Genomic DNA, 57,671 nt, shown 5'->3' on the forward strand with positions numbered 1-57,671 from the left:
TGTTCTACACCAACAACTTCGACTCCATCCATATCATCTTTAATATGGTCGTACCAAGGGTCACCAAGCCATGATTGAACGGCACCTACAGGTTTAATTCCTAAAGCAAGCAATGCTTCAGTACCTTCATTTGTTAGAACGACTACTCTTTTAGGCGTTTCTTTCAACTCGGCAGTGCCCATGGCATGCTCAATTGTGTAGCTTTTTTCCTCTTTATTTCCTTCAGCTTTATTTCCTTCGGCTTTCTCATCCGAATTCCCGCAAGCTGCTAGAAGGAAGACTGCAAATATTGTAAAAATCGTTAATAATGACTTAAATCTAAACATCTATGTATCCCTCCCAATTTTTCGGCAAATGATAATCATTCGCACTTAACAGCATCATCATAAAATGAATATACTTTTCTGTCAATATATAATTGAAAATGATTCTCAAATTCGTTGACATAATCCTGTTATCGCCAGTACAATTGAATTAAATAAGATATACAAACGTGATTGGAAAGGTAACTGGATATGTTATTAAAAAATTCATGGCAGAAATGGATGGGGCTGTTCATTACCATTATTTTGCTGCTGTTTTTAATGTGCTCAAGCATAGTATACGGATATACAAATACAACATGGCAAATGGCCATTGATGCTTTTACCCATTTCAATGGGACGAATGAACACATTGTCATTCAATCAGTCAGACTGCCACGAGCCCTGATCGCATCGGCAATTGGTGCAAGTTTGGCCATCTCAGGGGTGTTAATGCAAACGCTAACTAAAAATCCACTCGCTTCTCCAGATATATTCGGTGTCAACGCAGGCGCGGGATTGGCGGTTGTCACTGGGGTCACCGTTTTTGGGATAAGCAATCTTCAAGTATTCACATGGCTGTCATTCATAGGGGCGGCCATAGCCGCGATAAGCATATATATGATTGGAAGCATGGGAAGTGGGGGCTTGACACCGATGAAGCTGACATTGGCTGGTGCAGCCATGACGGCCATGGTAGCTTCACTTACACAAGGTCTTCTTGTTTCTAATGAGGCTCTTTTAGAGCAAGTCCTATTCTGGCTTGCCGGGTCCGTTTCCGGTAGAAGTCTAGACAATTTAGTTGCCGTCCTGCCTTATCTTGTCGTAGGTTGGGGCCTTGCCTGGATCATGTCCGGTAAAATGAATGTGTTGTCCATGGGTGAAGATGTTGCAAAAGGTCTTGGACTGAATATAGTATTCCTTAAACTGGTTATGGGGCTGGCAATCATCCTGCTCGCTGGCGGATCAGTAGCGGTTGCGGGTCCGATTGGCTTTATAGGAATCGTCGTTCCGCATCTTACCCGTTCTATAGTAGGCATCGATCATCGCTGGTTGATTCCCTTCTCTGGACTTTTCGGGGCGGTGCTTTTGATTGCAGCCGATGTCATATCCAGGTATATCCTGATGCCTCGAGAAATTCCGGTTGGAGTCATGACAGCCATAATCGGGACCCCATTCTTTATTTATATAGCTAGAAAGGGGTTCAGCGGTCGATGAAGTCATATAAGAGCTTTCGTTTGTTTAATGAAAAAATATCATTCTTGATGGATAAAAAAGCTATGATCGTGATTTCCATATTATTTTTAGTCACTTCACTAGTGTTTGTTATCAGTACTGGAGTGGGTGAAATGAATATAAATCCGCTAAGTGTCCTCCAGGTCTTTATTGGAGGGGGGACGGATAGCGATCGGCTTATTATCCAATCTTTCCGCCTGCCTAGAATAATTGTTGCCCTGTTGGTAGGAATGGGCCTTGCTGTAGCTGGAGGAATCCTTCAAGGGATGATTCGAAATCCACTTGCTTCGCCGGATATCTTAGGGATAACAGGAGGAGCGACTGTAGCGGTCGTTGGATTCTTGGCCATTTTTAGCGATAAGAATCATTCTTTAACAGTGAGCATCAATTGGCTGCCGTTAGCTGCATTCATTGGGGCGACAGTCGTGGCCTTACTTGTTTATTCCTTGGCCTGGAAAAATGGAGTTCCCCCGATAAGGCTTGTGTTGATTGGGATTGGGGTGATGGCTTTAATGAAGGCACTCACTACGATGATGATGATTCTTGGCCCAGTTTATCAAGCGAGCCAGGCAAACCTTTGGATCACGGGGTCAGTGTCTAACTCCACCTGGAGTAATATCGCGGTGCTGGCTCCATGGACGATTCTATTCCTTTTACTTGCCTTTCTATATGCCAGGAATATTAATTTACAGGAGTTAGGCGATGACCTTGCAACGGGGCTTGGAGGACATGTCCAAAAACAGCGGTTTACATTATTGATGATCAGTACGGCATTGATTGGTGGTTCTACCGCTTTTGCTGGAGGAATTGGCTTTGTGGGACTAATGGCACCTCATATGGCTAGAAGGCTGGTTGGTTCGAGTTTTGGGGTGTTGTTGCCTACTTCAGCTTTGCTTGGCGGCATCCTGGTTATGGTGGCGGATCTGATTGGACGGACCTTATTCTCACCTTTGGAAATACCGGCTGGTGTCTTTACAGCGAGTATCGGGGCACCATACTTCATTTACTTACTTTATAAAACGAGGAATTCGTAATTCCGATAAAATGAATACTTTGAATAAGAAAAAAGCAGCCATCCTGGAGATGGCTGCTTCTTTCTTATTCATTAAGCTACTTTAGCAACTTCGATTTCGATGGTAAGAGTGATTTGATCGCCGATTAGTACGCCGCCTGTTTCTAATGCTGCGTTATAGGTCAAACCATAATCACTGCGTTTAACTTTCCCTTTTCCACTAAATCCCGCTTTTTCATTTCCCCATGGATCTTTTCCTTGGCCTTCGAAGGTGATGGCGAAAGTTTCTTCTTGTGTGATTCCGTTAAGAGTTACATTACCTGTTACATCGTATTCATCTTCATTCGTTTTCACGATTTTAGTTGATGTGAATGTTAATGTAGGGTTTTTTTCTACATCAAAAAAGTCAGCGGAACGCAAGTGGTTATCCCGGTCTGCATTCCGTGTGTCTATACTGGCCACATCTACGGTAAAATCAATATCTGCAGTTGTTAGGTCCAGTGGATCTGCTGAAATGTTTGCCTCGAACTTATTAAAACTTCCTTTTACTTTGGCGATCATCATATGTTTTACAGAAAATTCAATAGCACTGTGAGTCGGGTCGACTGTCCACTTTGTATTTGTCATGATTATTCCTCCTGATTATTAATCTCGAATATATATATCTTTAATTTGAGATATCTGAACTTAATATAATTATAAGAGGTGAAAGTAGAAGTGTCAACTGAAAGTTTTCCTTATTTTAGAAAACGTGTAAAAACCCTGTGCATTTAAGGAGCACAGGGTTTTTCTTTTTAAGAAGGGTAAAAGCTAACTTTCTTTATTAATTGGCATGTTCTTTCTCTTTTTGATTAGTCACCTTACTCGGCCAAAAAGCATGGCGGCCAAGGAGGGAGGTGATTGCTGGGACCAGGAACGGGCGCACGATGAATGTGTCCATTAACACACCTAGAGCAGTAATGAGCCCGAATTGAACCAATACTTGAATCGGAAGTGTGGCAAGAACGGAAAAAGTGGCTGCCAAGATTATGCCGGCTGAAGTGATGACACCGCTAGTTTCGGCAACGCCTTTTCTAATGGCCTGCTTGATTGGCATCGTTTTTTTCTTACGCCAAATGCTTGAAACCATGAAAATATTATAATCTTCTCCAAGTGCAACCAGGAATACGAATGAATAAAGGGGAATTGTCCCCTCTATGGCATCTACACCCATGAAATAGTGCAAGATTATCCAACCTAAGCCCATAGCTGCAAAGAAAGAGAGAATGACAGTTCCCATTAAATACACCATGGCTGTCACAGATCGCAAGTAGGCTAAAAGGAGCAATGAAATCAGGATGATGATGATCGGGATGATCTTGAATTCATCGGCTTTTACGGTATCCCTTTTATCAAATTGTGTCGCTGTTTGCCCGCCAATCCAAACCTTTTCATCAAAGGAAGTGATATTGGCGGCCTTCAATTCTTTCTCCGCCATGGTGCGGATTTCTGGAATTGAATCAATGGCCTCAATATCGTATGGGTTTATGTTGAATGTGACTTCATAGGACTGCAGATCTTTATTAGATTTACTTGTGACGGGATCAGCAACACTTTCAACGATATTCATCCCTTTTAATGCTGACGCTAAATCGATATCTTCACCATCCGTATCGACAACCACTGTGGCTGGTGCCAGTTCGCCTGGTGAATACGAGTCGGAAATGACGGAATAGCCTTCACGTGAGTTCATATCTTCAGGGAAAGAAGAGAGAATATCATATGAATATTTTATTTGCGAAGAATATCCAGCTAAAACACTGAAGATGATCAGGCATGTAAGAATGACGGTCCATGGCTTGGTTGTGACGATATTACCAATCCAATTACCGATACGACCTGATTCTTTATGCTTTTTGACTTCTTTTCCCTTTTTCTTGGCCCGTGCTTCTTCCATTTCTGGTGTACGCGGAACGATTGGGAAGAAGGAAGCCCTCCCGAATACAGAAAGCAATGCCGGTACAAGTGTTAAAGCTGCCAGCATCATGATTAAAATGGACAAGCTGAATGGTACAGCGAAACGGTGATAGGCTCCGTATTTGGCTACAAGCAATGTTAGCAGGGAAATGACAATCGTAAGGCCGCTCATTGCAATGGCACCTGATGAATCTTTAAATGCGGCAATCATGGCTTTCCGTTTACTTTCATGATTCCTTAATTCACTTCTATAGTGAGAAATTAAAAATAGACAATAATCCGTTCCGGCACCGAATAATAATACGGTCATGATTGAAATGGCCTGTGAATCGACTGTAATCCAACCATGGTCTGCCATGAATCCAAGGATCGGGCTTGTGACAATATAGGCGAAGCCTACTCCGATTAAAGGAATGATGGCTAAAAGCGGGGAGCGGTAAATGAGTAATAAGACAACAAGTACAAGAATTACGGTTGCTAATAGCAATTTGAAATCCGCACCTGAAAATAATCCCGTTGCATCGACGGATATCCCTACAGGGCCTGTCACTCGAAGGGATAATTCACCTGAATCTGTTGGTACCTTGAATGGGTCCGATCCAATGCGTTCGGATACTGTTTCATTAATGCTATCAAGATTTTTCCCCAGAATGGCAGTTTCGGTCTTTTCTTTAAAGAAAAGCGGCTGTACGAAAGTCGTTCCATCTTCCGAAACCGATCCTTGCAGAGCAGGCAACGGAATTTCATGTAGCGGTGGTAGAAAAGATTGCTGGGACAGTGGGTTATCTGTCAGTTCTTTGGAAAGGTACTGGATTTCAGCCAAGTCGGCTTCTGTCAGTCCACCTTCCCGATGCCATGTAAGCAGGGCAGGTAATCCAGAAGATTTCGGGAATTCTTTTTTAATAAGTTCATCAGCCACGACGGAAGCTGAGTCTTCAGGCAAGTCAGCGGCATTATTTGTTGTTCGATCATTTACGGCAGGCAATGTGAAGGTTAAGAGAATTGCTGTAATTATCCATAAAGCAATGACAACCCAACGACTGGTTTTTCCTGTCATCATCCTGCCAAGTCTTCCTATTATTGATTCGCCCAATTAAGGCACCTCGCTTTTTGAATTTTTTATCCTTATTTCATTATAATGAAGTGCTGTTGACTTATACAAAAATGGGTATGCTCCCTCTAAAAAGCCTTGAATGGATGATTGCCATTCAAGGCTTTTTTATCATTTTACGAGTTTAGAACAGACGAAGATTTCTTTTCAATCCATAGGAGCTTGCTGTAATGTTAACCGTTGTTGAATCGGTGCGGGCCATTCGATGATCGCGGGAAGGACACAAATATCAGGATTACTACTAAAAGGTAATTATTCTTTCTTTTATAAAGCTCGCTCCTTTTAAGTATTACTAGAAAAAATATAGTGAAGTTTCTTGAAACATTAATGAGTAGTCAGCCCGTTTTTAATTCGATGTTATGAAGATATGTTGTTGGTGTTGTGAAAATGAAATCATTCATATATAGGAGAAAAGCACTCATTTATTCAATTTCAATAAAATTTGAAGATTGAAGAGTGAAATATAGGGGATAGGGGAAAGTATAGTAGTATTGTGGAATTAATTAACATAGGAGGGATTTTTTTGTCTGATAAATCAAAAAAAACAAATGATGAATCGAAAGAAACATTAACGAACAGGCAAGGGCACCCCGTAACGAATAACCAGAGTCTTAGAACTGTAGGAAACAGAGGTCCTAGTACACTTGAGAACTACGATTTCCTGGAAAAGATCAGCCACTTCGATAGGGAGCGTATTCCTGAACGGGTGGTGCATGCCCGTGGTGCAGGTGCACATGGTTATTTTGTTCCGACTGGTAAAGCGGGGGATGAGCCGATTTCAAAATATACGAGAGCGAAGGTTTTTCAGGAAGAAGGTAAAAAAACACCGGTATTCGTGAGGTTTTCTTCTGTTATTCATGGAGGGACGTCCCCGGAAACGTTACGTGACCCCAGGGGATTTGCCGTTAAATTTTATACGGAAGATGGAAACTGGGATCTTGTAGGCAATAACCTGAAAATTTTCTTTATCCGTGATGCCATGAAATTCCCGGATTTAATTCATGCTTTCAAACCGGATCCGGTCACGAATATTCAGGACGGCAGAAGGATTTTCGATTTTTGCTCGAGTTCACCGGAAACATTCCATATGATTACCTTTGTGTTTTCCCCTTGGGGCATTCCAGCTAACTACCGCATGATGCAAGGGTCAGGGGTCAATACTTATAAATGGGTGAATGAGGAAGGCAAAGCCGTACTTGTCAAATATCACTGGGAACCGAAACAAGGGATCAAGAACCTGACGCAGCAAGAGGCTAATGAAATTCAAGCTACGAATTTCAATCATGCCACACAGGATTTATATGAAGCGATCGAACGCGGGGACTATCCGGAATGGGATCTCAACGTACAGATCATGAGTGATGATGATCATCCCGAGTTGGATTTTGATCCTCTTGATGACACAAAGATCTGGCCGAAAGATGAGTTCCCATGGCTGCATGTCGGTACGATGGTATTGGATAGAAACCCAGAAGACTACTTCACTGAAGTGGAACAGGCTGCATTCGGTACGGGTGTCCTAGTGGATGGACTGGACTTCTCTGATGACAAGATGTTACAGGGACGTACATTCTCTTATTCCGATACACAGCGTCACCGTGTTGGCGCGAATTATCTGCAATTGCCGATAAATGCTCCAAAGAAGCCAACAGCCACGAATCAGACGGGCGGACAGATGCAATATGAAGTTGGCAGAGGTAACCAAAGCCCCCACATCAACTACGAACCATCAACTATAGGCGGTTTGAAAGAAGCCAAGCAGACGGGCAAGGAGCATACACCTTTGGTAGAAGGGAAGCTTGTTCGTGAGACAATCGATCGCCAAAACAATACGAAGCAGGCTGGTGAAACATTCCGTGAATTCGAAGATTGGGAAAAAGACGATTTAATCTCCAATTTAGTGTCGGCATTGGCTCCTGCCGACAAGCGCATTCAGGAAAAAATGATAGCCCTAGCCGAAGAGGCTGATGAAGAGTATGGCCGCAGATTAAAAGAGGGATTAGCCTCGGCTTCTGAACATACGGAATCTTCAAAACCTATGGGTGGAACGGATAACCCAGAGGATGCAGTCAGAAAAGGACATGAAGCAGATCCATATTGATTGGTCTGAAAAGAAGCAAACTTCCCTTTAAAGGGGTTTGCTTCTTTTTTTAATGGGCATAATTTATGGATGGGTGGAATGGTCTTCAGGGGATGCCGTCTAAAATCAAGCAGGAAATAGATTGGCAAAAAACTTCATAATCATTTAAACTGAAACTACGCTATTTTTCTCTTATAAAGGAGATGAAAAAATGATTAAAATTCTTTCTGCCCTTTTCCTTCCTTGTCTACTTGTCATGCTATTTTCAAGAGTCACCTATAACAATGTCGTTGGACTTGTTTTAACGGTTGCCTTGATTACAGCTTCCGCATATAAAGGTTATACGCATACAAACTTATTGATCATCGTGGATGCCTTATCCCTAACTGTGGGATTTTGGTTATCAAAAAGAATGATGAAACGAACATCCAAGAGCGCCTGACATCAAAGGTGCTTTTTTTGTACTCAACTTGTCATTCCCCTCAATACCCATCGAGTCTATAAACAAAAAATAGAATGGATGTTCGCTTATCGCTGGTTTGTTTTGAGGCGATTGTGGTAGAATGTGTATATATACATTCTTAAACCGGAATAAATAGAAGGGATATAGCCATGTCCCGTTTTCATATAAAAATATTTCAATAGGAGGCTATGCTTGGTGAAGGATAAGTTTGAGTTAGTCTCAAAATACTCTCCTGAAGGAGATCAACCTGTAGCAATTGAAATGCTTGTCGAAGGCATTAAAGAAGGCAAGGAAATGCAGACATTATTGGGGGCAACGGGGACAGGGAAGACGTTCACCGTTTCCAATGTGATTCAACAAATAAATAAACCGACTCTAGTCATTGCCCACAATAAAACGTTGGCAGGACAGCTTTACAGTGAGTTCAAAGAGTTTTTCCCAAATAATGCCGTTGAATACTTCGTCAGCTATTATGATTACTACCAGCCAGAAGCTTATGTTCCATCCACTGATACATTCATCGAAAAAGATGCAAGCATCAATGATGAAATCGATAAACTGCGTCACTCGGCTACCTCTTCTTTGTTCGAAAGGAAAGATGTCATCATCATTGCCAGCGTTTCGTGCATATATGGACTCGGTTCCCCGGAAGAGTACCGCGAGATGGTCGTTTCTCTCCGAACAGGCATGGAAATAGACCGAAATGCCTTGCTGCACAGACTCGTGGATATTCAATATGAGCGGAATGATATTGCTTTCCAACGGGGGACTTTCCGCGTTCGTGGCGACGTGGTCGAAATTTTCCCTGCCTCACGTGATGAACATTGCGTAAGGGTCGAGTTTTTCGGCGATGAGATTGACCGTATCCGTGAAGTGGATGCCCTGACTGGTGAAATTACCGGTGAACGTGAACATATCGCCATTTTCCCGGCTTCCCATTTCGTTACTCGCGAAGAGAAAATGAGGATAGCCGTTCAAAATATCGAAACGGAACTGGAAGAGCGATTGAAGGAATTAAGGGAAGATGAAAAGCTCCTTGAAGCCCAGCGCTTGGAGCAGCGGACCCGTTATGATTTGGAAATGATGCGGGAAATGGGCTTTTGTTCAGGGATCGAGAACTATTCCCGCCATTTAACGCTTCGTCCCTCAGGTGCGACACCTTACACTTTAATGGATTACTTTCCAGAGGATTTCCTTTTGGTCGTGGATGAATCACACGTGACCCTTTCGCAAATCCGGGGAATGTTCAATGGGGATCAGGCACGTAAGCAAGTACTCGTCGATCATGGCTTCCGTCTGCCGTCTGCAAAGGATAACCGCCCGCTAAGATTTGAAGAATTTGAAAAAAAGGTCCATCAATCCATATTCGTTTCGGCAACTCCGGGACCATATGAACTCGAACATACGCCAGAAATGGTTCAGCAGATCATCCGTCCTACCGGCTTGCTGGATCCAACGATAGAAGTGCGGCCGATTGAAGGACAGATAGATGACTTGATCGGTGAAATACAAGAGCGCGTCAAAAAGAACGAGCGCGTCCTCATTACGACCTTAACGAAAAAGATGTCTGAGGATTTAACCGATTATTTAAAGGAAATTGGCATCAAGGTCCAATACCTTCATTCGGAAGTGAAGACCTTGGACAGGATAGAAATCATCCGGGAACTGCGAATGGGCAAATATGATGTACTCGTTGGAATCAATCTATTAAGGGAAGGCCTGGATATTCCGGAAGTGTCATTAGTGACAATTCTGGATGCCGATAAAGAAGGGTTCCTTCGCTCGGAGCGCTCGCTTATTCAAACGATGGGCCGTGCAGCCCGTAATGCCAACGGCCACGTCATCATGTATGCGGACCGCATCACGAATTCGATGGAACTTGCCATCAATGAAACGAAGCGGCGCCGTGAAATTCAGGAAAATTATAATAAAGAGCATGGAATAATGCCGCAAACCATTCAAAAGGATATCCGGGACTCCATCAGGGCCACTCACGTAGCGGAAGAAGGAGAAGCGTATAAAGAAGATCTTGCACCAAGTCTCGCGAAGCTTCCTAAAAAGGAGCGCGTAAAAGTGATGGCAAGCATGGAAAAAGAAATGAAGGAAGCGGCAAAGGCATTGGACTTCGAGCGAGCTGCCGAGCTGCGTGATTTATTACTAGAGTTAAAGGCGGAAGGGTGACGAAACATGGCAATGGATAAAATTGTGATAAAAGGCGCCAGGGCCAATAATTTAAAGAATATTGATATCACGATACCGAGAGACAAACTTGTCGTGCTGACCGGATTATCCGGATCTGGAAAGTCTTCCTTGGCTTTTGACACGATTTATGCAGAAGGGCAAAGGCGTTATGTAGAATCACTGTCCGCTTATGCCCGTCAATTTTTAGGCCAAGTGGATAAACCGGATGTCGATGCGATCGAAGGTTTGTCGCCAGCCATTTCCATAGACCAGAAAACGACCAGTCGAAATCCGCGTTCAACCGTAGGGACTGTGACGGAAATCTATGATTATTTAAGGCTGTTATTTGCACGGGTCGGAAGGCCGACCTGTCCGATCCATAATATTGAAATTACCTCACAAACGATTGAGCAAATGGTGGACCGCATTCTTGATTACCCTGAGCGCACCAAGCTTCAGGTATTGGCACCGCTTGTCTCAGGCAGAAAAGGGACACATGCAAAAGTTTTGGAGGAAGTTAAGAAACAAGGATATGTCCGCATTCGTGTGAACGGGGAAATGCATGATCTTAGTGATGAAATCACTCTCGAAAAAAATAAAAAACATTCGATTGAAGTCATTATAGACCGGATCGTCATTAAAGAGGGTGTCATGGCGCGGCTTGCAGATTCATTGGAAAGTGCTTTGAAGCTCGGTGAAGGCAAAGTCATCATTGACGTCATGGGTGAAGAAGAGCTGCTGTTCAGTGAACATCATGCTTGTCCATACTGCGGGTTTTCGATTGAAGAGTTAGAGCCGAGGATGTTCTCCTTCAATAGCCCGTTTGGAGCCTGCTCGGATTGTGATGGTTTGGGGGCGAGGCTTGAGGTGGACCGTGATCTGGTCATACCCAATAAGGAATTAAGCCTCCGTCAACATGCTATCGCGCCATGGGAGCCGACGAGTTCTCAATATTATCCTCAGCTTCTTGAAGCGGTGGCCAACCATTATGGGATAGATATGGATATCCCCGTTAAAGATTTACCGGAAGATAAATTGGAGAAGGTCTTGCTTGGTTCAGGTAAAGATAAGATATATTTCCGTTATAAAAATGATTTTGGAAGAGTGCAAGAAGGATATATTCCTTTTGAAGGAGTTTTAAGAAATATCGAAAGGCGCTTCAAGGAGACGAGTTCAGACTATATCCGTGAGCAAATGCAGAAATATATGTCAGAACATCACTGTCCAACCTGTAAGGGTCATCGATTGAAAAAAGAGAGTCTTTCCGTGCTCATTCAAGGGGTCCATATAAGTGAAACAACAGCTTTATCAGTGGAAGATGCGTTAGTATTTTTCGATGATCTGGATTTGACTGAAAAGGAAGCTGCCATTGCGAGATTGATTTTACGTGAGATTCGTGAGCGGCTCGGATTCCTGGCTAATGTTGGTTTGGAATATTTGACTTTGAGCAGGGCAGCAGGGACATTATCAGGCGGCGAAGCACAGCGTATACGATTGGCGACGCAGATCGGTTCCCGTTTGACGGGGGTCCTGTACATTTTAGATGAACCTTCAATAGGGCTGCATCAGAGGGATAACGATCGATTAATTGAAACATTGAAGAATATGCGCGAAATCGGGAACACCCTGATTGTTGTCGAGCACGATGAAGATACGATGCTTGCTGCGGATTATTTGATCGATGTTGGTCCGGGCGCAGGAGCACATGGAGGAGAAATAGTGGCCGCTGGAACTCCGGAAGAGGTCATGAATAATCCTAAATCCTTAACGGGCCAATATTTAGCAGGGAAGAAATTCATTCCATTGCCATTGGAACGCCGGAAAAATGATGGCCGCGTCATTGAAATAAAAGGTGCCAAGGAAAATAATTTAAAAAACGTTAATGTTAAATTCCCTCTTGGAGTCTTTACAGCCGTTACAGGAGTCTCGGGATCAGGGAAAAGTACATTAGTGAATGAGATCCTCCATAAGTCATTGGCTCAAAAGCTGAACCGGGCAAAAGCTAGACCAGGCGATTTTCGTGAGATCAAGGGAATTGAGCATTTAGATAAAGTCATTGATATTGACCAGTCACCGATCGGTAGAACCCCACGATCAAATCCAGCTACCTATACAGGTGTATTTGATGATGTTCGTGACGTTTTTGCCTCGACTAATGAAGCGAAGATCCGCGGTTATAAAAAAGGACGGTTCAGCTTCAATGTGAAGGGCGGCCGCTGTGAAGCATGCCGTGGTGATGGGATTATCAAGATAGAAATGCATTTTCTCCCGGATGTCTATGTCCCATGTGAAATCTGTCATGGAAAACGTTATAACAGGGAAACGCTTGAAGTGAAATATAAAGGGAAAAACATTTCCGACATTCTCGATATGACAGTTGAGGAAGGCGTTAGTTTCTTTGAAAATATCCCGAAAATCAAACGGAAGCTACAAACGATTTTTGACGTTGGTTTGGGTTATATCAAGCTTGGACAGCCTGCTACCACTTTATCAGGCGGTGAAGCGCAAAGGGTGAAACTTGCTTCTGAATTGCATCGCCGTTCCACTGGGCGATCCTTTTATATCTTGGATGAACCAACTACCGGACTTCATGTCCACGATATAGCAAGGTTGCTCGAGGTCCTGCAGCGGCTGGTTGACAATGGGGATACAGTTTTGGTGATTGAGCATAATCTGGATGTCATCAAGACGGCGGACCATATTATTGACCTGGGACCGGAAGGCGGAGATAAGGGCGGAACGATCGTCACTTATGGAACACCTGAAAAAATATGTGAAGTTTCCGAATCATATACGGGAAAATACTTAAAACCTGTACTGACCCGTGATCAAATTCGCATGGAAAATTGGATTGAAGAAAAAGAACAAGAGCATGAACATGCTTAAAAGAACAAGCCATCAGGCTTGTTTTTTTTGTAGAAAAATGACGGTGTGCATTTAATCAATCATTTGATTAAACAATAGGAAAACAGGATATTTCCGGGGAAATGATACATCTTCCTTTTCGGAAATTGTCATTTTCCTTTGTCGAATGATGGGAAAAAGGGTATTTATGAAACTTTTTAGATATCTAGGCGTATGTATGAATAAAATGATAGAAGAAAGCGAGGAATGTTCATGCAGGAGGAAAGAAAGAAAATCTTAGAAATGATTCAGGATGGAAAGTTATCAGCGGAAGAAGCGATGGGCCTTTTGGAAGAATTGGATAAAGCCAGTCAGGAAAGTGAAGCTAAAGAGCAGAAATTGCAGCATGAATTATCGACGGTAGTCGTGGATAAGAAAAGCGAAGGAAGCACTCAGGATACGTTTAAGAAGAATATCCAGTCATCGAAAGAAAAGATTATTGATTTCGTTGAAAGTGCTTTTAAGAAAATCAAAGAAACGGACCTTGATTTCAATTTCGGGAAATCTGTGGAGGTCAGTCATATTTTTCAGCATGATTTTGATTTCCTCAATGAAGTTGATGTAGATATAGCAAATGGGAAAATAAAAATCGCTGCATGGGACCATAATGATGTCAGGGTTGAATGCCAGGCAAAGGTATACCGGGTGGAAGATATAGAAGAAGCTAGGAAAAACTTTTTGGAAGAAGTCGATTTTTCGATTGAAGATGGAAAGATGAATTTCAAGGTTCGTGAGAAATCCATAAAGGTCGATACGATCATGTACATTCCAAGGAAGGAATATGAAGTCATTCATGTAAGGATGTTCAATGGTGCAATCACGACTGAATCTTTGAAATCGGAGAACCTTAAAGCGAAGACAGCGAATGGTGCCATTCATATCATGCAGGGTACGGGTGATTCTTGTGAGCTTGAAACGGGTAACGGGATGATTACCATTTCAGATACCAACTTTAATGACTTGGAAGCTGAGACCTTGAATGGGGCGATTAATGCCGATGGATACTTCAAGAAACTGGATGTCCAGACTTTCAATGGGGAAATCGTCTGTACGAATTCAGGGATGGATTGCGATTCAATCCATGCTAAGTCTATTACTGGGAAAGTCCAGCTGATCCTGCCACCAGGTAAGGCGATTGAGGGAGAGTTGAAATCTAATTTAGGAAGCTTTAATGTAACTTTGGAAGGGATGACCATCATCGAAGAGAAAAGTGATGTGGTTCAGAAAGTCCTTAAGTTTAAGACGGTTAAAGAAGAGGTTCCTGTGCTTCATGTTTTTGCAGAAACAAAGACTGCCGCGATAACAGTTTCCTGAAGAAGCAGAAAGCCTGCCAGACGGGCTTTCTGTTCGTAGACAAAAGGGGTTCTATCTAAATTTTAAAATAAAGTTTATCGGAACGTAAGGAACGAGACTCCTGCGGGAAAAGCGTGCCTAGGGAGACCCCGCAGGCGGAAAGGCGCCGAGGAGGCTCCCGGACCGCCCGCGGAAAGCGAGTGACTGGAGTGGAAATCAACGTTAAGTTGTGCAAAACCTTAAAAAACTGTAGACAAAATCGATTTTCATCGAGTTGTCCACAGTCTGAAAGCCCGCCAATATAAACTGGCGGGCTTGCTTTTATTTTGGTGTAAGGATTCATGTATGTTCCTCTCATCTCTTTACTGGTTAAGGGGCCATCCCGCTGCCATCATCTGGGCGGAGTGAATAAAAAAACAATAAATCGATAATGCTTTGTTTGGTTATTAACAGAAAAATGCTAAAATAGAAAAAGTATCTCTAAAAATAGCATCGCTCCAAAAGGAGGAAAGATATATGGCAAAAGTCCGTACAAAAGATATAGTTGAAGCGTTCGGTCTAGAACTTATCAGTGGGGAAGAAGGAATTAACCGTCCAATTGTCACGAGTGATTTATCTCGTCCAGGACTTGAAATAGCCGGTTTTTTTGATTATTATCCCGCGGATCGAGTACAGCTTTTAGGCATGACGGAAATGTCCTTTTTTAATCGGTTGAATGAACCGGATCGAATACAGAGGATGGAAGAGTTATGCAGGGACTTTACTCCAGGCATCATCATTACGCGTGGTCAGGAAGTGCCGATAGAGTTGATAGAAGCTTCTGAGCGGGAATCCGTTCCTGTGATGAGATCTAATATGAAGACAACGCGCTTATACAGCCGTTTGACCAACTTCCTTGAAAGTAGGTTGGCACCAACTACTGCTGTTCATGGTGTATTGGTGGATATCTATGGGCTGGGTGTGTTGATCACCGGGAAAAGCGGTGTTGGTAAAAGTGAGACAGCCTTGGAATTAGTGAAACGGGGTCATCGTCTCGTAGCCGATGATTGCGTCGAAATCAGGCAGGAAGACCAAGATACCCTAGTCGGGAATGCCCCGGATTTAATCGAACATCTTCTTGAAATAAGAGGGTTGGGAATCATTAATGTAATGACGCTTTTTGGAGCTGGTGCAGTCCGGAGCAATAAAAAGATCTCAATCGTCATCAATCTGGAACTATGGGAAAAAAACAAGCAGTATGACCGGGTTGGTCTTGATGAAGAAAAAATGAAAATCATCGATACGGAAGTGACGAAAATTACCGTACCTGTGCGTCCAGGTCGAAATTTAGCTGTTATCATTGAGGTGGCAGCCATGAATTACCGCCTGAAACGAATGGGAGTAAATGCTGCAGAACAGTTTTCAGATCGCTTGAATCATGCAATTGCAGATCCTGAACATGATGAATTTTAAAAGGTATATAGGAAAAGAGGGGACAATATGGAACAAGGAATACAACCGCTGAATCCAATAGCGATTGATCTTGGCCCTATTCAGGTTCATTGGTATGGACTGATCATCGGTTTCGGTGTGTTACTGGGTCTTATTATCGCTTTAAGGGAATCTGAGCGAAGAGGTCTCGATAAGGAAATTTTTACCGATATGATTTTGTTTGCTGTCCCAATTGCGATCATTAGTGCCCGTATTTATTATGTCATCTTCCAATGGGAGTACTATTCACAAAACCCGGGGGATATCATAAAAATATGGAATGGCGGAATTGCCATACACGGTGCGCTGATTGGAGCGGTATTGACTGCCGTAGTTTTTGCCAAGGTCAAGAAAGTCTCATTTTGGAAGCTGGCGGATATTGCTGCACCGAGTTTATTGTTGGGGCAGGCGATTGGCCGTTGGGGTAATTTCATGAATCAGGAAGCACACGGGGGAGAAATAACAAGGTCATTCCTGGAAAATATGCATTTGCCTGAATTCATCATTAATCAAATGTACATAAACGGTACGTATTATCACCCAACCTTTTTGTATGAATCGATTTGGAATATCGTCGGTGTAATCATCCTCTTAAGTTTACGGAAAGTGAACTTGCGCAGGGGTGAACTATTTTTAACTTATGTATTATGGTATTCCATCGGCCGTTTTTACATTGAAGGTTTGCGGACGGATAGTTTGATGCTGACGGAGTCGCTGCGTATCGCACAAGTGATCTCGATTGTCCTGGTAGCTGTGGCCATTGCTTTAGTGGTCTATAGAAGGGTCCGTGGGCTTGCAGACAAAAGATACTTAGATGCATAGGGAATATGTGTAAAGGGAGAGGGCATAGTGATAGTGGATTCGGTTAAAAGGGGACTTCTTTCCGGCTTGAATACAACTTGGTCTTTGGGTAAAGTGATATTTCCAGTCACTCTGATCGTCACTGTGCTTCAATATACGCCTGTACTGCCATTTATCATTAACTTGATAGCGCCTTTGATGAATCTCATCGGTCTTCCAGGGGATGCGGCAATTCCGCTCGTGTTAGGGAATTTCCTGAATTTATACGCAGCGATAGCAGGCATATTAACGCTTGATTTGACTGTGAAAGAGGTTTTTATTATCGCTACGATGCTATCTTTTTCACATAATCTATTAATCGAGTCTGGTGTGGCGATGAAAACCGGCGTCAAGCTGTGGATCATTTTAACAGTGCGGATCGGGCTTGCACTTTTGTCAGCGGTCGTCATCAATCTTGTTTGGCAGGGCGGATCTGAAATGGCACAAGGAGTGGCTATCGGGGAGACGGCAGAGATAAACGGAGCGGGTGCAATCCTTATACATGGTGTAATCCAGGCCCTTTCCGGAATCGCCCAGCTGGCGGTCATCGTTATACCGCTTATGGTAGTGGTTCAAATCATGAAAGATTTAAAATGGCTGGAAGCCTTCTCAAAAGCCCTTGCTCCCTTTATGAAGGTCCTTGGGATGAAACCGAATGCTTCCATGCCTTTCGTTACAGGTCTGACTCTTGGATTGGCATATGGGGCTGGCGTAATGATTCAAGCAGCGAAGGAAGATAATGTCTCGAAGAAGGATATGACGATTGCATTCATCTTTTTAGTTGCCTGCCATGCTGTTGTAGAAGACACACTGATTTTTATTCCACTGGGGATTCCGGTCTTGCCGTTGTTACTTATTCGGTTACTCACTGCTATTGTTCTAACGATGGTCGTTGCGTATATTTGGAATCGGACTGACAGAGTACAGAGAAAGGAAGCTGTATATGAACAGTAACATAACTACATTATTATTTGATCTTGATGGTACGTTGATCAATACAAATGAATTGATCATCGCCTCTTTTACAGAAACTTTAAACCACTTTTGTCCTGGAAAGTTCAATCGGGAAGATATCATTCCATTTATTGGCCCGACTTTGGTTGATACTTTTTCGTCCATCGATCCAAAGCGAGTGGATGAAATGATCGCTTTCTATCGGGAACATAATTGGAAGAACCATGATTTGCTTGTCACACAATTTGACGGGGTATACGAAACCGTTCAAGCATTGAAGCAGAGCGGCTATAAATTGGCAGTCGTTACGACAAAGAAACGTGATGTCGTCGAAAAGGGCTTGCGTTTAAGCAAACTGGATCAATTCTTTGAAGTGGTGGTCACATTGGATGAGGTCCAAAATGCAAAGCCGGATCCAGAGCCTTTGGTTAAAGCTTTAAATCAACTCGGTTCGGTTCCTGAAGAAGCGATCATGATTGGCGACAGTTATCATGATATTCTTGGCGGGAAAAACACAGGTACAAAAACGGCAGGGGTCTCATGGTCCATTAAAGGCCGTGAATTTTTGGAAAGTTATCACCCAGACTATATGTTGGAGCATATGGCAGATTTATTGAATATCGTTGAGGTTGAAAAGCTCACGGAGGCTAGAAGATGAGACGTACGTTCCGCTATCCAGTTGAAGGGGCTAATTCACTATGGCATGTGTATAAGACCGTTCCTTTCTGGAAAGTCGTAAAGAACTTTGTGGTGATACAGCTAGCGCGTTATACGCCTTTTCTCGGTATGAAGAATTGGCTTTACAGGACTTTTTTACATATGAAAGTCGGAAAGCATACTTCGTTTGCCTTGATGGTCATGCCGGATGTGATGTTTCCGGAAAAAATATCAGTGGGAATAAATACAGTCATTGGCTATAATACGACGATTCTTGCTCATGAATATTTGATTCATGAATATCGTTTAGGAGATGTAGTCATTGGGGATGAGGTATTGATCGGAGCCAATTCGACCATCCTTCCAGGACTTTCAATTGGAAATGGGGCGATTGTCTCTGCGGGGACGCTTGTCCATAAGGATGTTCCAGAGGGAGCTTTCGTCGGCGGAAATCCAATGAAAATCATATATACCAAAGAGGAAATGCTTGAGAGGGATCAGCAAACTTCCTTATGAAAAAGGGACTTGCCCATTTATGCGGCAGGTCCTTTTTAATGGCATTTTGGATATAACGGACTCAGTTGATTTTTAGGTGATCTATGACTTCCTTAATTGATGCATTTTCCTTGTTCAAACTGTCGTTTCATACGTTTCTTGCAAAATTCGAAAAAACTTTTCCAGTGCTTGTTTATCCATATTGAGCTTGTCCCCCTACTATCCATTTAAGATTTATGAATAGGGGGCTGAATAACTTCAGCCCCCATATCTCATTTATTCAATTCGTTTTCAATAAATCGGCAACCAATACGTACCGTTCTGGTGCACTGCCGATATAGGAAAAAGGATAGCAGGTTGTTACTGTAAGTGTGGCTTTAGGTTTGGGAACGATCACGGTACGGTCATCTGCATCGACGATACGTACCTTCCTCACTTTATATGTAAACGTACCAGCTTCTGTCTTGGCAATCAGCAAGTCACCTTGACCGACTTCACCCAGATCTCTGAAAATAGTATCTCGATGACCGGATAGAACGGAATTATCCTTTTCACCAGGGAGGACAGACCCTGCATAATGGCCGACGCCCTTTTCGAGTTCATCTTCGTCCGTTCCGTGGTAAATTGGGAGAGTTGCCTCGATTTTTGGAATATAGAGCTCACCCATCAAATCACCTGTCTCCGGTCGTTCATCATAAAGTTCAAGCTCATCGGGAATATCTGCATTCGTCTTCGGTTCGGGTAGTTTAGCCGTCGCCTCCGGTTCTGGGAGTTTAGCTGTCGCTTCCGGTTCTGAGAGCTTAGCAGTTAACTCGGTTGTATCAGACTTATTCCATTTATATATGGCATAGCCTTTTAACAGTGTATAGGCGTTGGTCGTTGTAAAATAAAAACCTATGATTAAAAAGCAAACAGCAGTGATGAGTAACCATTTTCTCTTATGCCTGGATTGCCTATTTTCTCTCATCTTAATTAGCAAGTCTCGCTTTTCTAATTAATCCGAAAGCGATGCCCATCATCACTAAACCGATTAAAGCACCGAATAGGTAATTACCAGCCGTTTTAGGAAGCACTCCGCCTTTTTCCGTTTTATGTACGGTTTTTACAGGTTTCTTCTTTTCCTTTTTTACATCAACCACTTTAGAAATGACCTCAGTTGACTGTTTGATGTCATTACCTGTTTCTTTCACTAAATCGGAACCGATCATTTCACCCGTCAATTTAAAATCGAGCAAAAGATTGCCGTTTAGATCATAAATGGAAACTAGTAAACTAGCATTCGGCAAATCCTTAAGCTGGAATAAAGCCTCAAGGGATAGGTTAGTAGTGACACCATCATGTATCAAGGCGAATTTGAATTGAATTTGCAGCAAACTTTGCAGATCATTATATATCGAAAGCAATTCAGCCACTTGCTCTGCAGACAATTCATCAATTGTTTCGAAATATTCGAGTTGATCCATCCTATCGGAAATGGCCATTAAGCGATCTTCAAAGGAAGGGTCCTCGACGATAGGTAAAAGATGGTTCATGAATCTGTCGAGCTCTTCGTCCGTAAGACCGATCTCAGTAAAGAGCCCGTCCATTAAATCGATGATCTCTTCATCATCATATTCCGTCTCTTCATCTTCATAACCCATTTCTAGATCGATGATATCTTCTATGTCGTAAATGAAGTGGAAGGTATCGACGATGGAATCTCCCTCTTCCAGTTCGCCGTATTCTACCAATAATTCCGTGAGTTCTGCTTCTGTCATTTCATATTCTTTAAGTAGATTCAGTAAAGTCTCGGGAGTGACGGCCGGCCCTAATGTATCACGCAACTCTTCTACAGATTCCAGTTCATTCAATGTTAGGTCGTAATAGCCTAAATATTCTTCCAATTCTTCTTGTGTCATCCTAACTTCAGAAAGGTATACATTAAGCTCATCCTGGTTGATCTTAGTGGCCGCAAAACCCTTTGTTCCGCTTAAACCCAGCGAAAAAAGAACAATAAGCGCCAAAAAAAATGAAAAATATCTCTTCAATTCCATTTCCCCCTAAAATTTTATAATATATCCAAACTCCTGAATTATTATAAAACAGCTAAACCAAAAGGTATACATTAATAACAATGAATGGCTAAAGATAGGAGTAAATATCCGGGGAAAAAGGCATGGCCCCTTCCGTTTGACCTTAAAATGATCATGAAGAAAGATATCAAAGACCGTCGTGATTGGAGGCACTTTTTTCTTGACGTGAGGAAGGGGCAGGAGTAAACTATTAATAACTTCATCTCGCTACCATATTAGCGAACTAAAGTAATTTAATAGATTATTGAGATTATTTATATGATTATGACATTTTATTTGATACTATTTTTATATGTTATCTGAAATTTGGATTTAAGCGTGCAATCTTGGAAAGATAAAGGGATAAACAAAAAAGGAATTGTGGCAATGACATCGGGTTTTGCCTATAAGGCAGACCGATTGGATATATATAGTTTTCAATATTTCAAAAGGATGTGCAGTCGTGACAAAGCCATTTATGTTTGAGAAACCGTTAGGCATGAGAGATACATTACCGGTGCTATATGAAACGAAAGTGTCGGCCAGAAATAAAATGAGTGATGAAATCAAGAAGTGGGGTTACCAATTTATTGAAACTCCTGCATTGGAATATTATGAAACGATTGGCGAGGCTTCGGCAATTTTAGATCAACAGTTGTTTAAACTTCTTGATTCCCAGGGACATACGCTCGTACTCCGTCCCGAGATGACAGCCCCCATTGCACGAGTCGCAGCATCCAAACTGTTAAAACAGCAAATTCCGCTTCGCCTGGCCTATTCTGCGAATGTATATCGAGCACAGCAGCGTGAAGGAGGCAGGCCGGCAGAATTTGAACAGATTGGTATTGAGTGTATCGGGAATAAGTCAATAAGTGCCGATGCTGAAATGATTGCCCTGCTTGCTGATGTTCTAAAGGCTGCGGGTCTTCAGGATTTTAAGATTTCGATTGGACATATAGGATTTTTACAAGAATTTTTCTTAAGCATTTTAGGTACGGAGGAAAGAGCCTCTAAATTAAGGAAGTTTTTATATGAAAAGAATTATGTTGGTTTTCGGGAGCATGTAAAATCGCTGCCGCTTTCATCCATTGATAAACAGCGTCTTATCGAATTTACCTCCTTAAGGGGCAGTGAAGGCACCCTGAAAAAGGCTCTAGGGCTGATTGAAAATAATGAAGGGCAAGATTCTTTGGCTGAACTGAAGGAATTGTCTGCGCAGTTGAAAGAATTTGGCGTTGATCAATATGTGAGCTTCGACTTGACATTGGTCAGTCATATGAGTTATTACACGGGAACTTTATTTGAAGTATATGCGGGACACGTGGGTTCGCCAATCGGCAATGGTGGCCGGTATGATAATCTGCTTGAAAAGTTCGGCTGGAATGCTTCTGCCACTGGTTTTGCAATCCGGGTGGATCGTCTTGCAGAAGCTCTTGGGGAGCCGATGCAGCCTGTCGCACCAGAATGTATTTTATTCAGTCCCGAACGGAGATTGGAAGCCATTGAATTTGCAAGAATAAAACGATCCGAAGGAAACTTGGTAACGATTCAAGATATTACAGTCGTTCAAAATGTCGATGCCTTTACAAGAACATTTTCAGAAGTGCATTTATTTGTAGGGAATGGAGGGAATGGAAAAGATGAATAATAGCTTTTTAACGATTGCGATGCCTAAAGGGAGAATATTTGAAGAAGCGGCAGAGCTATTAAGAAGGGCCGGTTTTCGTCTCCCTCCTGAGTTTGATGATTCCCGGAAATTGATCCTTGAAGTGGAAGAGGAGAATCTGCGTTTCATTTTAGCTAAACCGATGGATGTCGTAACCTATGTGGAACACGGTGTCGCTGACATTGGAATTGCAGGGAAGGATGTCATGTTAGAGGAAGAACGTGATGTATATGAGTTACTTGATTTGAAAATCAGTGCCTGCTACTTAGCTGTAGCTGGTCTGCCTGGTACGAAAATAAGTGACATCGCCCCCAAAATAGCCAGCAAATATCCGAATGTTGCCTCCAGTTATTTTCGCGAGCAGGGAGAGCAAGTCGAGATTATTAAGTTGAATGGGTCTATTGAGTTAGCGCCGTTAATTGGTTTAGCTGAACGAATTGTGGATATCGTTTCAACGGGGCGGACATTGAAGGAAAATGGTCTCGTGGAATATGCAAAAATTGCCGATGTGACTTCGAGGCTTGTGGCAAACCCTGTCAGCTATCGAATTAAAGAAGCAAGGATTACTGAAATTGTGGATCGGCTAGCAGAAATAATTGAACAGTAAAGAATCGCTAATGAGGTGAGCGTATGAAAATAGAACGGTTTGCAGAAGGGATTTCACTGAAACGCTCGGTCGATGCAGGTACTGCCGATCAAAGAAAAGCGGTTCAGGATATCATTTATGATGTCAGGAAAAGTGGAAACGCCGCTTTACATAGTTATACCGAACGATTCGATGGTGTAAGTCCGGGGGAATTACTTGTATCGGAACAGGAAATGGAAGAAGCGACAGCGTCCTTAGCCACGGAGCAGCTTGATATTCTTAAAGAAGCTGCGAATAATATTCGATTGTTTCACGAGAAACAAATTAGAAATTCATGGTTTACGACTGACGATACGGGAACGATGCTAGGACAAAAATTAACACCTCTTGATGCTGTGGGTGTTTATGTACCTGGAGGCACAGCGGCATACCCTTCATCTGTACTGATGAATACGATGCCTGCAAAGGCTGCGGGAGTGGAACGGATCGTTATGGTATCTCCTCCAGGGAAAGATGGGAAATTATCGCCAGCGGTTTTGGCTGCTGCCAAAATTGCCGGTATTACGGAAATATATAAAGTTGGCGGGGCACAGGCCATAGCTGCACTCGCTTATGGGACGGAAACAATAAAGAAAGTGGATAAAATAGTGGGGCCGGGAAATATTTATGTGGCGTTAGCGAAGCGGGAAGTATTCGGGGATGTCGCCATTGATATGATTGCAGGACCAAGTGAAATAGCGGTATTGGCGGACGAATCCGCCATCGCCAAAGAAGTCGCGGCAGACTTGCTATCACAGGCAGAGCACGATGCCCGGGCTTGCAGTGTTTTGGTGACGACGTCAGCGTCTCTTGCAGAAGATGTGGCTGCGGAAGTGGCCAAGCAGGTGGCGTTGCTTCCACGCCATGATATTGCTGCAGCATCCATAAAGGATTATGGAAGAATCATTGTATGCGGGAATATGGCAGAAGCTGTTGAAGCCATTAATGAACTTGCACCGGAACATTTGGAGATTGTGACCAGAGATGCACTTGAAGTCATGGCTAAAATCCGGCATGCCGGGGCAATCTTCATTGGCCGCTTTAGTTCGGAGCCTGTTGGGGATTACTTTGCAGGTCCCAATCATGTGTTGCCTACAAATGGAACCGCCCGTTTTTCCAGCCCGCTTAATGTGGATGATTTCCAAAAGAAATCGAGCATCATCATGTATAGTGAAACGGCCTTCCGTAAAAATGCAGAAAAAATTGCGGCATTTGCCCGCATGGAAGGACTTGAGGCTCACGCCCGTGCCATAGAATCACGTGGTGTGAATGAATCCGGGAAATAGTTCCTGAATCCTTACGAAATAAGGGAAATACTTATATAAGACTTTTGACAAGCTTTTTACATCTTGGGAAAAGGGGTCTTGCCCCGATTAGGAGGAGTTGTAATGGAACGTTTTGCCAGTGTGGAGAGAAAGACGAATGAAACGGAAATCAGTTTGAAGTTTGGTGTGGATGGGGAAGGTAATTCCACCATTAAGACTGGCGTTCCGTTTATGACGCATATGCTTGATTTGTTCACGAAGCATGGGAAGTTTGATTTATCTGTAGATGCAAACGGCGATACAGAGGTGGATGATCACCATACAACTGAAGATATTGGCATTTGCTTGGGTCAAACGTTATTGGAGGCCCTTGGAGACAAGCGCGGGATAAAACGTTATGGAAATGCTTTCGTACCGATGGATGAAGCACTAGCCCAGGTTGTCATCGATTTAAGCAACCGTCCGCATCTTGAGTTCAGGGCTGAGTTTCCTTCCCAAAAGGTTGGTACTTTCGATACTGAACTGGTGCACGAGTTTCTTTGGAAATTCGCTCTTGAAGCCAGGATGAACCTTCATGTAGTCGTTCATTACGGGCACAATACACATCATATGATCGAGGCAATATTCAAAGCGCTTGGACGGGCATTGGATGAAGCTACGACGATCGATCCCCGGGTCAAAGGCATCCCTTCAACGAAAGGAATGTTGTAAATGATAGGGATCGTCGATTACGGCATGGGGAATTTATTTTCTGTAAGTAAAGGGCTGGAGCGTCTTGGTGCCGATTCATTCATTTCCGATGACCCTGAAGAACTTTCAAAGTCGAAAGGGATCATTCTTCCTGGCGTGGGCTCTTTCAGGGATGCCATGAGTCTTTTGGAAAAACAAAAGCTGGATGAATTTCTGAAGGAATATGTAGCCGGCGGTGGGTATCTATTGGGCATTTGCCTTGGTATGCAGCTTCTATTTGATGAAAGTGAGGAAAATGGACCGGCAAAAGGATTATCTCTCATCCCAGGTAAAGTGGTTCGTTTTAAGGGAGTGGATGCGAATGACCAGGTTTATAAAGTGCCGCACATGGGCTGGAATCGCCTTGAATTTAAACACGAGTCACCAGTGAATCAGGGTCTGGAAGAGGAACATGTTTATTTCGTCCATTCTTATTACGCAGATACGGATGAATCATTTATTACTGCTTCAGCGACGTATGATGTGGATGTGCCGGCGATTGTCGGTAAAGGGAATGTATTCGGCATGCAGTTCCACCCGGAAAAAAGCGGGAAGATGGGCATGTCACTTTTGAGAAATTATCTGTCATTAGTAGAAGGGAAGGAAAGAACATGAGCAACTTTACTATTTACCCGGCGATTGATATGCGCGGTGGCAAATGCGTCCGATTAATCCAGGGAGATTATAATCAGGAAACCGTTTATGGCGATTCCCCCTTCGATATGGCTAAAAACTTTGCGGAACAAGGAGCCGATTGGATACATATGGTCGATCTTGACGGAGCTAAAGAGGGAGTTCGCATCAATGATTCATATGTGATTAAAGCTGCAAAGGAGTTAGGGGCAAGAATTCAAATCGGCGGCGGCATCCGTACGGAACGGGATATAGCCCATTATCTGGATAATGGAGTGGAACGGGTCATTCTGGGCAGCACGGCCGTTTCAGACCCTGATTTCACTAAAGATATGATAAGGAAATATGGAAGGCATATCGCAATCGGAATAGATGCGAAGGATGGCATGGTTGCCACACATGGTTGGCTTCAAACGTCTGGAACGCTTGCGATAGATCTTGGTAAAATCCTGGCGGATGCTGGTGCAGAGACCTTTATCGTGACTGATATCGCGACAGATGGGATGCTTTCGGGTCCAAACGTGAAAGGTATATTGGCTATGGCGGAGGCAACTGGGAAAAACGTGATTGCTTCGGGAGGCATTAGTTCCCTGGAAGACCTTATCACTCTCAAAGAGTATGAAGCTCAAGGAATTGCAGGGGCAATCATTGGCAAGGCGCTTTATACGAATCGCTTTACTGTGGAAGAAGCACTAGAAAAGGTGCGTGGTTAAATGCTCACTAAACGAATTATTCCTTGTCTCGATGTTAAAGATGGGCGCGTAGTTAAAGGCATACAATTTGTTTCCCTTAGGGATGCTGGAGATCCCGTCGAACTTGCTGCCTTTTATGACCAAGAGGGTGCCGATGAGCTTGTCTTCCTTGATATTTCAGCTTCACATGAAGGCAGGGAAACGATTGTCGACGTCGTTCAAGCCGTTGCAGGCAGCTTGGCCATCCCATTCACAGTGGGTGGCGGTATCAATTCATTAGCGGATATGAAGAAGATCTTACGCGCTGGTGCAGATAAGGTATCCTTAAATACAGCAGCCATTCTGCGGCCTGATTTAATTAATGAGGGTTCAGATTATTTTGGTGCCCAATGTATCGTGGTCGCTATAGACGCCAGATATGAGGAAGAGATTGGATCATGGCGCGTATACACCCACGGCGGTCGAAAACCGACTGAATGGGAAGTGATCGATTGGGCGAAGGAAGCCGTCAGCCGTGGTGCAGGTGAAATTTTATTGACTAGCATGGATTGTGACGGGGAGAAACAAGGATTTAATATCGCTTTAACAAAAGCGGTATCTGAAGCTGTTTCGGTGCCGGTCATCGCCTCGGGGGGGGCAGGTAACGCTGGGCATTTCCAGGAAGCCTTTGAAGAAGGTAAAGCGGACGCAGCACTAGCCGCATCGATTTTTCATTATAAAGAAACATCCGTCAAAGAAGTCAAAGCGTTTCTCAAACAACAAGGAGTGGTTGTACGATGAATCTTGAAACTATTAAATACGACGAAAAAGGTCTGATACCGGCAATTATCCAAGATGCCGGAACCGGAGAAGTGCTGACACTTGCTTACATGAATGAAGAATCCCTAAAATTGTCCATTGAAAAGGGCGAAACGGTTTTCTTCAGCCGTTCGCGCAATGAATTATGGCATAAAGGAGCAACCAGCGGTAATACACAGAAAATCGTCGAAATGAAGTATGACTGCGATCAAGATGCATTGGTCGTTCGAGTCATTCCTGCAGGTCCTGCGTGCCATACTGGGGCAACAAGCTGTTTTAGCGAATCGATTTACCTAAACAGTGAAGCCGGACAAGCCGTGAAGGTGAATGTGACTTTCTTGACGGAATTAGAAAAATTGATTGAAAAAAGAAAATCGGAAATGCCTGAAGGTTCATATACAACCTATTTATTCGAAAAGGGCGTTGATAAAATCCTGAAAAAAGTCGGAGAAGAAGCGGCTGAAGTGATCATTGCTGCTAAGAATCGTGATGCAGAGGAACTTTCCATGGAAAGTGCCGACCTCCTCTATCACTTATTCGTTCTACTTCAGGAACAGGAATTGCCTTTCCAAGCGGTGCTTGATGTTTTGAAAACTAGACATTCCGGTAAGGACGAACCCAAAGAAACCGAATGAATGGTGACTGCCCTCCGTCAATAGGAGGGCTTTTTTTATAGGATTTTATTTATGTAATTAAGACTATGAGCTTGACTCCCCATTTAACCAGGAATATACTTCAATCCAAAGTTGAAATGCTTTGCTTTTCTCTATGGATTTACAATAAGGGGGATACATATATCAATGACCAAACTGTAAATGATGGTCCGGATGTCGCGTTTGGAGGAAGAAAATGAGAGGAATGGGACGCTTCGGTAACCCTTGGGTAGTGGAGGGATTAAATGTAATTAAAGGGATTTCCAAACAAAACATCGCTCGTCAATATCCTTTTTAAAAGCATTTCATCCAAACCGGTCCAATAGTATCCTGGCCCGGTTTTAACCAACCGATGGTTGAAATTCATGTAGGATTTGCCAAATTTTTCTTAAAGATTGAATGATGATTATCATTTTCCATTTTCTTGAATTGTTCGGCAAATTTACTCCAATATGTTATAATACTATGGTTAATCAACTTGTAGATGGAGGATTACATGAGTAAAGACTCTAAATTTGGCCAACAGGCAAAAATTCTAACTTTTCACCCAACAGGTGAGTATTATTTCACCAAGGGTTTAAAAGCTTATCATAGAAGAGAACTACCTAAATCAAAAAAATACCTGGAACGTGCGCTGGAACTTGAACCTGCAGAACCGATGATAGCCTGTCAATTGGCAATCACATGCTCGGAAATCGGTGAATATAATTATTCAAACAACCTCTTGGAAAACATCTTGGATGTGATGGATCCCTATATGTCGGAATGCCATTACTTCCTGGCGAATAATTATGCCCACTTAGGCATGTTCAAGGAGGCTTACCGTCACGCCAGTGCTTATCTTGATAAAGAAGAAGACGGAGAGTTCAGCGATGACGCAGAGGATCTGCTTGAACTAATAACTTTTGAGTCTGATGAGTCAGAAGAAAATCCCTTTAAGCATGATGGACTCATTACCAAACAGGAAAAAGCCCGTGAGTATCTGGAATCGGGGAATTTCCCGAAGGCAATCGAAGTCCTGAAAGAAACGATTGCCGAATACGAGGATTACTGGTCCGCTTATAATAACCTGGCACTTGCCTATTTCTATCTCGGTCAAGTAAATGAAGCTTTTGAAACACTGGAAGAGGTACTGGAAAAAAGTCCTGGAAATCTGCATGCGCTTTGTAACCTTGTTGTTTTTCATCATTATCAACAGGATGAAGAAAAGGTTGAAGAGCTCATACAGATGCTGGAGAAAATTCGTCCGATGCTATCCGAACATCGTTTCAAGCTTGGAGCGACATTCGCTTTGATCGGAAACTATGCATCTGCATATAAATGGCTGAAAGTATTGCAAAAGCAAGGGTTCGAGGGAGATGGAACCTTCTACTATTGGCTTACCATTTCCGCTTTCCACTTAGGTCATGAACAGGCTGCCAGAAAGGCATGGAAAAAGGTCGTGGAAATGAACCCGGAAAAGGAAGGCATGGAGCCTTGGGGAGATATGAATGCGACTTCAGATGGTTTTGAACATCATTTTCCTTCTATTTTAAAAAGGCTGGAAAGCGAATTCATCGAAGAAAGGCTGTTTGCCATTTTTCTTCTGAAACATTCGATCCATAAACAGAAGCTATTGAAAAACCAGGTCCTCAACCTAAATCAGAATTTCACTGATTTGGAACGTGATTATGCAGACCTTGTGCAGACTCCCGCCAAAGATCGCCAATTAACACCGATTGATTTTGCCGATCGCACAGCTGAGCTATTATATCAGCATTTCCAACCGATACAATTAGATGAAGCCGGACTCTATTTAATGTGGTTTTCCGTCTTTATCGAAGCGGTGAAATCCGAGCAGAAGTTAAATAATCCAGCAGGCTGGGCATCTGCGGTGGAGTATGTGTGGAATCAGCTTAAAAATGAAAAGGCGAGCAAACAGGCAATCGCAGACAAACATTTTATATCGGTGTCCACCTTATCGAAGTACGTAAAGTTGGTTCAAACACTTCTGGGATGAGCAGATATTTGGACGAAAAATTATTTGTTATATAGGATAATAGGTAGGGAACACTAACGGTAGTGAAGGTTCCATTTCTAATGGAATATGGAGGAGTGAGAACATGTCTGAAAAAATTTATGACGTTGTTATTATTGGAGCTGGTCCTGCAGGGATGACGGCGGCTGTCTATACATCACGTGCGAACCTTTCAACATTGATGTTAGAACGCGGAGTGCCGGGCGGGCAAATGGCCAATACAGAGGAAGTAGAAAATTACCCTGGATTCGACACAATCCTCGGACCTGAACTTTCGACGAAAATGTTTGACCATGCAAAGAAATTCGGTGCGGAATATGCTTATGGGGATGTTAAGGAAATCATTGACGGTGAAGAGTATAAAACGATCAAAGCCGGTTCCAAGGAATTCAAAGCACGTTCAATCATTGTTTCATCGGGTGCCGAATACAAGAAAATCGGCGTTCCTGGCGAAAAAGAATTGGGCGGCCGCGGTGTATCGTATTGTGCAGTTTGTGATGGTGCATTTTTCAAGCAAAAGGAACTGTTCGTTATCGGCGGCGGAGACTCTGCTGTTGAAGAGGGCGTTTACTTAACACGCTTTGCTTCCAAAGTTACTATCGTTCATAGACGTGATGAACTTCGTGCTCAAAAGATTCTTCAAGATCGTGCATTTGCCAATGAGAAAATTAGCTTCATCTGGAATCATACTTTGAAGGAAATTAATGAAAATGGCGGCAAAGTGGGCGGTGTCACTCTAGTTTCCACCGAAAATGGAGAAGAGACAGTGATGGACGCTGACGGTGTATTCATTTATATCGGAATGCTTCCGCTGACTAAACCATTTGAGAACTTGGGCATCTTGAATGCTGCAGGCTATATTGAAACGAATGATCGGATGGAGACACGGATCCCGGGTATTTTTGCTGCGGGTGACGTTCGAGAAAAAACTTTGCGCCAAATCGTTACAGCTACAGGTGATGGAAGCATAGCTGCTCAAGCCGCTCAGCATTATGTTGAGGAACTTCAAGAAAAGTTGCAGCCAAAAGCTTAATTTCATAAGAATCGTAATTCGCTTTTAACGAGGTTGTAACACGCGTGAAATAATGATTGGGTATAGTATGGGTAGAAGTTGACCCCCTTTAATTATAAACGTTTGAGGACACAGATTAAGTATCTGTGTCCTTTTTTTGTGTCCTGCTTTAAGACTGTATATTTCGTACCAATTTTTAGGTGATAACTTTTAATGTGAAGTAAGCCAGCCTTTTGCATTTAGGGAGGGGAAGTGGAGAAGAATAGGAGTTAAGCAGGAGATGAAGACTTACTCCGTACTTCCTTGCGAATGAATATTCCGCCAATACAGGAAGTTTACTTTATTGTTAGCTTATTTCAAAAATAGTATAATGATAAGATATACTAAACATATATATATCTTTCATAAAGGTAAGAAGATGTAAAATACAACTTGTTTGAACTATTAGCATTTGTAAATCGCCAAATGGATATCTAGCGGCGGTTTAAGGATATGAACTGAATCTCTTCAAGACGGAGGGTGAAGGTTTCTATAGTCGAGCAGAGGCCAATTGAGGTGAAGAACGTGCAACGTGTCACAAACTGTGTATTGATTAAGGATGATCAAATCCTCTTATTGAAAAAACCTAGACGCGGATGGTGGGTAGCTCCAGGCGGCAAGATGGAACCTGGAGAATCTGTACGTGATGCCTGTATTAGAGAATATCGCGAAGAAACAGGCGTTTATTTAAAAAACCCTTCCATCAAAGGTATTTTCACCTTCATTATGAAGGACGGGGATAAAGTTTTGTCAGAATGGATGATGTTCACTTTCTTTGCAACGGATTCCGATGGTGTCAATGTGGATGTTTGTGAAGAAGGGGAACTAAGCTGGCATCCGGTTGAAGATGTTAAAAACCTGATGATGGCTGAAGGTGATTTTCACATTCTGGACTATATGGTTCATGGAAGAGGAATCATTTATGGAACGTTTACCTATACGCCTGAGTTTAAGTTACTCTCTTATCGATTGGATCCAGGTTAATATTCACTTATAAAAAAGATTGTTATACATGGGGGCGGAGAACTATGAGTACAGGGCAGATGAGTGAAACGCAATTGGTCATCATTACCGGAATGTCAGGAGCAGGTAAGACAGTGGCGGTTCAAAGTTTTGAAGACCTCGGCTTTTTTTGTGTCGATAATTTGCCGCCCACACTATTGCCAAAGTTTTTGGAGTTAATGAAGGACTCTGGGAATAAGATGAATAAAGTGGCCCTTGTCATGGATTTGAGGGGGAGGGAGTTTTTTGATTCCTTATTTCTTGCACTGGATAATTTAACGGATACAGCCGCAGTATCACCAAGAATCCTTTTTCTTGAAGCGGATGATGATTCCTTGGTACGCAGATATAAGGAAACGAGAAGGACCCATCCTCTTGCTCCATTAGGCCGGCCATTGGAAGGCATTAAAATGGAACGGGAACTTTTGGACGAATTAAAGGGAAGGGCTCAGTTGATTTTTAATACTTCACAACTTAAACCGCGCGAATTGAGGGAGAAAATCGCTTCTGAATTTTCTGCGGATAAAAGTGTAGGTTTTACAGTCAATGTCATGTCCTTCGGATTCAAGCATGGTCTGCCCATAGATGCCGACCTTGTGTTTGATGTACGTTTCCTGCCAAATCCATATTATATTGACCATATGAGGCCAAAGACTGGTTTGGAACAGGAAGTGTCGAGTTACGTTTTAAAATGGAGTGAGACTCAAAAGTTCTTGGAAAAGGTGACAGATCTGCTTGCCTTCATGCTTCCATATTATAAACGTGAAGGAAAAGCACAGCTTGTTGTTGCGATTGGTTGTACAGGCGGTCAGCATCGTTCTGTAGCATTGACGGAGTATATTTCAAACCACTTCAAAAAAGATTACAGGGTTCAAGTATCACATCGCGATATCGAAAAAAGTAAGGGGAAAGCAGATGTTAGATAATAAGAAACAACCTAAGGTTGTAATCATCGGAGGGGGAACTGGCCTTCCTGTTTTGTTGAGGGGTTTAAAGAAACATCCGGTTGATATAACGGCAATCGTTACGGTAGCTGATGATGGTGGAAGTTCAGGTCGCCTTCGCGAGGATATGGATATCCCCGCGCCAGGTGATATCCGTAACGTGCTGGCTGCGTTATCGGATGTAGAGCCTCTTGTTGAACAAATGTTTCAACATCGCTTTCAAAGTAAAAATGAGCTGTCTGGGCATTCGCTGGGGAATTTGATACTTGCGGCTATGACCTCGTTGACTGGGGATTTTGTCCATGCAATCCAGGAAATGAGTAAATTCCTTAATGTCCGCGGTAAAGTGCTTCCGGCTGCCAACCAAAGCGTGGTTCTTCATGCGAAGATGAATGACGGAACGGTTGTTACTGGAGAATCCAAGATTCCCTTTTCAGGAAAGAAAATAAAAAAAGTATTTCTGTCTCCTCAACATATAAAGCCGCTCAGTGAAACTCTCCAGGAAATCAAGCAGGCAGATCTAATTGTCATCGGTCCAGGAAGCTTATATACTAGCATTCTGCCTAACTTACTTGTCCCGGGTCTAGGGGAAGAAGTCGCCCGTTCCAAGGCTAAGAAGGTGTACATTTGCAATTTGATGACACAAGCCGGCGAGACGCTGGATTATAGCGCGAGCGATCATATAAAAGCTATATATGACCATATGGGGAATGCATATATTGACAGGATACTTGTTAATAATGAAGAAATACCAACCGAAATTCAGCAACGTTATCAAGCTGAATATGCCAAACCGGTTATGTATGATGTGGAAAGTTTGAAAAGAATGGGTCTTGAGATCATACAAGAACGCATTTTCAGCTATGAAGGGAATGTAATACGCCATGACACGAAAAAAGTGGCGGATTTGCTTTATAATATGCTTGTAAATGAAACAAAAAGCCACATAGTTCCGTAGATATAAGCGGGGACGGTTTTTTGATTGATAAAAATAGATTACCTGCGTTCGATTGGGGGTGAAATGGATGTCTTTTGCTTCAGAAACTAAAAAAGAGCTTACTACATTAGAGGGAAAGGATTGCTGTGGAAAAGCGGAATTGTGTGCGCTTATCCGGATGAACGGATCCCTTTCATTTTCTAATCGGAAGCTTGTTGTGGATATTCAAACTGAAAATGCTGCGATTGCCAGAAGGATTTATACGCTGCTGAAAAAAAGTTATGAGGTCCAGGTCGAGCTTTTGGTCCGTAAAAAGATGAAGCTTAAAAAGAATAATGTTTATATTGTCAGGATGTCATCAGGAGGGCAGCGGATTTTAACCGATTTGGAAATTTTAGGCGATGGCTTTGAAATTCTCCATGCCATATCCGATACTATTGTTGGGAAGAAATGCTGTAAGCGTTCATACCTAAGAGGTGCATTTCTTGCGGGGGGTTCGGTAAACAATCCGGAAACGTCTTCCTATCACCTTGAGATTTTCTCACTTTATAAAGAGCACAATGATGCCCTTTGTGAGCTAATGAATAAGTTTGGCTTGAAGGCCAAGACGCTTGAACGCAAAAAAGGGTACATCATTTATTTGAAAGAAGCCGAAAAGATTGCCGAGTTTTTAAGTATAGTTGGTGCCCATTCAGCTTTATTAAGGTTCGAGGATGTACGGATTGTCCGTGATATGCGTAATTCAGTGAATCGACTTGTGAATTGTGAAACAGCCAATTTGAACAAAACGATTGGTGCCTCATTGCGCCAGGTTGAAAATATCCATTACATTGAGGATACGGTGGGACTAAGCATTTTACCGGATAAGCTTCGGGAAATTGCGGAGCTTAGGATAGCATTTCAGGATATAACCTTAAAGGAACTTGGAGAAATGGTATCCGGAGGAAACATCAGTAAGTCCGGAATTAATCACAGATTGCGAAAGATTGATGAAATAGCTGACAGGCTCCGTGGGGGAGAGGCTATTTCTGCGAAAAAATAAAGCTAACAGGGGAGATCAAGATGGTGGAAAAACAAGTTGAGGTAAAATTGAAAACGGGTTTACAAGCCCGGCCGGCGGCTCTTTTTGTACAAGAAGCTAACCGCTTTCATTCAGATGTTTTTCTTGAAAAAGAAGGAAAGAAAGTGAATGCAAAAAGTATAATGGGATTAATGAGCCTTGCCATCAGTTCTGGCGTGTCCGTGAAGTTAATCGTCGAAGGACGCGATGAAAAAGAAGCATTAGAGGCATTGGAAGAGTTCGTTCAGCAAGAGGGTTAAAAAAAGAGGATGCCTAAAAGTGCATCCTTTTCTTTTATGATTTTTCAGATTAAGAAAAAAAGCTCCGAAAGTCGCTTAAGACGGCTTCCGGAGCTTTTGTATAATAATTATTATTTAGAGTCTTTTTTATCATCAAGAGCGCTGCGTGTGATTACTTTGTCAATCAATCCATATTCAAGAGCCCTTTCGGAAGTCATGAAGTTATCACGCTCCGTATCTCTTTGAAGGACTTCAATAGGTTGACCAGTACGTTCTGCTAATATTTGGTTCAGTTTATCTTTCAAGTGAAGGATACGGCGGGCTGCAATTTCAATTTCAGTAGCTTGACCTTGAGCTCCTCCAAGTGGTTGGTGAATCATGACTTCACTATTTGGCAACGCATAACGTTTGCCTTTTTCACCAGCTGCCAATAGGAATGCACCCATGGAAGCAGCCATACCGATGCATACAGTGGATACATTAGGTTTGATATATTGCATAGTATCGTAAATGGCCATACCGGAAGTGATGCTTCCACCGGGGCTGTTGATATATAGAGTGATATCTTTTTCAGGATTTTCTGCTTCTAAAAATAGTAATTGAGCTACAATTGAGTTGGAAACATTATCGTCAATTGCACTTCCTAGCATAATGATCCGGTCCTTTAATAAACGGGAGTAAATATCGTAGGCACGCTCCCCACGACTTGTTTGTTCGATAACTGTAGGAATTAAATTCATGTTCATTTCCTCCTTCGATTAAGAGAATCATTTAAATTCTTTATGTATGTATGATACACTTTTTGGTCAATTTAGGTCAAACAAAACAAACCCTATAATGGATAATTTGTTCGACAATTTTCTGGCCAAGGCTCCTTCCTGATAGATTACTTTATATATTATGCCGCACAGGGATGAATTTCCACATTACCCATAATACCCAAAAGGCGAATTTTTAAACCTGATAACCCTTGCAAAGGATGGGATTCTATCATATAATGAAGTCTGTCGAAAAAATATTTTCTATTACGCCCTCGTAGTGCAACGGATAGAACGCAAGCCTCCGAAGCTTGAAATGCAGGTTCGATTCCTGCCGAGGGCATTACCAATCTTCTGCTTAATAAAGTGGGGGATTTTTTATTGGCCATTTTTAAAAGGTTGCATCAATTGGGTTCTTGCGGTTTTTGATGGATTTACTCGATTTCCGTAAAATTCCATCGAATCTTGCTATGTCAGCTTTTTTGGAAAATATTGGCCCACCCCTTTGAAAAATGGTGATTTTTCAATAAAAGTAGTTGTGAAAATTACATTTCTAACATATAGTATTTAAAACAAATACACTATTCAGAAAAAAACGTAAGCGTTTTCATGGGTTTTTGTGTAGAATTTTCTCCTGATAATGTAGAATGGAGTGGGGGAGGGATGAATCGATGAGTATGAATATGAAAGCAGGACTTTTTCAACAGCAAACATTAAAGATGGCAATGACCCAGGAGCTAATGCAGGCTATTACATTGCTGCAATACTCCTCACAGGAGCTATCGGCTTTCTTAGAAAATAAAATGGCGGAAAATCCATTACTGTCCCTAGATCAGCCAACATCGGCTTTATTTCAGCCAACCTTTGACCGGAAAAAGGGTAAACGTACTCTTAAAAATACGTATGATGCCAACTATTGGATTGAACAGATCAGTGAAGATACTCTATCGCTTGAACAGCATGTCATGTCCCAGGTGAATCACCAGCAACTTTCCGGTGAGCAGCAGAAGGCAATGCTGCTATTAATTCATAATCTTGATGAAAACGGTTACTTAAGGACTCAGCTGGAGGATATATGTGTTCCAGGGATTTCTTCAGTCGTGTTGGAAGAGAGCCTTTCGATTTTACAGCAACTCGAGCCACATGGAATTGCAGCAAGAAATCTCCAAGAGTGCCTTTTGCTTCAGGTAAAAGCAGAAGGGGTGAATCAGCTGGCAGAATCGATCATAGAAAACCATTTCCTCGATTTTGCTGAAAAGCGTTGGAAAGACTTAAGTAAGAAAATCGGTGTTACAATGAAGGAGATTCAAGAAGTATTTGATTATGTCCAGACGTTGAACCCGCGTCCAGCTTCACTATTTTTTCAGGAAAAACCTTCTTATATAGTGCCGGACGTGGTCGTGGAAGTTCGTGATGGGATACTGCTTGTCGGGAACTATGACGGCAACTCTCCCAATCTTAATGTGGATAAAGGGTATTTAAACCGAATGAAGAGCCATAAGGACCAGGGAGTGCAAAAGTTTATCCAGGATAAGTGGCAGGAGTATCAATGGATCTCTAGAGGGATCCAACAGAGAAAAGAAACGATACTGAAGGTTATTCAATGCATCGTCGAAAAACAGCCGGCGTGCTTTCATCATGGCTTGAACTATTTGAAGCCGATGACGATGAAGGAAGTCGCCGACGAGCTTGGTATACATGAGTCCACAGTAAGCCGGGCCGTTAAAGGGAAATACGTGCAGACGCCATTTGGCACGATAGAGATGCGGATATTTTTCACTACTTCTTTACAGTCAGTCGGCCTTGATGAGGATATGTCGGGCATGCAAGCAAAAAAGAGCCTCCAGGCAGCCATCAATGGTGAAAATAAACAAAAGCCGCTTTCGGATCAAGACTTGGCGGAACGATTGAAAGCGGAGCATGGAATTATCCTCGCACGTCGAACCGTTGCCAAATACCGGGAACAATTAGGAATCCCTTCTTCATCTAAACGAAAAAGATATGATTGAAAAGGATGAGTGGTTTGGAATCAAATGCGTTTGTTTTATATAGTCGGGATAAATGTCCATTATGTGATAAGGCCAAGCAGATACTTGAAGAAGTGAAATTTGAGTCAGGCATAGGATATAAGGAAATCGATATCCATACCGATGATGATTTGCTTGAGAAATTCGGCTTGATGATCCCTGTTGTAGAATGGAAAGATGATATCGTTCAATTCGGAAATGTTGATAAATCAGCTCTAAATAGGCTTTTGGAAAAATAATTTTTCAAATCATTTGAAGAAACATTCCGTTCCTGCTAGAATAAAATATGTAGCAGGAATATTTTTTTGTTTTAAGTGGGACAGAAAATGACTACGTGGGACATTATGTGTCCAACTTAACTTTTTTAGGAGTTTTAAATATGCGTACATTACTCGAGGTACAAAGAAAATTATTACCTGATTTCCTTATGGTTATGCAAAAAAGATATGATATCCTGCGTTATATCAAAATGATGCAGCCAGTTGGAAGGCGAAGTCTGGCCGTAAGCCTTAATTTGACAGAGCGGACGCTTAGGAGCGAGGTTGATTTTCTGAAAAGTCAGAACCTGGTTAACATATTCAGTTCTGGCATGTCGCTGACTGATGAAGGGATTGAAATCCTGGATAAGTTAGAAGGAATAATGCGTGAAGTAATGGGTATAGACATAATGGAACGGCAATTGCAGGATTTGTTGCAAGTGGACGAGGTCATTATTGTCTCAGGAAATTGTGACGAGACCCCATGGGTGAAAAAAGAATTGGGTAAAGCTTGTGCAAACCGTATGAAACGAGAATGGAATTCAAAGAATATCATAGCGGTTACGGGTGGATCGACAATGGCCGAAGTGGCTGATTCGCTGTCACCTGATGAAGCATCGAAGAAATTGACATTTGTCCCAGCACGCGGGGGCATTGGTGAAGCGGTGCAGAATCAGGCTAATACGATTGTCGAAAAAATGGCACAGAAGGCGCAGGCCTCATACAGAGTGTTATATGTACCCGATCAATTAAGCGGTGAGGTTTATGCTTCCTTCATGAAGGAACCTGCAATCAAAGAAGTGATTTCCCAAATCAAATCTGCCGATATGATCATTCATGGAATTGGTGACGCCATGGCGATGGCAGAGAGAAGAAATTCTCCGCCAGAAATGTTAAAGAAGCTGTTAGATGGAAATGCTGTAGGAGAAGCATTCGGTTATTATTACGATGAAAACGGAAAAGTTGTTCATAAAGTTTTGACGGTCGGCATCCAGTTAGATGATCTTAGCCCTGAAAAGCGAGTGATAACTGTGGCAGGTGGGAAAACTAAAGCTAAGGCTATCCGCTCTTATATGAAAGGCGCGCCTTCATCAACCGTTTTGATCACGGATGAAGCAGCGGCACAAGAGTTAATTCAGGGGAATTACACCCCTTAATATATTTGTGAACTTTAAAGGAGGAATTTTTCATGGCAGTAAAAGTTGGAATTAATGGTTTTGGACGTATAGGACGTAATGTATTTCGTGCAGCATTGAGTAATCCTGAGGTTGAGATCGTTGCTATTAATGACTTAACGGATGCTAATATGCTAGCGCATCTTCTTCAATACGATACAATTCACGGATCTCTTAATGAAAAAGTAACAGTTGATGGGGATTATCTTGTTGTTGATGGTCTTAAAGTCAAAGTATTGGCTGAACGTGATCCTGCACAATTAGCATGGGGTGAACTAGGAGTAGAAGTAGTTGTAGAATCTACAGGACGTTTCACAAAACGTGCAGATGCAGCTAAGCATTTAGAAGCTGGTGCGAAAAAAGTAATCATCTCTGCTCCTGCATCTGATGAAGATATCACAATCGTCATGGGTGTAAACGAAGACAAATATGATGCAGCAAACCACCATGTTATCTCTAATGCTTCTTGTACAACGAACTGCTTAGCTCCATTTGCTAAAGTGCTTCATGAACAATTCGGAATCAAACGCGGTATGATGACTACTGTTCACTCATATACAAATGATCAGCAAATCCTTGATTTGCCTCATAAAGATTACCGTCGTGCACGTGCAGCTGCTGAGAATATCATTCCTACAACAACTGGGGCAGCAAAAGCTGTTGCACTTGTCCTTCCTGAACTTAAAGGGAAATTGAATGGTATGGCAATGCGCGTACCTACTCCAAACGTGTCTGTTGTCGACCTTGTTGCAGAACTTGAAAAAGACACAACAGTTGAAGAAGTGAATGCAGCATTTAAAAAGGCTTCTGAAGGCGAACTAAAAGGAATTCTTGAGTACAGCGAACTTCCGCTAGTATCAACTGACTATAACGGTAACCCATCTTCTTCTACAATCGATGCCCTTTCAACAATGGTAATGGAAGGAAACATGGTTAAAGTATTATCTTGGTATGATAATGAAACTGGATATTCTAGCCGTGTTGTTGATTTGATCGACTATTTGGCTAAAAAAGGATTGTAATTAGAATAATTAAAAAAACCTCACCAAGGTGAGGTTTTTTTAATCACACCTCTAAAAAAACTTGGCAGAAGATGATATTATTAGTAAGTCATTAATCGGTCAAGCGTTTACATTTCTTGTTTTTGGATAATTTCTTGGAAACCGACTATAATGAAAAAGAGAAAAGGGGAGTTGGGATATTTACCCTCTCCCTTTTTGACTAAAAGAATCAAAAATATGATAACAATATCTAAGGGGGTTCTTGGATTATGAATAAAAAGTCGATTAGAGACATTGAATTAAAGGGGAAACGCGTATTTTGCCGTGTTGATTTCAACGTGCCGATGCAGGACGGGAAGATTTCGGATGATACGAGAATCAAAGCTGCACTTCCGACGATTTCCTATCTGACGGAACAAGGCGCTAAAGTCATTTTAGCCAGTCACCTTGGCCGCCCTAAAGGACAAGTCGTTGAAGAATTGCGTTTAGCTCCTGTTGCGGAAAGACTAAGCGAACTTAGTGGAAAAGATGTGCAAAAGGCTGAAGAAGCTTACGGTGATTCCGTTCAATCAATCATTGATAACATGCAAAATGGCGAGATCCTGTTGTTGGAAAACGTTCGTTTCTATCCAGGAGAAGAGAAGAATGATCAAGAATTGGCGAAGTCATTCGCTGCACTGGCGGATGTATATGTAAATGATGCATTCGGAGCTGCGCATCGTGCACATGCTTCAACTGAAGGAATAGCACACCATCTCCCAGCTGTTGCCGGATTGCTGATGGAAAAAGAACTTTCTGTGCTAGGAAAAGCGTTATCCAACCCGGAACGTCCTTTTACAGCTATAATTGGCGGAGCAAAAGTAAAGGATAAGATAGGCGTTATCGAAAACCTTTTGGAAAATGTCGATCACTTGATCATTGGTGGTGGACTGGGTTATACATTTATTAAAGCGCAAGGTCATGAAATCGGTAATTCTTTATTGGAAGAAGACAAAATAGAATTGGCCAAGTCTTTCATCGAAAGCGCAAAAGAAAAAGGCGTAAAATTGCATTTGCCTATCGATGCAGTCGTAACAGCTGAATTTTCACCTGATGCAGAGACAGAGAATGTCGATATCGATGCTATTCCAAGTGATAAAATGGCTCTGGATATCGGTCCGAAAACAAGTGAATTATTTGCGGATGTAATCAAAGGATCCAAGCTTGTCATATGGAATGGACCAATGGGAGTATTCGAGTTCGATAAATTTGCTAATGGAACGAGAACGGTTGCTGAAGCATTGGCGGAAGCAAAAGATACTTACAGCATTGTAGGCGGAGGGGATTCAGCCGCAGCTGCTGAAAAGTTTGGCTTAGCAGAAAAGATGTCCCATATTTCAACAGGCGGCGGTGCATCTCTTGAGTTCATGGAAGGCAAGGAATTGCCTGGCGTTGTGGCCTTGAACGATAAATAAGCGTAAACCGTTACATATTTCAACTTTAGAAGGGATGAGAAACCAAATGCGTAAACCGATTATTGCAGGAAACTGGAAAATGAATAAAACACTATCTGAGGCGACTGCCTTCCTAGAAGAAGTGAGCAATTTGATTCCGAAGCAAGATTTAATCGATACGGTTGTATGTGCTCCAGCCTTGTTTTTGGATCAACTGGTTCAAGCAGCAAAAGGAACCGATGTGAAAATCGGGGCGCAGAACATGCACTTTGAAGAAAGTGGTGCTTTCACGGGGGAAATCAGCCCGATCGCTTTAGCTGATCTTGGTGTATCCTACGTCATACTTGGTCATTCCGAACGCCGGGAAATGTTCAACGAAACGGATGAAGCCGTTAATAAAAAAGCGCATGCAGCTTTTGCCCACCGGATGACCCCTATCGTTTGTTGCGGTGAAACACTTGAGCAAAGGGAAGCTGGCGAAACGAATGATTTCGTTGGCAGCCAGATTGAAAAAGGCTTAGCTGGATTATCAGACGAACAATTGAAACAAGCCGTCATTGCATATGAGCCGATTTGGGCGATTGGAACAGGAAAATCGTCATCTGCTCAAGATGCAAATGAAGTTTGTGCACATATCCGTTCTGTGGTTGCTGACAAATTTTCAAATGAAGCAGCCGCTGCCATCCGCATCCAATACGGTGGCAGTGTAAAACCTGAGAATATTAAAGAGTACATGGCACAACCTGACATTGACGGTGCGTTGGTAGGCGGGGCTAGCTTGAAAACGGATTCCTTTTTACAATTGCTGGAGGCTGGTCACTATGAGTAAGTCGCCTGTGGCACTTATCATCCTGGACGGTTTTGGCTGCCGTAACGAAGAAGAAGGAAATGCTGTTTTTCATGCAAAAAAACCGAACTTTGACCGTTATTGGGAACAGTATCCGCATTCCCATTTAACTGCAAGCGGGGAAGCGGTCGGCTTGCCTGCCGGTCAAATGGGTAACTCTGAAGTGGGCCATTTGAATATCGGGGCAGGACGGATCGTTTATCAAAGTCTGACCCGTGTTAACCTGGCAATCCGTGAAGGGGAGTTTGCAGAAAACCCAACTTTGGTCGATGCCATGAGCCATACCAAGAAAAAAGGGACGGACCTTCACCTATTCGGTCTTCTTTCAGATGGCGGCGTTCACAGTCATATTGAACATATGTATGCCCTGCTGAAATTGGCCGCTAAAGAAGGAGTTAAAAATGTATATGTACATGCATTTTTAGATGGACGTGATGTCGGACCTAAAACGGCGCAAGGTTATATTAAGGAAGCGGAAGCGAAAATGAAGGAAATCGGTGTTGGTCAGTTCGCGACCATTTCAGGAAGATATTATTCGATGGACCGTGATAAACGCTGGGAGCGTGTGGAGAAATCCTACCGTTCTATGGTGTATGGTGATGGACCTGCTTACCCTTCTGCGATGGAATGTGTTGAGGATTCCTATGAACATGGTATTTTTGACGAATTCGTGATACCTTCAGTCATAACGGCGGAAGATGGTAAACCGGTGGCGACGATTAAAGATGATGATGCCGTCATCTTTTATAACTTCCGTCCAGACCGGGCGATCCAGATTTCAAATACGTTCACGAACGAAGACTTTCGCTCATTTGACCGCGGTCCCGGACATCCGAAGCATCTCCATTTTGTCTGCTTGACACATTTTTCGGAAACAGTTGACGGATATGTTGCTTTTAAGCCGACAAATCTTGATAATACATTAGGGGAAGTACTTTCCCAAAACCAGCTTACCCAGCTTCGTATCGCTGAAACTGAAAAATATCCGCATGTGACGTTTTTCATGAGCGGCGGACGTGAAGAGAAGTTTCCTGGTGAAGAGAGGATTTTAATTAATTCTCCGAAAGTAGCTACATATGATTTACAGCCGGAAATGAGTGCTTATGAAGTGACTGATGCATTGATGGAACAAATTGAGGCTGACCGCTTCGATGCGATCCTCTTGAATTTTGCCAACCCGGACATGGTTGGTCATTCAGGGATGCTTGAGCCTACCATTAAAGCGATTGAAACCGTTGATGAATGCCTAGGCAGGATAGTCGATTTAATCGTCTCAAAAGGCGGTACGGCCATCATTACAGCTGACCATGGGAATGCTGATGAAGTCGTAACGCTCGAAGGCAACCCAATGACAGCCCATACAACGAATCCTGTGCCTGTCATTATCACTAAAAATCAGGTAACATTAAGAACAGGTGGAATCCTAGGCGATTTAGCTCCAACGATGCTTGATTTGCTTGGAGTCGAAAAACCTGTTGAAATGACAGGGAAATCCCTATTATCTAAATAAAATTGTGAATTGGAAAAGGAGAGATTTATAATGCCGTACATCGAACATGTATATGCACGTGAAGTGCTAGATTCCCGTGGTAATCCAACAATAGAAGTAGAAATCCAAACAGAGTCCGGTTACTTCGGACGTGCAATCGTACCATCAGGTGCTTCCACAGGTGAACACGAAGCGGTTGAGCTTCGTGACGGAGATAAATCTCGTTACCTGGGTAAAGGGGTACAAAAAGCAGTTGATAATGTAAATGATATCATTGCTGATGCTGTCATTGGTTTGGATGTAACGAACCAAGCAGGCCTAGACCTAACTATGATTGAATTGGATGGTACTGAAAACAAAGGGAACTTGGGAGCTAATGCAATCCTTGGTGTGTCAATGGCTGCTGCCCATGCCGCTGCGGAATTTTCAGGTTTACCATTGTATCGTTACCTTGGAGGCTTCAATGCGAAACAACTTCCAACTCCAATGATGAACATCATTAACGGCGGATCACATGCCGATAACAATGTTGACTTCCAGGAATTCATGATCCTTCCTGTAGGTGCTCCTAGCTTTAAAGAAGCGGTCCGTATGGGTGCTGAAGTATTCCATGCATTGAAATCAGTCCTTTCTGCTAAAGGCTTGAATACGGCAGTTGGCGATGAAGGTGGCTTTGCGCCAAACCTTGGTTCAAACCGTGAAGCGCTGCAAGTCATCATCGAGGCAATTGAAAAAGCAGGCTATAAAGCAGGCGAAGATATCTACCTTGGTATGGACGTAGCATCATCTGAATTCTATAACAAAGAAACAGGCAAATATGACCTTGCAGGCGAAGGTCGCAATGGCGTTACATCCGAAGAAATGGTTGCTTTCTATGAAGAGCTAGTGAATGAATTCCCTATTCTTTCCATCGAAGACGGCTTGGACGAAAATGACTGGGATGGCCACAAACTTCTAACGGAACGCATTGGTTCTAAAGTTCAATTAGTGGGTGACGATTTATTCGTAACGAACACGAAAAAATTGGCTGAAGGAATCGAAAAAGGGATCGGTAACTCCATCCTGATCAAGGTGAACCAAATTGGTACACTGACTGAAACATTTGATGCAATCGAAATGGCTAAACGCGCAGGCTACACTGCAGTCGTTTCCCACCGTTCAGGTGAAACGGAAGATGCAACGATCGCTGATATCGCCGTTGCAACAAATGCTGGACAAATCAAAACCGGTTCAATGTCACGTACAGACCGTATCGCTAAATACAACCAACTTCTTCGCATCGAAGATCAGCTTGGTGACTTGGCTGTATATGGCGGCTTGAAATCTTTCTATAACTTGAAGAAGTAATTATTTTGAGTTCCGCTTCTGACGAGAAGCGTGCTGATTCAATATCGTAATTTCTTTTCACCTCCTATTCAATGTGGCAATCCACATTCGAATAGGAGGTTTTTTATATTCATGAAGTCTGCGAAAGGGACTGGGAGGGCTGATTAACGTATTTAATCAAACGTTTGATTAATACCAATTCATAAAAAAAAGTGCCGCATCCGGGCACCTTTTTTCATTTATCCGATACAGCTTCCACTGGTACGGCATTATAGTATTCTTCTAATGTACTCTTCGTTTCAAAGATTTCAGTTGCGGCATCGACACCGACATAGCGGATGTGCCATGGTTCGTATTTATAACCTGTGATGTTTTCCTTGCCTTCAGGGTAGCGGATGATAAATCCGTATTCATGTGCATGTTCAGCAAGCCAGGCGGCTTCTTTCGTATCACCGAAGCAGTCTTGGGCGGCACATGCACCATCGTGGGTCGTGACATCAATCGCGAGTCCCGTTTCATGCTCGCTTGTCCCAGGCATTGCACTGTAGGTTTTCGCTTTTTCTTCCCCATCTTTAGCCACATAGTTATTAAAGACCGCGATCTGTGTTTGGTGTGAGCGATAAGCGGAAACGCCGGCAAAGTGCATGTTTTCTTTTTCGGCAGCCTGGAACATTACTTCAAGTGCCTTTCCCGCTTCCTCGCGCATCATTCTTTTATCAATTTTATCTTGAAAGATGAAATCCACTTTTGGGTAGATAAGGTCAGCAGGTTTGTAATCTTCAGGCAGGCTGTATTGTTTATTGACAAGTACAGGAATGCCTTCCGGATGGGCTAATGTCTGAAGGCCAGCCTGTGCAGGTTTAACCGCTTCATCAACTTCCACCTGGCGTTGGGCCGATTCTTTTTCAGCATTATTCTTGTCAGTTTCCGTCTCCGTCTCCGGGGAGCTCGGTTGTTCTTCTTTTTGCTCTTTTTCATCATTGCTGGTCAGATCGAATGAACAGCCGGCCATCAGAATGAAAGATGATAGAGCAGTTGCTGCAAATATAGGTTTTAACATGTGAAAGGCCCCTTGCTTTTAATATAAGATTTCCAATAAAAATAGTTTTGAAAGATTATCGTGATAAGTAATCCCTTGTTAACTCACTTTGATATTTATCAAGAAATAAGCCAATCCAGACGACCATCAACAAAAAAGGATAATCATTACGGACAGCCGTTTCCACGACGGGATCGGACCAAAAGTGTGAAAGGAAACCGGATGACATCCTGATTGTCTCGAATGTGACAAGGGCATGCAGCGATAACCATAGGATCGTAAGGGTATTGGTCCCAAACCCAATGACCGCTGCTATGATGCTCAGCAAGACGGCTGCCGCCCCTATCAGGAGGACATTGAAGTCTGATTGGAAAAAGTCGATACCGCTATTGGAAAGTCCATTATAAATAATAGCAGTAAAATAAACGGTTGTCGTGATATATGCAGCAAATAATAAGTATCGATTTCCGTGATACTTTGCCAGCAGCAATAAAAGCGGTGATAGGATGATTAATAGGATACTCAAAAGATTGCTTCCGCCTGTCCATAAAGAATAGCCGGCAACTGCCGAGAATAGGATGGTCAGGAGATCAAGAATCCGAAGTATGGACTTAAACATGGTGACACCTCTTTCTCTCTTTATGCAAATTATCTCAAACTTTGTATCAAAAAGAAATAAATGACTATGGGTGTTTAGGAATTCTTTCCATTATAGTATAACAAAGATTGTGGATATTTAGTGGGTGTGGTAAAGTTAAAGTAATTGTTTATTGGTTCTTCAGGAGGTGTCATTGCATGCATGCATTTCTCATAACGCTTTTAGTGATTGTCAGTATCGCCCTCATTGTGACGGTATTGCTTCAATCAGGTAAAAGTGCAGGTTTATCAGGTGCGATTGCCGGCGGTGCCGAGCAGCTATTCGGAAAGCAAAAGGCACGCGGTTTGGACCTTGTTTTACATCGCGCAACGGTAGTATTAGCCATTTTATTCTTTGCTTTAACTTTACTTGTTGCATTCTTTGATGTGTAATGGATCAAAAATGAGTCTAGCTAAATAGCTAGGCTTTTTTCTTTGCACAATAGTTGCATGAATAGATATAGTGATTTTAGTACTTAATTATAGGATAGGGAATTTTTTTGGATTCTATTTACCGATAAAGGAGTTAAAATCATGAAAATCAAACTGCAGCAGCCCTTTACTTTTAAAGGCGGAAAAAGAGCTGTCTTACTTTTACATGGATTTACAGGGAATTCCGCAGATGTGCGGATGCTTGGCCGTTACTTGGAGAAACAGGGATACACCTGCCATGCCCCGCACTATAAAGGACATGGCGTTCCGCCGGAGGAGTTAGTGAAAACGGGTCCTTCAGATTGGTGGAAAGATGTCATGATGGCCTATGATTTTCTTAAAAGCGAAGGCCATGAAGAAATTGCTGTTGCCGGACTCTCATTAGGAGGCGTATTTTCTCTTAAATTAGGTTACACTGTACCTATAAAGGGTATCGTAACAATGTGTGCGCCTATGTATATCAAAAGTGAAGAAATGATGTATAAAGGAGTATTGGAGTACGCCAGAGAATTTAAGAAGTATGAAGGGAAAACTCAAGACCAAATTGAGCTTGAAATGGACCTCCTTGCCGATAAACCCATGAATACATTGAAAGCCCTTCAGGAATTGATAACTGATGTACGCGAGCACGTCGATCTTATTTACGCGCCGACATTTGTCGTGCAGGGTCGGCATGATGATGTTATCAATCCAAAAAGTGCCGATATTATTATTGACGCCATTGAATCACCAGTAAAAAAAATCAAGTGGTATGAAGAATCCGGTCATGTCATAACTCTTGATAAAGAACGAAACCAGTTGCATGAAGATGTATTTGAATTTTTAGAAAGTCTGGATTGGTCCGAATAACAAAATTATCATACCCTGAATAGGAGGGTTTTCATGGAAGATAACATTCAAGAACATATTAATAAGCTTCTTACGTACATGACGGATGAAGCATATAAGCCATTAACCGTACAGGAACTTGAAGAGGCTTTGAAAATAGAAGACTCGGCAGATTTCAAGAATTTCGTTAAGGCTCTAGTTAAAATGGAAGAAAAGGGACTGGTGGTCAGAACGAGAAGCAATCGTTACGGCCTGCCGCAAAAAATGAATTTGTTCCGCGGTAAATTAACGGGGCATGCAAAGGGATTCGCTTTTGTGACACCAGAAGATAACCCAGGCATGGATGATATTTTCATTCCGCCGAATGAAACGGGTACAGCGATGCATGGAGATGTCGTCATGGTACGCGTATCTTCGGAAACATCCGGCTCAAGACAAGAAGGCACGGTCATCAGAATACTTGAACGTGGCATTACACAAGTGGTCGGTACATACTCTGAAAGTAAAAGTTTTGGTTTCGTCATCCCAGATGATAAAAAGATTGCAAACGATATCTTCATTCCACAACATGCTTCCCATGGAGCGGTAGAGGGCCATAAGGTTGTCGTCAAGCTGACTTCTTATCCTGAAGGACGCGTAAGTGCTGAAGGCGAAGTCATTGAGATTCTTGGGCATAAGAATGACCCTGGTGTAGATATTCTTTCAGTGATCCATAAGTATGGTTTGCCGATGGAATTCCCGGATGACGTCATGGAGCAAGCCAATGCCGTTTCGGATACCATTCAAGAAAGTGAAATTGGCAGCCGCAGGGATTTGCGGAATGATGTTTTGGTCACGATTGATGGGGCGGATGCAAAGGATCTGGATGATGCCGTCACTGTTTCCAAACTTGAAAATGGCAACTATAAACTGGGTGTGCATATTGCTGATGTCAGCCACTATGTAACGGAAGGCTCTCCAATCGATAAGGAAGCCTTAGAAAGAGGGACGAGCGTTTATTTGGTGGACAGGGTAATTCCGATGATCCCGCATCGTTTATCGAATGGCATTTGTTCCTTGAACCCGCAAGTGGATCGTTTTACACTCTCTTGTGAAATGGAAATCACGCCAAATGGTGAAGTCGTCAACCATGAAATTTTTGAAAGTGTCATTAAGACGACGGAACGTATGACATATGGCAATGTGAACAAAATCCTTGTGGATAAAGATGAAGAACAACTCGAACGCTATGAAGCTTTGGTTCCGATGTTCCAGGACATGGAGAAGTTAGCGGCCATCCTTCGTAAAAACCGGATGAACCGCGGTGCAATCGACTTTGATTTTAATGAAGCGAAAGTTATCGTTGATGAAGAGGGACATCCGACTGATGTGGTTTTACGTGAAAGGTCGGTTGCGGAAAAGCTGATTGAAGAGTTCATGCTTGCGGCTAACGAAACCGTTGCAGAGCATTTCCATCGTCTTGATGTACCGTTCATTTACCGTATCCATGAAGATCCCAAGCCGGAAAAACTGCAGCGTTTCTTTGAATTCATTACGAACTTCGGATATATTGTTCGGGGATCGGCCAATGACGTTCATCCTAAGGCGCTACAGGAAATCATTGAGGCAGTTGCCGGTAAACCGGAAGAAACGGTCATATCCACCGTCATGCTTCGTTCCATGCAACAAGCGAAATATGATCCGGAGAGCCTAGGCCACTTTGGTTTATCAGCTGAGTTTTATACACATTTCACATCACCGATTCGCCGGTACCCAGATTTGATCGTACACAGGTTGATCAGGACCTACTTGGTGGAAGGTAAAATCGATGAAGCCACGAAGGAGAAATGGAATGCCATTTTACCTGAGATTGCCGATCATACATCGAAACGTGAACGTCGCTCAGTCGATGCCGAACGGGAAACGGATGATTTGAAGAAAGCGGAATATATGCTTGATAAAATCGGAGAAGAATATACTGGGATCATTGGTTCCGTTACGAATTTCGGGATGTTCGTCGAGTTGCCGAATACCATTGAAGGTCTTGTCCATGTCAGCTTCATGACGGATGATTATTACCGCTTTGATGAGCGTCAGCTTGCAATGATCGGGGAACGTACCGGTAATGTGTTCCGGATTGGCGATGAGATCGACGTACGTGTTTCCAACGTCAATAAAGAGGAACGCGCCATCGATTTTGAAATTATCGGCATGAAGGTAAGCCGTCCGCGTCCATCTGGCGAGAAGAAAATATTCAAAGCCAATTCAGGTGAACGTAAACGTAGCCGCGGTGGCAATGGGGGACGTAACGAAGGAAAAGGCGGCGGCCGTAATGGAAATGCGCCTTCTTCCGAGAAAAAATCGAAAAAGAAGAAAAAATTCTTTGAAAATGCGCCGGCTGCCAAGCGCAAGAGAAAACCAAAAAAGAGATAAAGATTGAGGCGGGGGGATGATCATTTCATCCTCTCTCCGCGATTGGATGTAAAAAAGGGGAGAGTTAGATGCCAAAAGGCTCAGGTAAACAACTAGCACAAAATAAAAAAGCTTATCATGATTTCTTTATTGAACAAACATTTGAAGCAGGTATCGTTTTGAAAGGGACGGAAATCAAGGCAATCCGTGCCGCCCGAGTGAATTTGAAGGATGCCTTCGCTAAAATAGAAAATGGTGAAATCTATCTTCATAATATGCATGTAAGTCCTTATGAGCAGGGAAACCAGTTTAACCATGACCCGTTGCGGACACGGAAGCTACTTTTGCATAAGAAAGAAATCAGTAAACTGATCGGTGAAACCAAGGAAACAGGTTACACCATCGTCCCGTTGAAAATGTATTTAAAGAATGGCTTTGCCAAAGTTTTAATCGGACTTGGAAAAGGGAAGAAACAATATGACAAGCGTGATGACCTGAAGAAGAAGGAAGCGAAGCGTGATATTGAACGTGCTTTCCGTGATCGTCAGAAGATGTAAAACTGCCAAGACCTTACAATTGATTTTTTGAACCAATCTGTTATAATTAAACCTGTACCGATGACAATTGAATATCAGCCAACTTGCTGACTATTCTTCTCTCGTACGCTCCATTTCAATCATGGGGACGTTACGGATTCGACAGGGATAGTTCGAGCTTAAGTTGCGAGTCGAGGGGATCGGCCTCGTTAAAACGTCAACGCCTATAACTGGCAAACAAAACAACAACCTAGCTTTCGCTGCTTAATAACAGTCGATAGCTGTTCCTCCCTCCATGGCCCACGTGGTAGGGTAAGGGACTCACTCTAAGTGGGATACGCCGGAATCCACCGTCTGAGGATGAAGGAAGAGACCAATCAGACTAGCTGCTCTGCCGCCTGTCGATAGGCTAATGAGTTCGCGAAATGCGAATATATCGACTACACTCGTAGAAGCTTAAGTGCCGTTATGTCTGGACGTGGGTTCGACTCCCACCGTCTCCACCAATACATATATTGGTGGTTTTTTATTTGCGTTTTTTTAATCAATTTGTCGAAAAATCGATAAATCGTATAATTCGTAGATAAATCAGGAGTTTTCGCTGATATATCTCCAATTTCGGAGATATATTCCCGATTTCGCAGATAAATTGTATAATCGCTATCATTTAAAGGAATATTCCCTACTGCTGTAGAATCCTTTGGGAGAAACCAAGATTGGAGCGATGAAATTGATTGTAAAAAGGCGAAAAGTTCCTCTTACTATACGTAAATTACGTGCTTTAACGCGCAGGCTTTCTCCGAATCATCCTAAAATCCCCTTAATCATCAACGATCTCAAAAAAAGGGAAGCGGGCTATAAAGGGGAATGTTCCATTGATTTTCCATTAAGCTTTCTTCAACCGAAAAGCTATTTCATCTTCCACGATTTAAGGCTGCAGGATCAGTCCCGTTTTTTTCAAATGGATACCTTATTAGTGTCGAAGAAATTCGCCCTTATCATTGAAGTGAAGAATATAGCTGGTTCGATCTATTTTGATCCGCATTTCAATCAGCTCATTCGAACGAAAGATGGAAAAGAGACGGCATTTCCAGATCCCATCGTTCAAGTCAACCGTCAGGAATCACAGTTGAAGAATTGGTTCTTGAAAAATGGCTTTCCCTCACTTCCCATCCTTTCATTGATTGTCATCAGTAATCCCCAAACAATCATCCGTACGTCTCCTGAAAACCGTAAGCTCCACTACAAAGTCATCCATCCCGATGTGCTTCCCTCAAGAATCAATCTGATGGAGCATTCCATCATAGATTCCATTTTAGGTGAAAAGGATTTGAAGAAAGTAGTTCGTATTTTAAATAAGTATCATATCGAAGCGGCCTCTTCCATTCTGGAACGATACAATCTTACCGAAGAGGACCTAATAAAAGGAGTGATATGTGAAAATTGCAAGGGGTTTCCGTTAATTAGAAGGCATGGTACCTGGTTTTGCAATCAATGCCAGCTATCCAATAAGGATGCACATATTCAGGTTTTACGAGATTATTTTCATCTATTAGGCTCGACTATAACGAATCGGCAGTTGAGGGATTTTTTAAACATTTCCTCCGCATCCAGTACAACGAGAATCTTGCAATCATTGAAATTGACAAGCAAAGGTGCGAATAAAGGGAGGGTGTACAGCCTGAATTTTGATGAGTGATTTCTGAGTGATCTTGCCTTAATCATAAAAAAAGGAATAGATTCTATACCATTCCTTAATAGTAAAAATCATTTCTCTATATTCACATCAACATTTTGGAAGTCCTCCAAAATAATATCTATTACTGGAAAAACCCCATCAGCTTGATAAGCTAATAAGATTTTTTTTACTGAGGCAATATGTAATTCTTCAATCTCCATATTTTTTATATCTGCCATTTTTTTTCTCATTTCTTCCTTTGTGGGGTAATTTTTTGTGCCGTAAACCCACATGAAAAATCTATCTAACTCATTAACCTCTTGCTCTGTAAAGCCATGTGATAATAACTCATAATACCTAGACTTTAAATTCGGGGCCATACTATCATGTAATTTAAAAAATGCATGCTTCAATAAAAACAATTCGTATTCTAGTTCCTTAATTTTTTCTTCTTGATTCATTAAATCATCCACTCCAATGCTAATCTTATCCAATACGCTACACTTTCAGCAGTTGTTCGTTTTACTTTTGCAGCAACTAAGCCATTACGCAACAAGCTAATGCTTCATATTTTAACATTATTTAGAGTTGATGTAGCTTCATCAATTTGATTAGCAGCATCATTACCAATCCATATTCTTAAGGGCAGTATTAACTATTATTAAGAGCTTCTTTTACTACCTATGCGCTGGTTGGATTAAATAGGAGTAATAGATCCATGGACATTATTCCATCGATCTTAATTGCTGTCAGAGTCCATCCTTTTGTTTTATTCAATATCGTCCTACATGATAGAAAAAAGACTCAAAAGAAGCATGAACTTCTCTTAAGTCTTTGTTCCTATACTATTCTTTTAATTCCTTGCCCATTCCCTTTAGGAAGTGGACGCCAAAGCCGATCGCCCGGTTTATGTCTGGATCATTTAACGTTTTCATTAAATCCAAAACGCCGATCTTTTTATCGGCCTGAAGGAATTTGTTTCCTTCATCGATTCCTGCCAGTGCACTGTTAAGCAGTTTCGTGGATTGTGCGGCATCGGCATTCATCAAGGCTCCTGTTGCCCCCATAAGGGTATTGATCAGGTTTGTTACAGGTTGTCTTGTGACTTGTTGAAGTGCGATTTTGGCAATTTGTTCTTTTCCTTGAAGCATGGAGGTCGCAGCTTCGAATACTCCGGAGTCATTCAGTTCATTGACAATTTTAAACATATTGTTTAATGCATCTTCATTGTTGGTGATCAGCGTTTTCAGTTCTTCTAGTTTTTGAAGCTTCATTTCTTCCTTAGTAATGGGATTATGGATTTCCGTAATGGGAGCTGCCATGATCTTCACCCTCCTCGTTTATTTTTCCGTTAAGTGAACATACCCTGGACGAGCCCACTTACGTTCAACCTCGACACCGTTTTGAGGATGACGTTTTTTATTCCGTGGGTTGGTACCCGGTAATGGGATATCTCCGCTTGCACTTAATACTTCCATGCGGACCATCGTCTGTTTGTAAGCGGGCGTGTTTGTACGTTGATCATAGATGGGACCAGTCAGGAAGTTAATGGCTGAGTCTTTATCGACCGAGTTCATCGGTAAAAATAGTTCATTATTTTTTACACGGTCTGTGATCAGGACTTTTAATTTAACGGCCCCGAATGGCGACACTAAGCGAACGAGTCCGCCATCACTGACTTTACGTTCTTTAGCAAGTTCTGGTGAAACCTCAACGAAAATGTCAGGTACTTTCGATTGGATGCCATTGGATTTGTTCGTCATATTTCCTTCATGGAAATGCTCGAGCATGCGTCCATTATTGATATGAAGGTCATATTCTTCTGGGAATTTATGCGGTTCCACCCAGTCAGCCAGTGCAAAGCGTGCTTTCTTATCAGGGAAATTGAAGCCATCCACATAAAGAAGCGGCGTGTTTGATCCATCATGGCTTCCCCATAGGAAGCTGTTCCATCCTTCCAGCACCTCGTAATTCGCTTGGCTGAATATTGGTGACAGGCTTGCCATTTCATCATAGATTTCACTGGGATGGGTGTAGTCCCAATTCGCACCTAAGCGGTTGGCGATCTCTTGAGTGATCTCCCAGTCCGCTTTAGAATCTCCCAAAGTTGGAAGGGCTTTATATAAACGCTGTACACGGCGCTCCGTATTGGTGAACGTTCCGTCTTTTTCAAGAGATGGAGCTCCGGGTAATACCACGTCAGCATATTGTGCTGTCCTTGAGAGGAAAATATCCTGGACAACAAAGAAATCCAATCCTGATAACACTTTATCGACATGGTTTGCATCCGCATCAACGAGTGCCATATCTTCACCTACAAGATACATGGCTTTCATGTCGCCTTTATCAATCGCTTCGAGCATTTCGATATTGTTCATGCCTGGTTTGCTGTCGATTTTCACCCCATAAGCTTTTTCGAATTTAGCGCGTGCCGCATCATCGGAAACATGCTGATATCCTGGAAGCCATGTTGGAAGGGTGCCCATATCGCATGCGCCCTGTACATTGTTGTGGCCGCGAAGTGGATAAGCTCCCGCTCCTGGGCGACGGTAGTTACCTGTAGCTAAAAGCAGGTTGGAAATTGCAGCCGATGTATCGGAAGCACCAGTGTTTTGTGTTACGCCCATTCCCCAGAGAATGCATGTACCGTCTGCATCGCGAATGCTTTCAGCTATTTGGATCAATGTTTTTTTTGAAATACCTGTGTTCAGTTCTGCATATTCCAGGGTATATTTCTCAAGTACTTCTTTATAATCATCGAAGAAGTTAACATTTTCATTTATGAATTCTTGATCATGCCAGCTTTGATCGATCATATATTTTGTAACGGCCATCAGCCAAACTTGGTCTGTTCCTTGTTTTGGACTGATATGGATGTCAGAACGCTCGGCCATTTCATTTTTACGAATGTCCGCAACGATCAGTTTTTGTCCGTGAAGCTTTTGGGCCCGTTTAACGCGAGTCGCCAGAACCGGATGTCCTTCTGCCGGGTTAGCCCCAACGATGATGACGAGACCTGCGGCGGCGATATCTTTAATCGTACCAGCATCTCCACCCATGCCGACTGTACGGAACAATCCGTCTGTTGCCGGGGATTGGCAATAACGAGAGCAATTGTCGACGTTATTCGTTTCAAACATTTGCCGTGCAAGTTTTTGAATTACATAGTTTTCTTCATTCGTGATCTTGGATGAGGAAATGAAGCCTACTGAATTTCCACCGTATTGCTGTTTGATCGAACCGAGTCTGGATGCAACCAAATCAAGTGCTTCATCCCAGCTTGATTCAACGAATCTTCCATTTTTACGAATCAGGGGCTTGGTCAAACGTTTTTCCGAGTTTACGAAGTCCCAACCGAATTTCCCTTTAACACAAGTGGAAATCGCATTAACGGGGCCTTCATGAGTAGGTTCGACTTTAAGGATTTTACGGCCTTTGGTCCAGACTTCGAATGTACATCCTACCCCACAGAACGTACAGACCGTTTTTGTCTTCTTCGTCCGTGTTTCACGCATAGCCGCTTCAATTTCCGAAATGGCAAAAATCCCGCTGTATCCAGGTTCCACTTCTTTAACAAGGTCAATCATTGGTTCAAGCATATCGTTTTTCAAACCTGACATGAAACCAGCCTCACCAAGCATCGATTTTTCCATTAGAGCATTACAAGGACAAATGGTTACACACTGTCCGCAGCCTACACAAGATGAGTTATTGATTTCCGTTCCTTCATCCCAGATTACCCGAGGGCGTTCTGCTTCCCAGTCGATGGACAGAGTCTCATTGACCTGAAGGTTTTGGCAGACTTCAACACACTGCCCGCATGCGATGCATTGATTGGCATCATACCGGTAAAACGGATGGGACATATCGACGGCACCCAATTCCACTTTCGGTGTGTAAGGATATTTTTGGTGCTCAATTTCCATTAATTCTGCTGTGTTATGCAGTTTGCAATTTCCGTTATTATTATCACATACAGTACAGTATAAAGAATGATTTTCCAGGATACGGTCCATGGCTTCGGTTTGGGCTTCTTTTGCCTTGTTTGAGTCCAAGGCAATATCCATGCCGTTCATTGCAGGTGTGGAACATGATCGGACGAGTTTCCCGTTAACCTCGACGATGCATGTGTCGCATGTTTGGATCGGATCCACTTCAGGTACATAACAAATCTGTGGATGGGCTATCTCGTTTTGATTGATGACTTCCAGTATTGTCGCACCGTTTTTAGCGGTATAATCCATTCCATTGATTTTGATGGTGATGTTTGAATCGCTCATTATATATCCCCCTTTTATAGCCAAAAACACGCAAAAAACCACCATGATCACACCTCCGGCTCTGAACGGAAGTGTAGGTCATGGTGGAAAAGTTTAATAGCAATGCTTGCCAATATACCAATCCATACCATAATGGATAATTTTAAAAAAGATGGGGACACAACAGTACACTATTATGCTCCCAACTTTCCTCTTTGATATTATAACTTTAATTTTAAGGAG

The 57,671-nt window shown here is 42.5% G+C and carries 51 protein-coding genes, 1 tRNA gene and 1 other RNA gene (1 of these 53 cut by a window edge); 42 read left to right on the forward strand and 11 right to left on the reverse strand.

Going from position 1 to position 57,671, the window contains the following annotated elements; genetic code table 11:
• A protein-coding gene (locus QUF94_RS02095) for an ABC transporter substrate-binding protein (protein ID WP_289314402.1) crosses the window boundary here: on the reverse strand, positions 1–326 show its start. Its footprint begins 664 nt before the window's first position; 326 of the gene's 990 nt are visible here — the first part of the coding sequence; the start codon lies at positions 324–326; its stop codon lies beyond the left edge, outside the window.
• Positions 327–515: 189 nt separating this feature from the next.
• On the opposite strand from QUF94_RS02095, the gene QUF94_RS02100 reads away from it, so the two are divergent.
• Entirely contained in the window at positions 516–1,520 is a 1,005-nt protein-coding gene (locus tag QUF94_RS02100) for a FecCD family ABC transporter permease (protein ID WP_289314403.1), read from the forward strand.
• The gene (locus QUF94_RS02105) at positions 1,517–2,572 is read left to right on the forward strand and encodes a FecCD family ABC transporter permease (protein ID WP_289314404.1); all 1,056 of its coding nucleotides are present in this window, start codon (positions 1,517–1,519) and stop codon (positions 2,570–2,572) included. The genes QUF94_RS02100 and QUF94_RS02105 overlap by 4 nt, the downstream gene beginning before the upstream one ends.
• A gap of 71 nt (positions 2,573–2,643) precedes the next feature.
• Here QUF94_RS02105 and QUF94_RS02110 read toward each other — a convergent pair whose 3' ends face one another.
• Both QUF94_RS02110 and QUF94_RS02115 read right to left on the reverse strand, forming a co-directional pair.
• A complete protein-coding gene (locus QUF94_RS02110) occupies positions 2,644–3,177 on the reverse strand; it encodes a YceI family protein (protein WP_289314405.1) in 534 nt (177 codons plus the stop codon).
• A 196-nt stretch (positions 3,178–3,373) separates the two neighbouring features.
• Entirely contained in the window at positions 3,374–5,599 is a 2,226-nt protein-coding gene (locus tag QUF94_RS02115; RefSeq protein WP_483313627.1) for an MMPL family transporter, read from the reverse strand.
• A 535-nt stretch (positions 5,600–6,134) separates the two neighbouring features.
• On the opposite strand from QUF94_RS02115, the gene QUF94_RS02120 reads away from it, so the two are divergent.
• From QUF94_RS02120 to QUF94_RS02165, 10 genes are all read left to right on the forward strand, one after another.
• Positions 6,135–7,718 carry a catalase gene (locus QUF94_RS02120; RefSeq protein WP_289318266.1) on the forward strand — a complete coding sequence of 528 codons (1,584 nt, stop codon included), beginning with the start codon at positions 6,135–6,137 and terminating at the stop codon, positions 7,716–7,718.
• A gap of 190 nt (positions 7,719–7,908) precedes the next feature.
• On the forward strand, positions 7,909–8,139 hold the full coding sequence (locus tag QUF94_RS02125; RefSeq protein ID WP_034309928.1) for a CsbA family protein: 231 nt from the start codon (positions 7,909–7,911) through the stop codon (positions 8,137–8,139).
• A gap of 216 nt (positions 8,140–8,355) precedes the next feature.
• Positions 8,356–10,341, forward strand: a complete 1,986-nt coding sequence (gene uvrB / locus QUF94_RS02130) for an excinuclease ABC subunit UvrB (RefSeq protein WP_289314406.1) — start codon at positions 8,356–8,358, stop codon at positions 10,339–10,341.
• Between the two features lie 6 nt (positions 10,342–10,347).
• Positions 10,348–13,227 (forward strand): excinuclease ABC subunit UvrA, encoded by a 2,880-nt coding sequence (uvrA, locus tag QUF94_RS02135; RefSeq protein ID WP_289314407.1) that lies wholly within the window; start codon positions 10,348–10,350, stop codon positions 13,225–13,227.
• 231 nt (positions 13,228–13,458) lie between these two features.
• Positions 13,459–14,559, forward strand: a complete 1,101-nt coding sequence (locus QUF94_RS02140) for a DUF4097 family beta strand repeat-containing protein (RefSeq protein WP_289314408.1) — start codon at positions 13,459–13,461, stop codon at positions 14,557–14,559.
• 495 nt (positions 14,560–15,054) lie between these two features.
• Positions 15,055–15,990 carry an HPr(Ser) kinase/phosphatase gene (hprK, locus tag QUF94_RS02145; RefSeq protein ID WP_034309933.1) on the forward strand — a complete coding sequence of 312 codons (936 nt, stop codon included), beginning with the start codon at positions 15,055–15,057 and terminating at the stop codon, positions 15,988–15,990.
• Positions 15,991–16,017: 27 nt separating this feature from the next.
• The gene (gene lgt, locus QUF94_RS02150; RefSeq protein WP_289314409.1) at positions 16,018–16,830 is read left to right on the forward strand and encodes a prolipoprotein diacylglyceryl transferase; all 813 of its coding nucleotides are present in this window, start codon (positions 16,018–16,020) and stop codon (positions 16,828–16,830) included.
• A gap of 27 nt (positions 16,831–16,857) precedes the next feature.
• Positions 16,858–17,802, forward strand: a complete 945-nt coding sequence (locus tag QUF94_RS02155; protein ID WP_289314410.1) for a nucleoside recognition domain-containing protein — start codon at positions 16,858–16,860, stop codon at positions 17,800–17,802.
• The gene (ppaX, locus tag QUF94_RS02160; RefSeq protein WP_289314411.1) at positions 17,792–18,460 is read left to right on the forward strand and encodes a pyrophosphatase PpaX; all 669 of its coding nucleotides are present in this window, start codon (positions 17,792–17,794) and stop codon (positions 18,458–18,460) included. The genes QUF94_RS02155 and ppaX overlap by 11 nt, the downstream gene beginning before the upstream one ends.
• Positions 18,457–18,975, forward strand: coding sequence for an acyltransferase (locus QUF94_RS02165; protein ID WP_061465570.1), 519 nt, complete (start codon positions 18,457–18,459; stop codon positions 18,973–18,975). Before ppaX ends, QUF94_RS02165 begins: the two co-directional genes overlap by 4 nt.
• A gap of 259 nt (positions 18,976–19,234) precedes the next feature.
• Here the strand turns inward: QUF94_RS02165 and QUF94_RS02170 are convergent, their stop codons facing one another.
• Entirely contained in the window at positions 19,235–19,921 is a 687-nt protein-coding gene (locus QUF94_RS02170) for a class D sortase (RefSeq protein ID WP_289314412.1), read from the reverse strand.
• 1 nt (position 19,922) lies between these two features.
• Complete coding sequence (locus QUF94_RS02175; RefSeq protein ID WP_289314413.1) at positions 19,923–20,981, reverse strand: processed acidic surface protein; 1,059 nt, start codon at positions 20,979–20,981, stop codon at positions 19,923–19,925.
• Between the two features lie 487 nt (positions 20,982–21,468).
• Here QUF94_RS02175 and QUF94_RS02180 point away from each other — a divergent pair, with 487 nt between their 5' ends.
• From QUF94_RS02180 to QUF94_RS02250, 15 genes are all read left to right on the forward strand, one after another.
• The gene (locus tag QUF94_RS02180; RefSeq protein WP_289314414.1) at positions 21,469–22,653 is read left to right on the forward strand and encodes an ATP phosphoribosyltransferase regulatory subunit; all 1,185 of its coding nucleotides are present in this window, start codon (positions 21,469–21,471) and stop codon (positions 22,651–22,653) included.
• On the forward strand, positions 22,646–23,278 hold the full coding sequence (gene hisG / locus QUF94_RS02185) for an ATP phosphoribosyltransferase (protein ID WP_289318267.1): 633 nt from the start codon (positions 22,646–22,648) through the stop codon (positions 23,276–23,278). Before QUF94_RS02180 ends, hisG begins: the two co-directional genes overlap by 8 nt.
• 23 nt (positions 23,279–23,301) lie before the next feature.
• Complete coding sequence (gene hisD / locus QUF94_RS02190; RefSeq protein ID WP_289314415.1) at positions 23,302–24,582, forward strand: histidinol dehydrogenase; 1,281 nt, start codon at positions 23,302–23,304, stop codon at positions 24,580–24,582.
• Between the two features lie 102 nt (positions 24,583–24,684).
• The gene (gene hisB, locus QUF94_RS02195) at positions 24,685–25,272 is read left to right on the forward strand and encodes an imidazoleglycerol-phosphate dehydratase HisB (protein ID WP_289314416.1); all 588 of its coding nucleotides are present in this window, start codon (positions 24,685–24,687) and stop codon (positions 25,270–25,272) included.
• Positions 25,273–25,905 carry an imidazole glycerol phosphate synthase subunit HisH gene (gene hisH / locus QUF94_RS02200; protein ID WP_289314417.1) on the forward strand — a complete coding sequence of 211 codons (633 nt, stop codon included), beginning with the start codon at positions 25,273–25,275 and terminating at the stop codon, positions 25,903–25,905.
• Positions 25,902–26,636, forward strand: a complete 735-nt coding sequence (hisA, locus tag QUF94_RS02205; protein ID WP_289314418.1) for a 1-(5-phosphoribosyl)-5-[(5-phosphoribosylamino)methylideneamino]imidazole-4-carboxamide isomerase — start codon at positions 25,902–25,904, stop codon at positions 26,634–26,636. Before hisH ends, hisA begins: the two co-directional genes overlap by 4 nt.
• Positions 26,637–27,395, forward strand: a complete 759-nt coding sequence (gene hisF, locus QUF94_RS02210; RefSeq protein WP_289314419.1) for an imidazole glycerol phosphate synthase subunit HisF — start codon at positions 26,637–26,639, stop codon at positions 27,393–27,395. It begins immediately after the preceding gene.
• Positions 27,392–28,048 carry a bifunctional phosphoribosyl-AMP cyclohydrolase/phosphoribosyl-ATP diphosphatase HisIE gene (gene hisIE / locus QUF94_RS02215; RefSeq protein ID WP_289314420.1) on the forward strand — a complete coding sequence of 219 codons (657 nt, stop codon included), beginning with the start codon at positions 27,392–27,394 and terminating at the stop codon, positions 28,046–28,048. The genes hisF and hisIE overlap by 4 nt, the downstream gene beginning before the upstream one ends.
• 514 nt (positions 28,049–28,562) lie before the next feature.
• Positions 28,563–30,065: a tetratricopeptide repeat protein gene (locus QUF94_RS02220; protein WP_289314421.1), complete on the forward strand. Its 1,503-nt coding sequence runs from the start codon at positions 28,563–28,565 to the stop codon at positions 30,063–30,065.
• Positions 30,066–30,168: 103 nt separating this feature from the next.
• A complete protein-coding gene (trxB, locus tag QUF94_RS02225) occupies positions 30,169–31,116 on the forward strand; it encodes a thioredoxin-disulfide reductase (protein ID WP_289314422.1) in 948 nt (315 codons plus the stop codon).
• Positions 31,117–31,659: 543 nt separating this feature from the next.
• Positions 31,660–32,118 carry an NUDIX hydrolase gene (locus QUF94_RS02230; protein WP_289318268.1) on the forward strand — a complete coding sequence of 153 codons (459 nt, stop codon included), beginning with the start codon at positions 31,660–31,662 and terminating at the stop codon, positions 32,116–32,118.
• 44 nt (positions 32,119–32,162) lie between these two features.
• Positions 32,163–33,062, forward strand: a complete 900-nt coding sequence (gene rapZ / locus QUF94_RS02235; protein WP_289314423.1) for an RNase adapter RapZ — start codon at positions 32,163–32,165, stop codon at positions 33,060–33,062.
• Positions 33,052–34,038: a gluconeogenesis factor YvcK family protein gene (locus tag QUF94_RS02240; protein WP_289314424.1), complete on the forward strand. Its 987-nt coding sequence runs from the start codon at positions 33,052–33,054 to the stop codon at positions 34,036–34,038. The genes rapZ and QUF94_RS02240 overlap by 11 nt, the downstream gene beginning before the upstream one ends.
• A 67-nt stretch (positions 34,039–34,105) precedes the next feature.
• Positions 34,106–35,059 (forward strand): DNA-binding protein WhiA, encoded by a 954-nt coding sequence (gene whiA / locus QUF94_RS02245; RefSeq protein WP_289314425.1) that lies wholly within the window; start codon positions 34,106–34,108, stop codon positions 35,057–35,059.
• Positions 35,060–35,079: 20 nt separating this feature from the next.
• Complete coding sequence (locus QUF94_RS02250) at positions 35,080–35,337, forward strand: HPr family phosphocarrier protein (protein WP_048688029.1); 258 nt, start codon at positions 35,080–35,082, stop codon at positions 35,335–35,337.
• 110 nt (positions 35,338–35,447) lie between these two features.
• On the opposite strand, the gene clpP is transcribed toward QUF94_RS02250, so the two are convergent.
• Positions 35,448–36,056 carry an ATP-dependent Clp endopeptidase proteolytic subunit ClpP gene (gene clpP / locus QUF94_RS02255; RefSeq protein WP_289314426.1) on the reverse strand — a complete coding sequence of 203 codons (609 nt, stop codon included), beginning with the start codon at positions 36,054–36,056 and terminating at the stop codon, positions 35,448–35,450.
• A 289-nt stretch (positions 36,057–36,345) separates the two neighbouring features.
• Here clpP and QUF94_RS02260 point away from each other — a divergent pair.
• The 9 genes from QUF94_RS02260 (at position 36,346) to eno (ending at position 45,650) form a co-directional block, all read left to right on the forward strand.
• Positions 36,346–36,417 (forward strand) — tRNA-Arg (locus tag QUF94_RS02260).
• Between the two features lie 328 nt (positions 36,418–36,745).
• Complete coding sequence (gene rpoN / locus QUF94_RS02265) at positions 36,746–38,083, forward strand: RNA polymerase factor sigma-54 (RefSeq protein ID WP_289314427.1); 1,338 nt, start codon at positions 36,746–36,748, stop codon at positions 38,081–38,083.
• A gap of 5 nt (positions 38,084–38,088) precedes the next feature.
• On the forward strand, positions 38,089–38,340 hold the full coding sequence (locus tag QUF94_RS02270) for a glutaredoxin family protein (RefSeq protein WP_289318269.1): 252 nt from the start codon (positions 38,089–38,091) through the stop codon (positions 38,338–38,340).
• A gap of 140 nt (positions 38,341–38,480) precedes the next feature.
• Positions 38,481–39,515, forward strand: coding sequence for a sugar-binding transcriptional regulator (locus QUF94_RS02275; RefSeq protein WP_289314428.1), 1,035 nt, complete (start codon positions 38,481–38,483; stop codon positions 39,513–39,515).
• A gap of 32 nt (positions 39,516–39,547) precedes the next feature.
• Positions 39,548–40,555, forward strand: coding sequence for a type I glyceraldehyde-3-phosphate dehydrogenase (gene gap, locus QUF94_RS02280; RefSeq protein WP_289314429.1), 1,008 nt, complete (start codon positions 39,548–39,550; stop codon positions 40,553–40,555).
• A 248-nt stretch (positions 40,556–40,803) separates the two neighbouring features.
• Positions 40,804–41,988, forward strand: a complete 1,185-nt coding sequence (locus QUF94_RS02285) for a phosphoglycerate kinase (protein ID WP_289314430.1) — start codon at positions 40,804–40,806, stop codon at positions 41,986–41,988.
• Between the two features lie 46 nt (positions 41,989–42,034).
• A complete protein-coding gene (gene tpiA, locus QUF94_RS02290) occupies positions 42,035–42,796 on the forward strand; it encodes a triose-phosphate isomerase (protein ID WP_289314431.1) in 762 nt (253 codons plus the stop codon).
• Positions 42,789–44,324 (forward strand): 2,3-bisphosphoglycerate-independent phosphoglycerate mutase, encoded by a 1,536-nt coding sequence (gene gpmI / locus QUF94_RS02295; RefSeq protein WP_289314432.1) that lies wholly within the window; start codon positions 42,789–42,791, stop codon positions 44,322–44,324. The genes tpiA and gpmI overlap by 8 nt, the downstream gene beginning before the upstream one ends.
• A gap of 30 nt (positions 44,325–44,354) precedes the next feature.
• Positions 44,355–45,650 carry a phosphopyruvate hydratase gene (gene eno, locus QUF94_RS02300; RefSeq protein ID WP_144478107.1) on the forward strand — a complete coding sequence of 432 codons (1,296 nt, stop codon included), beginning with the start codon at positions 44,355–44,357 and terminating at the stop codon, positions 45,648–45,650.
• Between the two features lie 214 nt (positions 45,651–45,864).
• On the opposite strand, the gene QUF94_RS02305 is transcribed toward eno, so the two are convergent.
• Positions 45,865–46,689, reverse strand: coding sequence for a M15 family metallopeptidase (locus tag QUF94_RS02305; protein ID WP_289314433.1), 825 nt, complete (start codon positions 46,687–46,689; stop codon positions 45,865–45,867).
• Positions 46,690–46,744: 55 nt separating this feature from the next.
• Positions 46,745–47,287, reverse strand: a complete 543-nt coding sequence (locus QUF94_RS02310) for a hypothetical protein (RefSeq protein ID WP_289314434.1) — start codon at positions 47,285–47,287, stop codon at positions 46,745–46,747.
• A 176-nt stretch (positions 47,288–47,463) separates the two neighbouring features.
• On the opposite strand from QUF94_RS02310, the gene secG reads away from it, so the two are divergent.
• The 6 genes from secG to QUF94_RS02340 all read left to right on the forward strand — a co-directional run bounded on the left by secG (position 47,464) and on the right by QUF94_RS02340 (position 53,190).
• Entirely contained in the window at positions 47,464–47,697 is a 234-nt protein-coding gene (secG, locus tag QUF94_RS02315; protein WP_061465545.1) for a preprotein translocase subunit SecG, read from the forward strand.
• 141 nt (positions 47,698–47,838) lie between these two features.
• Entirely contained in the window at positions 47,839–48,585 is a 747-nt protein-coding gene (locus tag QUF94_RS02320) for an alpha/beta hydrolase (protein WP_289314435.1), read from the forward strand.
• 33 nt (positions 48,586–48,618) lie between these two features.
• A complete protein-coding gene (gene rnr / locus QUF94_RS02325) occupies positions 48,619–50,976 on the forward strand; it encodes a ribonuclease R (protein ID WP_289314436.1) in 2,358 nt (785 codons plus the stop codon).
• Positions 50,977–51,044: 68 nt separating this feature from the next.
• Positions 51,045–51,512 carry an SsrA-binding protein SmpB gene (gene smpB / locus QUF94_RS02330; RefSeq protein ID WP_057912049.1) on the forward strand — a complete coding sequence of 156 codons (468 nt, stop codon included), beginning with the start codon at positions 51,045–51,047 and terminating at the stop codon, positions 51,510–51,512.
• 123 nt (positions 51,513–51,635) lie between these two features.
• Positions 51,636–51,997: a transfer-messenger RNA gene (gene ssrA, locus QUF94_RS02335) on the forward strand.
• A 194-nt stretch (positions 51,998–52,191) separates the two neighbouring features.
• The gene (locus tag QUF94_RS02340; protein WP_289314437.1) at positions 52,192–53,190 is read left to right on the forward strand and encodes a nuclease-related domain-containing protein; all 999 of its coding nucleotides are present in this window, start codon (positions 52,192–52,194) and stop codon (positions 53,188–53,190) included.
• A 68-nt stretch (positions 53,191–53,258) separates the two neighbouring features.
• Here the strand turns inward: QUF94_RS02340 and QUF94_RS02345 are convergent, their stop codons facing one another.
• The 3 genes from QUF94_RS02345 to fdhF all read right to left on the reverse strand — a co-directional run bounded on the left by QUF94_RS02345 (position 53,259) and on the right by fdhF (position 57,449).
• On the reverse strand, positions 53,259–53,630 hold the full coding sequence (locus tag QUF94_RS02345) for a hypothetical protein (protein ID WP_289314438.1): 372 nt from the start codon (positions 53,628–53,630) through the stop codon (positions 53,259–53,261).
• 384 nt (positions 53,631–54,014) lie between these two features.
• The gene (locus QUF94_RS02350) at positions 54,015–54,491 is read right to left on the reverse strand and encodes a helical membrane plugin domain-containing protein (protein WP_289314439.1); all 477 of its coding nucleotides are present in this window, start codon (positions 54,489–54,491) and stop codon (positions 54,015–54,017) included.
• Between the two features lie 18 nt (positions 54,492–54,509).
• Entirely contained in the window at positions 54,510–57,449 is a 2,940-nt protein-coding gene (fdhF, locus tag QUF94_RS02355) for a formate dehydrogenase subunit alpha (protein WP_289314440.1), read from the reverse strand.
• Between the last annotated feature and the right edge of the window lie 222 nt (positions 57,450–57,671).

It is taken from the genome of Peribacillus sp. NJ4 (assembly GCF_030348345.1).
In the GTDB taxonomy this organism is placed as follows: Bacteria; Bacillota; Bacilli; order Bacillales; family DSM-1321; genus Peribacillus.

Coding starts and splice junctions, on each gene's coding strand:
- QUF94_RS02100 (WP_289314403.1), top strand. CDS start 516: ATGTTATTAAAAAATTCATGGCAGAAATGGATGGGGCTGTTCATTACC.
- QUF94_RS02105 (WP_289314404.1), top strand. CDS start 1,517: ATGAAGTCATATAAGAGCTTTCGTTTGTTTAATGAAAAAATATCATTC.
- QUF94_RS02110 (WP_289314405.1), bottom strand. CDS start 3,177: ATGACAAATACAAAGTGGACAGTCGACCCGACTCACAGTGCTATTGAA.
- QUF94_RS02125 (WP_034309928.1), top strand. CDS start 7,909: ATGATTAAAATTCTTTCTGCCCTTTTCCTTCCTTGTCTACTTGTCATG.
- uvrA (WP_289314407.1), top strand. CDS start 10,348: ATGGCAATGGATAAAATTGTGATAAAAGGCGCCAGGGCCAATAATTTA.
- QUF94_RS02140 (WP_289314408.1), top strand. CDS start 13,459: ATGCAGGAGGAAAGAAAGAAAATCTTAGAAATGATTCAGGATGGAAAG.
- hprK (WP_034309933.1), top strand. CDS start 15,055: ATGGCAAAAGTCCGTACAAAAGATATAGTTGAAGCGTTCGGTCTAGAA.
- lgt (WP_289314409.1), top strand. CDS start 16,018: ATGGAACAAGGAATACAACCGCTGAATCCAATAGCGATTGATCTTGGC.
- ppaX (WP_289314411.1), top strand. CDS start 17,792: ATGAACAGTAACATAACTACATTATTATTTGATCTTGATGGTACGTTG.
- QUF94_RS02165 (WP_061465570.1), top strand. CDS start 18,457: ATGAGACGTACGTTCCGCTATCCAGTTGAAGGGGCTAATTCACTATGG.
- QUF94_RS02170 (WP_289314412.1), bottom strand. CDS start 19,921: ATGAGAGAAAATAGGCAATCCAGGCATAAGAGAAAATGGTTACTCATC.
- hisG (WP_289318267.1), top strand. CDS start 22,646: ATGAATAATAGCTTTTTAACGATTGCGATGCCTAAAGGGAGAATATTT.
- hisD (WP_289314415.1), top strand. CDS start 23,302: ATGAAAATAGAACGGTTTGCAGAAGGGATTTCACTGAAACGCTCGGTC.
- hisB (WP_289314416.1), top strand. CDS start 24,685: ATGGAACGTTTTGCCAGTGTGGAGAGAAAGACGAATGAAACGGAAATC.
- hisH (WP_289314417.1), top strand. CDS start 25,273: ATGATAGGGATCGTCGATTACGGCATGGGGAATTTATTTTCTGTAAGT.
- hisA (WP_289314418.1), top strand. CDS start 25,902: ATGAGCAACTTTACTATTTACCCGGCGATTGATATGCGCGGTGGCAAA.
- hisF (WP_289314419.1), top strand. CDS start 26,637: ATGCTCACTAAACGAATTATTCCTTGTCTCGATGTTAAAGATGGGCGC.
- hisIE (WP_289314420.1), top strand. CDS start 27,392: ATGAATCTTGAAACTATTAAATACGACGAAAAAGGTCTGATACCGGCA.
- QUF94_RS02220 (WP_289314421.1), top strand. CDS start 28,563: ATGAGTAAAGACTCTAAATTTGGCCAACAGGCAAAAATTCTAACTTTT.
- trxB (WP_289314422.1), top strand. CDS start 30,169: ATGTCTGAAAAAATTTATGACGTTGTTATTATTGGAGCTGGTCCTGCA.
- rapZ (WP_289314423.1), top strand. CDS start 32,163: ATGAGTACAGGGCAGATGAGTGAAACGCAATTGGTCATCATTACCGGA.
- QUF94_RS02240 (WP_289314424.1), top strand. CDS start 33,052: ATGTTAGATAATAAGAAACAACCTAAGGTTGTAATCATCGGAGGGGGA.
- whiA (WP_289314425.1), top strand. CDS start 34,106: ATGTCTTTTGCTTCAGAAACTAAAAAAGAGCTTACTACATTAGAGGGA.
- QUF94_RS02250 (WP_048688029.1), top strand. CDS start 35,080: ATGGTGGAAAAACAAGTTGAGGTAAAATTGAAAACGGGTTTACAAGCC.
- clpP (WP_289314426.1), bottom strand. CDS start 36,056: ATGAATTTAATTCCTACAGTTATCGAACAAACAAGTCGTGGGGAGCGT.
- rpoN (WP_289314427.1), top strand. CDS start 36,746: ATGAGTATGAATATGAAAGCAGGACTTTTTCAACAGCAAACATTAAAG.
- QUF94_RS02270 (WP_289318269.1), top strand. CDS start 38,089: ATGAGTGGTTTGGAATCAAATGCGTTTGTTTTATATAGTCGGGATAAA.
- QUF94_RS02275 (WP_289314428.1), top strand. CDS start 38,481: ATGCGTACATTACTCGAGGTACAAAGAAAATTATTACCTGATTTCCTT.
- gap (WP_289314429.1), top strand. CDS start 39,548: ATGGCAGTAAAAGTTGGAATTAATGGTTTTGGACGTATAGGACGTAAT.
- QUF94_RS02285 (WP_289314430.1), top strand. CDS start 40,804: ATGAATAAAAAGTCGATTAGAGACATTGAATTAAAGGGGAAACGCGTA.
- tpiA (WP_289314431.1), top strand. CDS start 42,035: ATGCGTAAACCGATTATTGCAGGAAACTGGAAAATGAATAAAACACTA.
- gpmI (WP_289314432.1), top strand. CDS start 42,789: ATGAGTAAGTCGCCTGTGGCACTTATCATCCTGGACGGTTTTGGCTGC.
- eno (WP_144478107.1), top strand. CDS start 44,355: ATGCCGTACATCGAACATGTATATGCACGTGAAGTGCTAGATTCCCGT.
- QUF94_RS02305 (WP_289314433.1), bottom strand. CDS start 46,689: ATGTTAAAACCTATATTTGCAGCAACTGCTCTATCATCTTTCATTCTG.
- QUF94_RS02310 (WP_289314434.1), bottom strand. CDS start 47,287: ATGTTTAAGTCCATACTTCGGATTCTTGATCTCCTGACCATCCTATTC.
- secG (WP_061465545.1), top strand. CDS start 47,464: ATGCATGCATTTCTCATAACGCTTTTAGTGATTGTCAGTATCGCCCTC.
- QUF94_RS02320 (WP_289314435.1), top strand. CDS start 47,839: ATGAAAATCAAACTGCAGCAGCCCTTTACTTTTAAAGGCGGAAAAAGA.
- rnr (WP_289314436.1), top strand. CDS start 48,619: ATGGAAGATAACATTCAAGAACATATTAATAAGCTTCTTACGTACATG.
- smpB (WP_057912049.1), top strand. CDS start 51,045: ATGCCAAAAGGCTCAGGTAAACAACTAGCACAAAATAAAAAAGCTTAT.
- QUF94_RS02345 (WP_289314438.1), bottom strand. CDS start 53,630: ATGAATCAAGAAGAAAAAATTAAGGAACTAGAATACGAATTGTTTTTA.
- QUF94_RS02350 (WP_289314439.1), bottom strand. CDS start 54,491: ATGGCAGCTCCCATTACGGAAATCCATAATCCCATTACTAAGGAAGAA.
- fdhF (WP_289314440.1), bottom strand. CDS start 57,449: ATGAGCGATTCAAACATCACCATCAAAATCAATGGAATGGATTATACC.